This is a genomic window from Salegentibacter agarivorans (assembly GCF_900113135.1).
Taxonomy (GTDB): Bacteria; Bacteroidota; Bacteroidia; order Flavobacteriales; family Flavobacteriaceae; genus Salegentibacter; species Salegentibacter agarivorans.
Window position 1 is genome coordinate 1 of record NZ_FOOH01000024.1, and the last position, 56,213, is coordinate 56,213.

A 56,213-nucleotide genomic window follows, 5' to 3' on the forward strand; every position below is an offset into this window, starting at 1 on the left:
GAACTAAAGGGCAAAGTATAGCTTTCTATATTAAAGAACTGAACCCGCTATTAAGGGGTTTTGCCAATTACTTCCGAATAGGCTTGACCAAAAAGCTGTTCCAGGATCTTTTAAGCTGGATCAGGAGAAGGTTACGAATGATGGTGATGAAAAGCTGGAAAAGCTGGAAACCTCTTCACCGACAACTAAGGCGTATGGGCTATAAGGGGAATTTTCTGAAGATATCGGTAACCCGATGGAGAAACTCCTCCACCAATTTAATACACTATGCCCTGCCAAATAAGTACTTCTCAGAATTAGGGTTGTACGCAATGGACACAGTTGAAGGGAATACTTTGCATCAGTACTATCAAACAGTACTGAATAAGATTTAACATGAGCCGTGTACGAGACCCGTATGCCCGGTTCCTGTAAGAGGGATGAAGATAATAAATGCTCAAATATTTATTATCTTCACCCTACTTGATTAGTTTTTGGTGTATTCCAGAATATCTCCCGGTTGGCATTCTAAAACCTCACAAATAGCCTCTAAAGTAGAAAATCGCACCGCTTTTGCCTTCCCGGTTTTTAGAATAGATAGATTTGCGGTGGTAATCCCTATTTTTTCAGCAAGTTCATTGCTTTTCATACCGCGTTCTTCCAGAATTTTATCCAGGTTTATAATAATAGGCATAACTAAACGGTTAACTCGTTTTCTTCTTTCATAACTCTGGCTTGATTAAAAATTTGGGATAGGAATATTAGAAATAAGCCTATGCCTATTACAAACCAGAAATCGAAAAGATCAAAATTTAACTCCAAACGGCCATTAAATATTACTTTGAAAACAAATATTGATATTGCGTCAACAATAGTTATTAAGATGATTAATTGCCCAATTAATTTAAAACTTGCAATTTGAAGCTTCGTGAATAATGGCCCGGAAATTAGTTCTTTCATTAAATTCTTGAATAAATATAGAATATAGATCCAAACTGCACTTGATAATAATTCATATGTTAAAGAGGAGTATAGTGCATTTTTAGATTTGATTTTAAATTCTTCAGCATCGTGTAATATTTCCAGGATATCGCCTGGACTAATAAAGATTGCATAAAGTAAAAAGCCAAATAAAAGTATCCAACCTATAATCATTAAATAATAAGCAACACTAAAAATGTTTTTAAGCCATTCTGAAGATTTCATTCCTCTGCAATTATCGTTTAACAATAACAAACCTACATTAAATTATCGAAAAACAATAATTTTATAAATTAAAAATGATAAATTAATTTCAGCATTTTAAGAAATTTGCTGAGAAACAGGGTTTTTATAATGATTTAAAATAAGAAGCTATTAAATCGGAATCCTTATAGAGGTTAAACGCCGCTTTGACTGTAAAACTTAAATAATATCTCTTATATTTGCGGGGAACGGACTTTTTGAGAGGAAATATATGCTAACAGCAATACTTTTAGGTTTTTTATTCGCAATATTCCTGGTTTTCGCAGGAAAGTTCTTCAGGGGGAAATTAGCCGTTCTTTCCGCACTTATTCCGGGTGGACTTTTTGCATATTTTGCAAGTTTTATTCCGCAGATAAGTTCTGGAGAAATAATTTCTAAAACTTACCAGTGGGTTCCGGCTTTTGGAGTAGACCTTAGTTTTAAGCTCGATGGGCTTTCCCTTCTGTTTTCATTAATGATCACCGGGATTGGTTTCCTGGTTTTTGCATATACCGCATCGTACCTTAGAGGACATAAATATCTTGACCGTTTCTACGGATATCTGAGCTTGTTTATGGCAGCCATGCTCGGTTTGGTGCTTTCAGACAATCTTATCTCACTTTTTGTTTTTTGGGAATTAACCAGTATAAGTTCATTTTTCTTAATCGGGTTTAATAATACCAACCCGGCTTCCCGAAAATCAGCTTTAACCGCTTTGGGAATTACCGGTTTTGGAGGGTTTTTCTTATTAGCAGGAGCTTTGTTGCTGGGTAGTATTACCGGCACTTACAGCATTTCTGAAATGCTAAGTATGAAAGAAGCTATTGCTGGCAGTGAATATTACATCCTGGCGGTGATCTTTATTTTTGTCGCTGCATTTACCAAGTCGGCGCAATTTCCTTTTCATTTCTGGTTGCCCGGTGCGATGAAAGCACCAACTCCGGTTTCTACTTATTTACACTCTGCCACGATGGTAAAAGCGGGCATTTACCTTCTTATGCGTTTTACACCGGTTTTGGGAGATTCAGAATTCTGGAATACAACATTGATTATTGTTGGTGGAATTACAATGGTTTACTCTGCAATTCACGCACTTTTTAGAACCGATCTTAAAGGTGTTTTGGCATATTCTACTATTTCTGCCCTGGGGATTTTGGTATTCTTAATCGGTTTAGGAACAAAATCAGCTTTTCTTGCTGCTGCTGTATTTATTATTGTTCACGCGCTTTATAAAGCTACATTATTCCTGGTTACAGGAATAATAGACCACCAAACCGGTACACGGGATGTTACTAAATTAAGTGGATTAAGAAAAATTATGATGCCGGTAGCGATTGCCGGTATTCTTGCAGCAATTTCCAGTGCGGGAATTCCGCCATCGGTAGGTTTCCTGGGAAAAGAACTTACTTACGAAGCCAGTACCCATGCTGAAACTTTTACAATAATAATCGTAATTGCAATTGTTCTAACAAAAATATTATTGCTTTGGGCAGGTTTTGTTGCGGGAATTAAACCTTTTGTAGGTAAACTTCCCGAGGCGCATAAAGATGTAAAAGCGCCTGATTTCCTAATGTGGGCTCCGGCAATTATCCTTGCTGTGCTAGGAATTGTTTTTGGGATATTCCCTATGCTTATTGAATCGGCCCTGGTAAAACCGGTGGTTTCATCTTTAGGGGCAGATGCTTCAGAATATCACCTTGCGCTATGGCACGGTTTCAATACTGTTTTGCTATTAAGTGCAATTACTATTGCTGTTGGAGTTTTGCTATATTTCTTCCTGAAACCTTCCGCAAAACTGGAAACCAGAATTGGAAAATTTGAATTTATTTCTCCTAAAAGCATCATGGAAAAAGGAACTCATTATTTCAGTGTATTTTCAGCATTCTGGACTAATGTTTTTCAAAATGGATATTTAAGAAATTATGTAACGACCATTGTGTTGTTTCTTGTAGTTTTAGTAGGCTACGTTATGTTTGGAAACCCAAGGGTAATGATAGATCATACCCAGCTTTCTAAAGTTACCGCTTACGAGTTGGCGGTGGTAATTATATTAATTGCCGGAGTTTTCTATACCGTTTTCACAAAATCCCGACTTGCTGCAGTTGCTGCAATGGGAGTTGTTGGTTTGGCTATTTGTTTGATTTTTGTTTTCTACAGTGCACCAGATTTGGCGATGACGCAATTTTCTATTGATACCTTAACAGTTATATTGTTTGTGCTGGTACTTTACAGATTGCCAAAATACCTTACACTTTCAGATTATAAAATGCGAATTAGGGACGGAATCCTCTCCCTGGCCTTAGGAACGGTAATATGTTTACTTGCGTTGCAAGTACTTGCTGAACCTACAAATACTGAAGTTGGTGATTTCTATGCGAAAAATGCCTATATCCTGGCTCACGGTAAGAACGTAGTAAATGTTATCCTGGTAGATTTTAGGGGAACAGATACGCTTATGGAAATTGCGGTATTGTCTATCTCAGCTATTGGAGTATTTGGATTGCTAAAATTGAGATTGAAAAGTACAGACAGGTCGCAATAAAAGAACATTAAAGTCGGGGTAAAATCCGTCTTTTTCTAAAATATATATAAATGAAAACCTTAATATTAAGAACAGCTTCCGATTATCTTTTGCCATTACTGCTGGTGTTCTCTGTTTTTATCTTATTACGTGGGCATTATTTGCCCGGCGGTGGTTTTGTGGGCGGACTTATAGCTGCGATTGCTTTTGTTTTGCACGCTTTTGCCAACGGGCTTGATAATACAAAAGGTCTTTTAAGATTTCATCCCGGGTTTTTAATGCCTGTTGGTTTGGGTCTTGCTTTTTTAAGCGGTTTGGCACCGGTAATTGGTTTAGACGATCCTTTTATGACGGGACTTTGGTTCCCAGAGCCCTTCCCGGTAATTGGGAACGTAGGTTCAGCTTTATTTTTTGATATAGGAGTTTACCTGGTGGTAATTGGAGTCACCCTCACAATAATATTTACAATTTCAGAATCAGCTTAATTTATGGAAATTCTTTTAGCGATAATTATAGGGGTTCTGTATGCCGCAGGTATTTATATGATTCTGCGCAGGAGTTTGGTAAAACTCATTATCGGAATTATTTTGTTAGGAAATGGGGCAAACCTGCTAATTTTCCTGCTGGGAAGAATTACAGAAGGTGCACCGCCAATTATTCCTGAAGATTCCAAGGTTTTTTTAGAAGCCTATGCAGATCCTGTTCCGCAGGCATTAATATTAACCGCTATCGTAATTAGTTTCGGTTTACAATCTTTTGCAATTATTCTTGTGAAAAGAGCACACAAAGTAGTGAAAACCGATGATCTGGACGAAATGAACGCAACAGACGAAGATTCATGACACAACAAATAATATTATATCCTTTACTGCTGCAAATGCTATTGGCTATCATCCTCATGTTTTTCTGGAGGAAGATAAATGCACAGCGAATAATTAGTATGTTTGGAAGCCTTGTGCACCTTGCTGTTAGTATTACTGTTTTTGCATATATCTGGAATAATGGTACCCAAACAGTACAGGCCGGGAGTTGGGAAGCTCCTTTTGGAATTACCTTTATTGCAGATACTTTCTCTGCCACTATGGTGCTACTTACCTCCATTGCAGGTTTGGCTGTATCTATATTTTCCTCGGGTTCAGTTATTGGTGATAGATTGAGATTTGGGTATTTTCCCATTTTCCATTTCTTACTTTTAGGACTTACCGGCGCTTTTTTAACCGGTGATATCTTTAACCTTTATGTTTGGTTTGAAATTATTATTATAAGCTCTTTTGTTTTAATTACTATTGGTGGGGAAAAAGCTCAATTAGAGGGTGCGGTAAAATATTTTACGCTGAATTTCCTCGCTTCCATGATCTTTTTAACGGCAATTGCGGTGCTATACGGTTTAACCGGAAGCTTAAATATGGCCGATCTTGCCAATAAAGTGGCTGCAGTAGAAAACCGGGCTCTTGTAGAAATAACTGCTATTTTATTTCTAATTGGCTTCGGAATTAAATCGGCTATTTTTCCTTTATATTTTTGGTTACCGGCTTCCTATCATACGCCGCCCTCAGCAGTTTCAGCTATTTTTGGAGGCTTGCTTACTAAAGTTGGGGTGTATGCTTTAATTAGGGTGTTTACCTTAATTTTTGTAGATGATGTTTTCTTAGATCAAATTCTATTGGTGCTTGCTATTTTCACTCTGTTTAGTGGGGCATTGGGCGCACTGGTTCAGAATAATATAAGGAAGGTATTCTCCTATTTAATTATTTGTCATATTGGTTATATGATTATTGGTTTGGGAATGTTTACCGAAGTGGCTATTGCAGGTGCAATTTTTTACCTGGTGCATGATATTGTGGTAAAAACGAATCTTTTTATGATTAGTGGTCTTATATACCGAATAAAAGGTTCTAATAGCATGCGAGCTTTAGGTGGTTTTTATGCCAATTACCCCAAGTTGAGTTTATTGATGTTTATCCCGTTATTTTCATTGGTTGGGATTCCGCCTTTATCGGGGTTTTGGCCTAAAATATCTTTAATTACTGCCAGTTTTGAATCTGGAAGTTATTGGAGCCTGGCCGCAATTATCTTTGCAAGTTTTATTACCTTGGTTGTAATCGCGAAACTTTGGGCTGAAGTTTTTTGGAAAGAGGCACAAGAGATTCCTGTTAGACCAAAATTCAGGTATTTTCATGCAATTAAAAATATAAAGAGAGTTCAGATAATAGTACCTATAGTTTTTTTAAGTCTGGTATCCTTATATGTAGGTTTTGGAGCAGAACATATTCAAACGCTTTCAGCTAGAATTGCATCAGAATTAATGGATAATCAACAATATATAGACGCAGTACTTAATACACAAACACCCGAATAATGAAGAGCAGGTTTGTATCTAATTTATTACTCACTTTTGTATGGGTAGCCCTAACCGGAGATTTTACTTTCCAGAACTATATCTTTGGCTTTGTTCTTAATTTCTTTATTCTGTGGGTGATAACAAGAGGGAATAGTGATGCCCGGTATTTTACTATTATTCCTAAATTGATAGCCTTCTTTTTCTTCTTCCTGTGGGAATTATTTAAAGCAAACCTACAGGTAGGTTACGAAGTTGTAACCCCAAAATATGGAATGAAACCGGGAATTGTAAAAGTACCGCTTACCATACAAAGCAACCTGGGGATTACATTTTTGGCGAATATGATCTCGCTTACACCAGGAACCCTTAGCCTGGATGTCTCTAACGATAAAAAAGTGCTTTATGTACATGCGATGTATGTAACCGATAAAGAGGAATTTATCGATAGTATTAAAAACGGATTTGAAAAACGTATTTTGGAAATATTGAGATGACGCTAACAGATTATTTATATTATATTATTCTGCCAATCCTGGCCTTTTCGGTGCTGCTAATAGTTTACCGATTTATTAAAGGTCCCAGTATTGCCGATAAAATTATTGCCCTGGATGTGCTTATCACTACCGGTATTGGAATTATTGGAGTTTACAGTATTATTCACGGAAGATCTACATTTTTAGATACTGCAATGATCCTGGCTTTAATTGCTTTTTTAAGTACCGTGGCTTTCTCATATTACCTGGAAAAAAGAAACCGAAAGAAATGAGTTCAATAATTATAGTAATATTAATCACTTTAGGAACCTTGTTCGTACTGCTTTCTGCAATAGGACTCGTAAGAATGCCCGATACTTATATGAGGATTTCGGTAAATACTAAAGCGGCCACGCTTGGTGTTGGTCTTATTTTAGTGGGAACGGCCGTTTTCTTTAACGATCTTTCTACCACTTCCCGTGCACTTGTAATTATTCTTTTTGTATTTCTAACCGCCCCCGTAAGTGCACATTTAATTGGAAGGGCATCCTATTTTATGGGAGTAAAACTCTGGAAAGGCTCCGTTATGGACGATCTTAGAGGAAAATATCAGAGAAATTCTCACGTATTAAAAAGTGAAATTGACGATACACCGCAAAATAACATAGATCACACAAGAAACGAAGATGATATTGTAAAGTAGTTTAGTGTTCAGTATTATCATGTTTTCTTTTTCCCCTTATAAGTTTCTTTTCCAGAAACCCAAAAACTAGATTTATAACAACAATTGTTATACAAATTATAAGTAGTTCGGCATACATTTGTAAAGCAGCGAGCCCACCAGCGGCGGCACTACACCAAATAGTAGCAGCAGTAGTTAAACCCTTTACATTTTTCCCGTGCTGAAGAATGGTTCCTGCACCAATAAAACCAATACCGGTGACCACCTGGCCAATAACCCTGGTAATATCTACAAATTCTTCTCCCTGAAATTGTAGAGAAAGTAAAATAAAAACACAAGCACCCAGGGCCACAAGAGCATTGGTTTTTAAACCTGCGCTTTTGCCGGTAAATTCCCTTTCTATACCTATAAAAAGTCCGGCCACAGCTGCCAAACCAATACTAAGACTAAATTCTGCCAGTTCCATATTTTTTAGTTCGTTAAAGTTGTAATTTTGAACTATGCAATTACCTTTAAAATTAGCGAAAAGTTTAGAGAAGAGAAAGGATGAAAATGCTTTGCGGTCTTTAAAAAGGAACGCTCAATTAATAGATTTTTCCTCAAACGATTATTTAGGATTAGCTTCCTCTGCAAAAGTCTATAATGGGGCGCATCAAATTTTAGAGCAGAATAATCTTTTAATAAATGGAGCCACCGGTTCCAGGTTGCTTTCTGGGAATCATAAAATTTATGATTTAGCCGAAAATTTCCTTGCCGAATTTCATAAAACTGAAGCCGCTTTAATTTTTAATTCCGGCTACGATGCTAATATTGGATTTTTCAGTTCAGTGCCTAAACGTGGGGATTTTATTTTTTATGATGAACTAGTTCACGCTTCTATAAGAGATGGAATTTCAATGAGTAATGCAAAAGCTTATAAATTCCGCCATAATAATATTGAAGATCTCAAAATCAGGCTGAATAAACTTTCACAACCTGAAAATTCAGAAATTTATATTGTAACTGAATCTGTGTTTTCAATGGATGGAGATCTGGCGCCGCTACGAGAGTTAGCAGCAATTTCAGAAGATTTTAAAGCCTTTTTGGTGGTAGATGAAGCCCACGCTACGGGTATTTTTGGTGAAAATGGAGAAGGTTTGGTTCAGGAAGAAGGAATTCAGGATAAAGTTTTCGCGCGTTTAAATACTTTTGGAAAAGCACCCGGTTGCCACGGCGCGGTTATTTTAGGAAGTAAAGGTTTAAAAAATTATCTGGTAAATTTTTCCCGAAGCCTAATTTATACAACGGCTTTGCCGCCTCATTCGGTTGCTACAATTCTCTCGGTTTACCAGGAATTCATAAACGAAATTTCAGAAATTCAGCAACTAAAAAATAATATTCATTTTTTCAGGAATCAAATTGAGGAATTAGAGATTAAAAAACATTTTATTCCGAGTATTTCAGCAATTCAAAGTTGTATAATTCCGGGGAATGAAAAAGTGAAAAATATAGCAAAAATTTTGAAACAAGAAGGTTTTGAAGTAAAACCCATTTTATCGCCTACTGTTCCAAAAGGGAGTGAACGCCTTCGGTTTTGTTTACATTCCTTTAATTCTGAAAATGAAATCAGGGAGGTTTTAAAAAAACTCACTAAATTACTGCCATGAAGCCCGAATGATGCTGAACCCAGAAATTGGCTGTAACAGGATTAGGTAAGCCAGTGATTAATTGCCGGTTTGGGATAAAATATATAAGCATATGAGCACTTTTGTAAACATAGCCAGGTTTCAGTATTCTTCTGAAGCACAAATTGTAAAAGGGAAATTACAATCTGAAGGCATAGAGGTATTCCTGGCAGACCAGGTTCTTATTGATACCGATCCTCTGGTAAGCCAGGCGATTGGTGGTATAAAATTGAACGTGTATGCTGACGATGAGGAACGAGCCCGGGCGATTTTAAGTGAAATTCACGATTATTCCCTTGATGACAAAGGTGAAAGAGTAGTTTGTCCCAACTGTGACAGCACTCGCGTAAAAGTTTACACGCATATTAAAGATGTGCGTTCTTTCTTTGCTTTTTTGTTTTCATTTCTCACCTTCGCCCTGCCAATTCACTACAAATACGATTATCATTGTGAAAATTGTGAAGAGAAATTTACTTTAAAATGACCAGCATTGAAGAATTTATAAATAAATGAAACATACTTATTTTGTTACCGGTATTGGGACCGAAGTTGGAAAAACAGTAGCTTCAGCAATCTTAACAGAAGCCTTAGAAGCCGATTATTGGAAACCTATCCAGGCCGGCGATCTTGATAATTCTGATAGCCATAAAGTAGAAAGACTAATTTCTAACGATAAAACTGTTTTTCATAAAAATCGCTTTGCACTAAAAACACCCATGAGTCCGCATGCAGCGGCTGAAATTGATCAAGTAAAAATTACTTCAAAAAAAATAAAACGTCCAAAGGGCGAAAATAGTTTGGTTATTGAAGGCGCCGGAGGTTTATTAGTCCCAATTAGCGATAAAGAAACTATAGCCGATTTAATGCAGCCGGAAGATCGCATTATCCTGGTTTCTCGTCATTATCTTGGAAGTATCAATCATACTTTATTAACTATAGAAGCTTTAGAATCTCGCGACTTAAATTGCTTCGGAATAATTTTTTCGGGCGAAGAAAATAAATCTACTGAATCGATAATTGAAAAAATGGGCGGTATAAAGGTTCTGGGAAGAATAGAACAGGAACCTTACTTTGATCAAAATGTGATTAAAGAATACGCTGAATTATTTAGAGAAAAATTGAAATAAATTAAACCTCATAGGTTTTTAAAATCTGTGAGGTTTTACTATTATAACATGTCAGATTTTAAAAAAGATAAAGATTCCCTTCCCCTCCCTTTTGGGGAGGGGACCGAGGGGAGGGGCTTGAACTTAGTTACCCGAGATCAAAAACACCTTTGGCACCCTTTAACCCAGCATAAAATTTCCCCGGAAGCTTTACCTATTGTAAAAGCAAAGGGCAGTATTCTTTACGCCGAAGATGGCAGTGAATATATAGACGGTATCGCTTCCTGGTACACGGCAATGTATGGGCACTGCAATGAATATATTACCGGAAAAGTTGCGGCCCAAATGCAAAATTTAGATCAGGTAGTGTTTAGCGGATTTACCCACGAACCTGCGGTAAAACTTTCTGAAGAACTAATAAAGATTTTGCCGGGAAATCAGCAGAAATTGTTCTTTAATGACAATGGTTCTACGGCCACGGAGATTGGGATTAAAATGGCTTTGCAGTATCATCATAACCAGGGCAATAATCGTAATGTGATGCTGGCTTTTGACGAAGGTTTTCACGGCGATACCTTTGGCGCGATGTCGGTTTCGGGGCTTTCAGTTTATAATGGTGCTTTCGAAGAGCATTTTATTGAAGTTTTACGAATCTCGGTTCCGTTAGGAGAAAATAATGAAGAAGTTATTTCGGGGCTGAAAGAACTAATTTCAGAAAACAATATTGCTGGATTTATATATGAGCCCTTAGTGCAGGGTGCGGCGGCAATGAAAATGCACGATGCTGCTGGCTTGAATGAAATCCTGAAAGTTTGCAAAGAGCATGACATTGTTTGCGTGGCCGATGAAGTAATGACCGGATTTGGGAAAACCGGTAAATATTTTGCTTCAGATTATATGGAAACCAAACCCGATGTAATGTGTCTTTCTAAGGCATTAACCGCAGGCTTGTTGCCAATGGGTTTAACCACCTGTTCGCAAAAAATCTACGATGCTTTTTATGACGAAGATATTTCTAAAGGCCTATTCCACGGGCATACGTATTCTGCCAATCCACCGGCTTGTACTGCGGCCATTGCTGGAATAGAATTATTGGTTTCCGAAGAAATTCAAGGGCAAATCAAATCGGTTATTAAATCACATCAGGCTTTTGATGAAAAGATAAAAGACCATCCAAAAGTTACCAATCGCCGGCAGTTGGGCGTTATTTATGCTTTTGATCTTAATGTGAAAATGGAGCGCTACGGTAACCTTAGAAACCAGCTTTTTAAACATTTTATGGATAATGGCGTATTTCTAAGACCGCTTGGAAATACTATTTATATTTTGGCGCCGTTTACAATTACTCAATTAGAATTGAATAAAATCTATTCTGTTATCGAAGATCTTCTGGAAAAGTTTTAGAAATAAACTTTTATAAGTGTCTTAAAAGCAAAGCTTTAATTGTTTACATTAGAATTAAAATTTAGCGATTATGATGCATCCAGATACAGAACTGCGCTTTATAAATGAGCAGGTGGGATATGGCGTGGTGGCTACCAAAAAAATTCCCGAAGGCACTATTACCTGGGTTCAGGACGATTTAGATCACGTTTTTTATAATTCCCACGTAGAAAAACTGCATCCTAAAAGTGCGCAAATGCTGGAAAAATATGCTTTTCGCAATCGGTTTGGCGATTTGGTTCTTTGTTGGGATTTGGCGAAATATGTAAACCATAGTTTTAATTCTAACTGCTTTTCTACAGCCTACGGATTTGAAATTGCGGTTAGAGATATTGCCATTGGGGAAGAGCTGACCGACGATTACGGATACTTGAATCTTGATGAAGCTTTTAAACCTTTTCAGGAAAATACATCCAGAACCAAGGTTTATCCAGACGATTTGGTAAATTATCACAAAGAATGGGACGGGATTTTGCAAAAATCAATTCAAAAAGTAGAAAAGGTTTATCAGCCACTTATAGATCTTGTTTCTGAAGGAATTCAGTTAGAATTACAAAAGATCCTATTAGGCGAAAAAAAGATGGATTCTATTTTAAATCTTTATTATCAGCGTTAAACTGGTTTATCCCACTATCCTTCCTGCGAGGTTTTTTTATACCTCGTAAGTTTGAAAAATAATAATATACCTACAAGGTTATTCAAACCTTGCAGGATTTCTGATTCATTTTTTTTATTGAAAATATTTAGTGGTTGGAACAACAGACCTTATTTTTGCTGAAAATTAATCGCTTTTGAAATCACCGGTATTTATATCTTCACTTGGTTCTGTTTCTGCGCTTGGTCAATCTCCTGCGGAAATATGGAAAAATTATAAAAATCCGAAACATTTTATTTCCAAACATCGGTTTGATGAAACCGAAGCTTTTGCGGCTTTTTTGCCAGAAAATCTCAAAGCTGAAATTGAAGCACTTAAAAGTGAAAACCCCAATTATAGAAAACTGGATGATTCGGTTTTATTTGCAATTTTTTCAGCCAGAAAAGCTATAAAAGAAGCCGGGTGGAAAAGCGAGAAAAATATTGGTATCAATATTGGGAGCTCACGTGGTGCTACCGGATTGTTTGAAAAATATCATAAAGAATTTATAGAAACCGGAAAAGCCGCTACGCAGGCTTCGCCTTCTACCACTTTAGGAAATATTTCTTCCTGGGTTTCGCAAGATCTTCAAACAGAGGGACCGGAATTTTCTCATAGTGTAACCTGCTCAACCGGTTTACACTCGGTTGTAAATGCTATTGCCTGGATGCAGGCCGGTTTTGCCGATAAGTTCCTTGCCGGTGGGAGTGAAGCTGCATTAACCCCTTTTACAATCGCCCAAATGAAAGCCATGAAAATTTATGCTTCAGAAGATCTTGATTTTCCGTGTCGCGCTTTGGATATGCAGAAAAAAAGAAATTCAATGATTCTTGGAGAAGCTTCAGGAATATTGGCGCTTCAGAAGGAAAATTCAGAAAAAGCAATTGCTAAAATTACAGGATTTGGCTACGCAACAGAAACCTTAAAGCACAGTGTTTCAATTTCAGAAAAAGGGGAATCTTTACAGAAGGCGATGAAAATGGCCATTGGCGAGAAAGAACTTTCAGAAATTGACGCGGTAGTGATGCACGCGCCCGGAACTTTAAAAGGAGATCTATCTGAAGTAAACGCAATAAAAACACTTTTTGGTAAAAATGCTCCCGCAATGACTAGTAATAAATGGAAACTGGGACATACGTTTGCAGCTTCGGGAATTTTAAATTTAGAACTTGCGATTTTAATGCTTCAGCATCAGGATTTTATTGAGGTGCCTTTTTCAGAAATTAGTAAATCACCTTCAAAACTTGAAAATATATTGGTAAACGCTGTAGGTTTTGGCGGGAACGCAGTTTCTATATTAATAAGTCGGAAATCATAACTTTAAAGAAAGCTTTGAAAACTTTCTTCGCTGAAGGCTTATTAAAGCGCAGTTTTATTTATTTTTGATTTCAAATCTATTTTTTATGGCCACAAGACATAACTGGACAAAAGAAGAAATTCTCGAGATATATAATAAACCTTTGATGGAGTTGCTTTACGAAGCGGCCACTGTGCATAGGAAAAATCACGATCCTAACACCGTTCAGGTTTCAACTTTACTTTCTATTAAAACCGGCGGTTGCCCTGAAGATTGTGGGTATTGCCCACAGGCGGCACGTTATCATACCAACGTTGAAGGAAACGACCTTATGAGCGTGAACCAGGTTAAAGCCCAGGCGCTACGTGCTAAAGAGTCGGGAAGTTCGCGGGTTTGTATGGGTGCAGCCTGGAGAAACGTAAAGGACGGTAAGGAGTTCGATTCGGTTTTGGAAATGGTAAGAACCATTAATAAACTGGATATGGAAGTTTGCTGTACGCTAGGAATGATTACCGAAAACCAGGCGCAGCGACTTGCTGAAGCCGGTTTGTATGCTTATAACCATAATTTAGATTCTTCAGAAGAATATTATAAAGAGGTGATTTCTACCCGCGGTTACCAGGATAGACTGGACACCATAGGGAATGTTAGAAAAACTAATGTTACTGTATGTAGCGGTGGAATTATAGGAATGGGAGAAAGTGCAGATGACAGGGCAGGAATGCTTGTAGCTTTGTCTACTCTAAGTCCGCAGCCGGAATCTGTGCCAATTAACGCTTTGGTTCCTGTTGAAGGAACTCCTATGGAAGAGCAGGAACCGGTTTCTATCTGGGAAATGGTGAGAATGGTTGCTACTGCCAGAATTGTAATGCCTGAAACCCAGGTAAGACTTTCTGCCGGAAGAACTCAAATGAGTAGAGAAGGACAGGCAATGTGTTTCTTTGCCGGAGCAAATTCGATCTTTGCCGGAGATAAACTACTTACAACACCAAATCCTGATGTAAACGAGGATATGGAATTGTTTAGATCTTTAGGTTTGAATCCGCAAAAAGCATTTGAGAAGAAGGAGCAGCCTAAAAGTGTTTCAGCTGAAGAATCGCAATATCAGAATTTAGGAGAAAAACCAAAATGGTCCAGACCCGGACATAAGATTGAGCGTAATTTAGAAGCGCAACAAAAATCTAAAGCCAAGGCTTAAAAAAGAATTCAATTTGAAATTGAATCTGCAAGACATACCGCGGGTTAAAAAGCTTTCAAAAGAAGAATTTTTGAAGGACTATTTTATACCCGAAAAACCGGTTGTTTTTGAAGAACTTTCTGCCGACTGGCCAGCCACGAAAAAATGGGATTTTGATTATTTCAGGAAAAAAGCCGGGGATGTTGTAGTGCCACTTTATGATGGGAAACCGGCAAAAGGGAGACAGAGTTCTCACGGCCCGGCGCAGAAAATTCCTATGCGGGAATATATAGACATTCTTGAAAAAGGACCTACGGACCTTAGGATGTTTTTCTTTAACCTTCTGCAAAATTGTCCGGAGTTAATGGATGATTTTAAGTATCCCGATCTTGGTGTAAAATTCTTTAAAAAGTTACCAGTTTTATTTGTTGGGGGTGAGGGTAGTAGCGTGGTGATGCATTATGATATGGATCTTGCCAATAATTTCCATTTCAACTTTGTTGGCGAAAAAAGAGTGATTCTTTATCCGCCTTCAGAAACTAAATTTTTGTATCATGTGCCGCACTCCATAGTGAGTATGGAGATAATAAATATGGATAATCCAGATTTTGAGAAATATCCTGCACTGGCCAAAGCAAAAGGCTTTGAAACAAGACTGAAACACGGGGAAGCTTTATATATTCCCAGTATGTGGTGGCATTTTATAAAGTATGAGACCGCAAGTTTATCAATGACGTTAAGGTCTTTACCACAAAAACCCGGGCGAATTGCCGAAGTGCTCAAAAATTTGATTATTACCCGAAATTACGATAATTTAATGCGTAAAATTAAGGGCCAGGATTGGATAGATTACAAGAATAGAAAAGCGATTGAAAATACGCACAGAAGTGCTGGAATTGAATGATGGAGAAAGAAGAAAGCTTACATTTAGAACCCATACCAAGGCTTAAGACTATTTCTAAAAAGGAATTTTTAGAAAATTATGTGCGGCCACAAAAACCTGTGGTTATAGAACATTTGGTAGATGATTGGCCGGCTACCCAAAAATGGGATTTAGATTATATTAGCCAGGTTGCGGGTGAAAAAGTAGTGCCGCTCTATGATGATCGCCCTATAACGTCTGAGCAAAAATTTAACGAGCCACATACCGAGATGAAAATGGCAGATTATATAGAGCTGCTAAAATTAAAACCTACTAATTACCGAATTTTTCTTTATCATTTATTAAAGGAGGTGCCGGTTTTACAGAAAGATTTCAGGTTTCCAGATCTGGGTCTTAGATTTATAAAACAGTTGCCAACTTTATTTTTTGGAGGAGAGAATTCTAAAGTCTTTATGCATTACGATATTGATTTTGCTAATATTCTTCATTTTCATTTCCACGGAAAAAAACGTTGTATAATTTATCCGCCTTCCCAAACCAAATATCTATATAAAGTGCCTCACGCTCTTATTTCCCGTGAAGATATAGATTTTAATAATCCCGATTTTGATAAATTTCCCGTGCTAAAAAAGGCGAAAGGTTATGTAACCGAATTAAACCATGGGGAAGCATTATATATGCCTGAAGGCTACTGGCACCAAATGACCTATTTAACTCCAGGTTTTTCTATGAGTTTAAGGGCTACGCCTAGAACGCTTACCAATTTTTCTAAAGCCGTTTATAACCTGGTGGTGATGCGTAATTTTGATAACTATATGCGTAAGCTAAAAGGGCAAAAGTGGATAGATTATAAAAACGAACAGGCGGTTGAACGTACGCATAAGAACAATAAGGTTTAAGTAAGTTGAGACCTCTCAGGTTTTCAATACCAGTGGAGCCTATAAGAACTATTCTAAGAGCTCATTTGCTACTTCATAAACCAGATTGCTTTCATAACCCTTCCGAAGCAGAAAATCGGCTAATTTGCGCTTCTTTTTAAATTTATCGGGTTCTTTAAGTAGTTTTAATTTCTTTTCGGCCACTTCGTAAATCGTAGCGATATATTTCTGCTCATCTATTTCGGTAAGTGCTATTTTAATTATTGGGGCAGAAATTTCCCTGAACTTCAATTCTTGTTTGATCTTTATTTTTCCCCATTTTTTTATCCTGAATTTCCCTCGCACAAAACTTCTGGCGAATCTTTCTTCATTTAAGAAGTTTTCCTGCATTAATTCCATAATGATCTGCTCCTGTGCGGCGGGAATCATATTCATTTCTCTCAGTTTTTCTTCCACTTCTTTATGGCAACGGTCTCGGTATGCGCAGAACTGCATCAGTTTAATGGTTGCTTCTTTTACGGTATAAGATTTCTCGGGTTCTTTCAAGAGTTGAAAATTCAAGAATTAAGATTCAAAATTAAAACTTTTTCAGGTAGGAAATATCAAAATGTAAATTTCAGAATAGCGCATAAAAAAACGCCTTCCGAATTAACGAAAGGCGTTTATTTTAAAGGATTTCATTTCCTTCTTTATCGTGAAAATGATATTCCATATACGTGTAAGCGTCTCTTGGTAAAATTTTCACCCAGCGCTTATGGTCTAAAAACCATTGGGAGCGGGGAGATGGAAAGCCTTTAGTTAAAAAGGCTGCAATAAATGGATGCGCACTCAAAGTGATCTTTTTGTGATCTTTCTTAATGAGTTTTTCCAGGTCGGTTTTTATTTTGTTTATTAAAAGTATTGGTGCTTCAATTTCACCAGTTCCGTTAGGGTTTTCCTCGCGGGTTTTAATATTCATTTCCGGCCTTACGCGTTGTCTTGTAATTTGTATCAACCCGAATTTACTCGGTGGCAAAATTTTATGTTTTGCACGGTCGTCACTCATTTCGTTCCTAAGGTGATCAAACAGGGTTTTGCGGTTTTCGGCTTTTCCCATGTCTATGAAGTCTACCACGATTATGCCACCCATATCACGCAATCTTAATTGCCGGGCTATTTCTGTGGCGCTAATCATGTTCACCTCTAATGCAGTATCCTCCTGGTTTCTGGATTTGTTAGAACGGTTACCACTATTTACGTCTATAACGTGCATAGCCTCTGTATGTTCTATTACCAGGTAGGCGCCTTTGCTCATAGAGACGGTGCGCCCAAATGAAGTTTTTATTTGTCTTTCGATACCGTATTTTTCAAAAATTGGAACATTAGATTGATATAACTTAACAATCGATTCTTTACTTGGGGCAATTTCGCCCACATAGTCTTTAATTTGTGTATAAAGCGTCTCGTCGTCTACGGTAATAGAAGTAAAAGAGTCATTAAAAATATCTCTTAACAGGGAAGATGCCCTGTTTAACTCTCCTAATACTTTAGAGGGATGATGTGGCTTATACATCTTTTTGCACATTCCTGTCCAGCGACCCATCAAATTTTGAAGGTCCCTATCCAGTTCTGCTACTTTTTTGCCTTCGGCTACGGTTCTTACAATAATCCCAAAACCTTTGGGTTTAATGCTTTTTACCAATCTTTTTAACCGGTCTTTTTCTTCTTTACTTTCAATTTTTTGTGAAACTGAAATTCTATTAGAAAAAGGTACCAGTACAATATAACGACCCGCAATAGAAAGCTCTGAGCTTATCCTGGGGCCTTTGGTAGAAATAGGTTCTTTTACAACCTGAACCAATAGCGACTGATTTGACTTTAAGACGTCTGTAATAACGCCGTCTTTGTCAATATCCTTTTCGAATGTGAAATTCTTTAAGGAATAATCTTTTAATTTACCTGTGCTTACACGTTTTATGAACTTAAGCATGGAAGATACCTGGGGGCCAAGATCGTGATAGTGTAAAAAACCATCTTTCTCGTAACCAACATTTACAAATGCGGCATTTAACCCTGGTACAGCTTTTCTAATTTTGGCAATAAAAATATCACCAACATTAAATTTGTTGCTGTCTTCTTCCTTGTTGAGTTCAATAAGTTTTCCATCTTTTTGTAAGGCAAAATCTACAGCAGAGGTTCCGGACCGTATAATTAATTCTTTGTCCACTCTATTAGATTTTTGTCCCGAATAAGTCGGGATGGATTAAACATTATTTTATCACAGGTTTTTTAATCCTGAAGAAACCCTAAAACTTGTTAGGTAATAAGCAGGGTTTCAATTTCAATGAACGTTTTAAACAAAAAAAGTAGTATGAAAACTACTTTTTCTTGTGGCGGTTAGCTCTGTTTCTTTTTTTACGCTTGTGCGTAGCTACCTTATGTCTTTTTCTTTTTTTACCACTTGGCATAGTGTTACTTTTTAATTAATAATTTATTTTATAAAGAAACTGGGCTTCAGTTTCAAATTACTTAACTTCAACGTTAGTTTTAACTCCTTCAACAAAAATCTTGGCAGGTTTAAAAGCCGGGATGTTGTGGGCGGGAATCTTAATAGTAGTGTTTTTAGAGATATTTCTTCCGGTTTTTTCAGCTCTTGTTTTTACAACAAAGCTTCCAAAGCCTCTTAAATATACGTTGTCTCCACTTTCTAATGAAGTTTTAACCTCATCCATGAAGGTTTCAATAGTAGCTTGAACATCACCTTTTTCCATTCCTAATTTTTCTGAGATGTTCGCTACAATATCTGCTTTCGTCATTTTCGTGCTATTTAATATTATAAATTGGGATTTCTGTTTTTTCAAGGGCGCAAATATAAGAATTAAATCTACAATATTTCAAGCCTAATTCATTAAATAATAACGGAATAAACTTTTAATATTGCACCAAGTCTATTTTATATATGGTATTTTCTAAAGTGTTGATTGATTGGTATTTAAAAAACAAGCGCGAATTGCCCTGGCGCAAAACTAGCGATCCGTATCATATTTGGCTCAGTGAAATTATGTTACAACAAACGCGAATAGAGCAGGGTTTACCATATTATAAGCGTTTTAAAAGCGCGTTTCCCAGTGTTTTGGATCTTGCTGCAGCGCCGCAAGAAAAAGTACTGAAACTCTGGCAAGGTTTGGGATATTATTCCCGGGCAAGGAATCTTCACGAAACCGCTAAATATGTTGCTGAAGAACTAAATGGTGTGTTTCCCGATTCTTATAAAGATCTCAAAAAACTAAAGGGTGTAGGTGACTATACCGCCGCTGCCATTGCTTCAATTTGTTATAATGAACCGGTTGCGGTGGTAGATGGCAATGTTTACAGGGTTTTAGCTCGTTTTTTTGATATTGAAACTCCTATAAATTCCTCGGCAGGAATTAAGGAATTTAAAGCCCTGGCTTCTGAATTGTTAGATGAAAAAAATCCTTCCAGTTTTAACCAGGCTTTAATGGAATTCGGGGCGCTTCAATGTAAACCAAGAAACCCGCTTTGTGAAACATGTCCTTTAATTTCGGGTTGTTTGGCGGTGGAGAAAAATAAAATTCAGGAATTACCGGTTAAACTGAAAAAAGCCAAAGTAAAGAAGCGCTACTTTAATTATTTAGTAGTTTTTTCTGAAGAAAATAAAACGCTACTTCAGCAAAGAACAGGAAAGGGAATTTGGAATGGTTTGTATGAATTTCCTTTAATAGAAACTGAAGAACCGGTAAGCGAAGGCGATTTTCCTTCCGAGGAAAGTATTCAAGACATTCTTGGGGAACAAAAATTATCACTAGAACTTCACAACAAAAAACCGGTGGTTCATAAACTTTCCCATCAACATATTTATACTCATTTTTGGTGGGTTAAGGCTGAAAAAGTTGGGAAAGAGGGAATTCCTGTAAAAAATGTAAAAGATTATCCGGTGCCGGTTTTAATTGCTAATTTCCTTGAAGAAACGGCACTGGAAACCTATTCCTTATAAATTGTTTAAAGTTTTATAGAGTTTAGCTTTATTTAGCAATAAATTTTTCAGTATTTTAGGGTGTAAATTAATAGCCTTTTTGGGCTCAAAAAATAATTAATAGAGATGACAGGTACATTAAACAAAGTAATGCTAATTGGGCATACGGGGGACGACGTGAAAATGCATTATTTTGAAGGCGGTGGCGCTATAGGGCGATTTCCGCTGGCTACCAACGAGACTTATACCAACCGCACAACCAACGAGCGCGTTACTAGTACCGAATGGCACAACATTGTGGTGCGTAATAAAGCAGCCGAAATTTGTGAGAAATACCTTAAAAAAGGCGATAAAGTTTTTATTGAAGGTAGAATTAAAACCCGTAAATGGCAGGACGACCAGGGAAATGACCGTTACACTACCGAAATACAGTGTACAGAATTTACCTTTTTAACTCCAAAGGGAGAGAGCGAAGGAGGCGGAAATATGCAACAGCAAAATTCCCCGTCTCAAAATCAACAAAACACGCCTAAAAATGATAATTTTGCCAATCAATCTATGGCGAAAGAAGAAGAGGAAGACGATTTGCCTTTTTAAGTTTAATTAAAACCCTGTCATTTGGATTCAGAACCTCCCAGTTTACTTTTGTTTTGGGCCACTTTTGATTTTACGCAGCTAATTAGCTATGTAGTTTTATTGCTGCTTTTACTTTGTTCTGCCTTAATTTCTGGTGCCGAAGTTGCTTTCTTTTCCTTAACACCCGCCGATGTAATTACCGAAGACGGGAAGCGCAGCAAATCTCAACAAATTGTGGTTAATCTTTTAGATAAACCCAAAAAGTTGCTGGCTACTATCCTGGTTGCCAATAATTTTATAAATATAGCCATTGTATTGTTGTTTGATAGTATTGCAGACAGGCTTTTTGGCGAGATGAATACAGTACTTTACGGCATTAATTTCAAGTTTCTAATTGAGGTTGGAGTAATAACTTTTATTATTCTCCTCTTTGGTGAAATTCTGCCTAAAGTTTATGCAAGTAGAAATAACGTGTTGTTTTCAAATTTTATGGCGCGCCCCTTAAGTTTTCTTGATACTATTTTCACCCCTTTAAGCGGGCCAATGCGCGCGGTAACTATTTTTATGCATAGCCGTCTCGGCAAGCAACGATCTTTTATAAGTATAGATCAATTATCGCAGGCTCTGGAGCTTACCAGTGAAGAAGATACCACGCAGGAAGAACAAAAAATCCTGCAGGGAATTGTGTCTTTTGGAAATACCGATACCAAACAGGTGATGCGCCCCCGGATGGATATTTTTGCCTTAAATGAAAGCCAGACTTATAAAGAAATTATCCCCGAAATTATAGACAGGGGTTATTCCAGGATTCCGGTTTATCGCGAGAATATAGATAATGTAATAGGTATTTTATACGTAAAAGATTTATTGCCCTATATTGATAAAAATTCTTTTGAATGGACCAGTTTGTTGCGCGAGCCTTATTTTGTTCCCGAAAATAAAAAGCTGGACGATTTGCTGAACGATTTTAAAACCAAAAAGAATCATTTGGCGATCGTAGTAGACGAATATGGAGGTACCAGCGGACTTATCTCTTTGGAAGATATTATTGAAGAGATAGTTGGTGATATTAGCGATGAATTCGATGACGAAGATTTGGTCTATTCCAAACTTGATGAAAACACCTATGTTTTTGAAGGTAAAACGCCGCTGAAAGATTTCTATAGAATTATAAAAATTGAAGATCCTGTGGCTTTTGAAGAGCGGAAAGGCGAGGCAGATACCCTGGCGGGCTTTTTACTGGAAATTTCAGGTGGTTTTCCGAAGAAAAATGATGTAATTTATTTTCTTAATTATAGCTTTACGGTAGAAGTCTTAGACAATAAACGCCTTAAACAAATTAAAGTGAATATTTCTCCGGTTAGTTGAAGATAAAGTGTGGTATGAAGAGTTTTTTGATAATTGTTTTGGTTTTAACTTTTATTAGCTGCGGGGAAGAAGACACTACACCCAAGCCTCGTGCATTTCTTGCGCTTAATTATCCTGAAGCTAAATACGAAACCGCAAACCTTAATTGTCCCTATAATTTTGAAATTAATACCCTGGCAGAAATTAAGGCTTCCAGAAATAATATTCCGTGTTGGATAGATTTGGAATATAAAGATTTAAACGGAACCATTTTTATCACTTACCAGCAAATTAATAATAACCTGGATTCGCTGCTGGCAGATGCGCAAAAGTTACCGCTACAACATACTATAAAAGCTGATGCTATTGAAGGTGATGTATATACTAATGAGATTCAGGAGGTTTACGGGATGTTCTATGAAGTTTCAGGCGATGCGGCTTCCCAGGCACAATTTTACCTTACCGATAGTGTGGATCATTTTGTAACCGCTTCCGCTTACTTTAGAACAAGGCCAAATTACGACTCTATTATTCCCGCTGCAGATTATCTTAAAAAAGATATGAAGCATATGATTGAAACTTTTCGCTGGGAAGAGTAATCACTGCGCAACAGGCAGGTTAAAAAAATCTACGAAAATTAATCCCTTCTTTTCTTTTCAACTCTAAAGGAATAACGATTTTTGCAGCTTAAAATCGAGAATTTATGCCATTAGAGAAATTAAAATGGGTCTACCTCATTATGTTATCTATTGTTTGGGGAAGTTCCTTTATTCTTATAAAAAAAGGGCTGGTAGGATTATCGGCTATAGAAGTTGGATCCTTCCGAATAATATTTGCCGCTGTTTTTCTAATTCTTATTGGTTTTAAATCTATAATGAAGATTAAAAAAAGCCAGTGGAAATGGATACTACTGGTGGGGTTCCTGGGAAATTTCTTTCCGGTTTATCTCTTTTCTTTCGCTGAAACTGAAATTGACAGCGCAGTAGCTTCTATCCTGAATGCTACAACACCTTTAATGACGCTTATTTTTGGCGCAGTGTTTTTTAAAGCGGTATTTAATCAAAATAAAATAATTGGGGTGGCTATTGGTCTCCTGGGTACTGCCGGACTTATTTTAAGCGGTGCCAGTATTAACCCAGACCAGAATTACCTTTATTCGCTTTTAGTTATAATAGCGGCTTCCTGTTACGCAATGAATGTAAATATTCTTAAAACCCATATGAGCGGTATTAGTCCGTTGGGTATTGCGACGGGTAGTTTTACCGTCCTGCTAATTCCAACACTGATAATTTTATATTTCTCAGGATTTTTTGAAAAAGACCTTTCCAATATCGTGCTTCAGGAATCTATAGGGTATGTTGCTATTTTAGGAATAATTGGGACGGGTGTAGCCATGATAATTTTTAATAAGCTGGTACAGATCTCAGACCCGGTTTTTACTACTTCTGTAACCTATACTATTCCAGTAGTAGCCTTAGGTTGGGGAATTTTAGATGGTGAGGTTTTTAGTACCTGGCAGTTAATTTCAGCTTTTGTGATCTTAATAGGGGTATTTATTGTAAACCGATCTAAAAAAGTGTTTTCTAAGTATAGAAAACAGGCTACCTGATCTAAACCTGAACAGTTTTTTGTGCTTTCTTCTGCTTGTTTTTGTAATAGTAAAAGGAAACTAAATAATAGACATGGAAGATCAATAAAACCTCAAAGGCAGACATAAATTCACGATGCTCAACCGATTTAAATAACTCCATAAAAGTTTCGAAAAGAAAGAAGATGTTAGCGAAAATTATTGCCGGGATCAGACATTTTAACCTAAGTTGATTAAAAGATTTTTTCTCATTTTTTTCTTTTGAAAATGAGAAAAATGCCAGCGCTAACAGGAACAAGTATTTCCCAAGCGGTAACAATATGTTGGGGTCTAGGTTTTCATTAAAACTAATTATCGCAGAAATTAATGCTAAGCCGGCAATTACAAAAGAGATAATCTTAAAATAAGATGGTAAAAGATGTTTGTTGGTTTCAAATTCCATAAAATATAGATTTGGTTTTAAAATAAAAGAACCGACCATTGCTGGCCGGTTCTCTCTAACATTAATAAAAAATCACTATTCTTCAAAATCTTCAGCTGAAACACCTTCGTTAACAAGGATCTCAGTAACATCAAATTCAAATGTTTGTGGGCCTGCAGCCTGAGTCATTTTAAAAGGAAATTTAACTCCTTCAACTTCCTGATAATCGCTGTACCCTGTAGGGATAGACATTGTTTGCCCAGCCTGAGATACAGTTTGTACAGTTTGCATTTTTAAGCCACTATCTACGTTGTAGTAAGCTTTGTAATTGTCGCTAAGTGCAACAACATAAGCATCTACACCTTCAACAGTTTCAATTCCTTCTAAAGTTGCGTCACCCACCTTTAATTCCGGAAATGGATTAGCATCTATTTTAGCAGTTTTAATTTGGTCTTCGTTGTAAGGGATCTTTTGACCTTGCGCCATTACAAATCCAGCTTCACCATCAAAAATCTGTTTGCTCATAACGTTACCGCCAACAGAAACTTCCTGGTTTAGTTTACCATCCATAGTTCTTTTCATGGTTAGGTTTAGCGCCATTCCCTGTACGCTAGCTTCAGCTTTCATAACTACACTTTCTACTTCTTCAACAGCATCACGTCCGCCAACAGCTTCAATATAATTTTCGTAAACTTTTTCTACGGTTACTGAAGCGTCAACTTTTTTAGCTTGTGGTTTTTCAACTTCCTCACCAAGTTTGTTGTAATATTTAACCGGAATTGTTTTTCCGTTAAATTCAACTTTTTCAAGGTTTTCAGCAATTTCTGAAGCTTTACCTGCAACTACAATTCTCATATTATCGGTTTGATAATATTTGTTAGCTACACGTTGAATATCATCTGCAGTAACTGCATTTATTTTCTCAAGAAAAGTTTCATAAAAATCATCTGAAAGATCGTTTGTCTTGATGTTAAGCGCGTAATTAGCGATGGTAGACGGTTGTTCTAATCTTAATACGAAATCACCGGCGAATTTGCTTTTAGCGTTTTCCAACATTTCAGCATCTACAGGCTCGGTTCTAATTCTTTTAATCTCTTTTAAAGATTCTACAATTGCGCTATCGGTTACCGCGTTTCTAACGCTTGCCTGTGCAACAAATCTTGAAGCATACTTGTCTGCACCTGTGCTTGTTCTGGCTCCGTAAGTATAACCTTTGTCTTCACGAAGGTTCATATTTAAGTAACTTCCAAAACTACCACCAAGAATTTGGTTTGCTACCAATACAGGGAAGTAATCTTCATCTGCCATTTTTAAATCTATGGTATTTTGAAGTCTTAACTCACTCTGTACCGCGTTTGGCATATCAACCAAGTTGATTTGTGTTTCATTCACGTTAGCTACTTTAGGTAAGTCTTGCTCTTTTGGAGCACCGGCTTTCCAGTCTCCAAAATTTTTCTTGGCAAGTTTTTTTACTTCAGAAGTCTTTACATCACCAACTATAACAAGGTAAGCATTGGCAGGTTTGAAGTAATTATTGTAAAAACCTTTTACGTCTTCGAGAGAAACTTTTTCAGTGTTTTCTACCGTGGCAAACTCACCGTAAGGGTGGTTAGCTCCATAGGCTAAAGCAGCACTTACACGGCTGGCGATAGAACCTACATCTTTATTAATAGATTTTAAGCTTTCAATTTGTTTGTTCTTTTCAGCTTCAAATTCTTCCGGGGTGAATTTTGGTTTTAAAGCTCCTTCAGCCATAAGTTCCATAACTCTTGGGAAAAACTTAGAAAGCGAACTAGCATAAACGCTTTCTGATCCAAAATTAACATTGGCTCCTAAAAAGTCTATTTCTTCGTTAAAATCGTCTTTAGACATATTCTCGGTTCCCGTACCCAGTAAAGAAGAAACCAAAGCAGCAGTAGCAGGTTTTTCTTCGGCGTGAGGTTTATTGTCTATAATTAAGGACGCAGAAACTCTTGGAAGTTTGTGGTTTTCTACTACCAAAACTTTTAATCCGTTATCTAATGTAAATTCATCTGGCTGCCCAAGGTTAATCTTTGGGGCCGGTCCCGGTTCCGGTTGTTTAGAACGGTCTACCTGCGCAATTGCCGCTGTGGTCAAAAAGCAAGCTATAAATAATGTGAGTATATTAAATTTCATTCTATATTTTTTTAATGTTATTCCTTTTCGCTTTCTGGAAGGTAATCTAACTCTAAACGTTGGTTTTCGTTAAGATATTCGTTAGCTACTCTTTTAATATCTTCTCTGGTGATGTCTCTGTAGATTTCAATCTCTTCGTTAATAAGATCTGTATCCCCATAAAGTACATTGTACGTTGCCAATGAAGAAGCGATTCCCTGGATACTACTGTTAGAATTTACAAAACGGTTCTCAAATTTATTTTGAAGTTTTTGATATTCTTTTTCTGAAATCAATTCGTTTTGAAGTTTATCGATTTCTTCATCCATAGAAGCAGCTAAAGTATCTAGTGGAGTTTCTCCTAAAGCAAGAGCACCCATAACGTAAGTTCCGTAATCTTCCTGAGATCTTGGGAATGCTAATACCTGTAGCGCGGTTTTTTCTTCGTCTACCATTTTCTTGTACATTCTTGAGCTTCTCCCATCAGTAAGAATTGAAGAGATCATATCAAGGATATAAGCATCTTTTTCTTTCATAGAAGGCGTGCGGTAAACAAATAATTTGGCCGGAATTTGAATGTTACTATCGTATTCTGTTGCTGTAATAGTTTCAGTAATTGGTTCTTCTTTAACAGAAACTCTTTCTACTTCCTTTCCTTCAGGAATTTCAGCAAAATACTTCTCGATCATTTCTTTAGTTTCATCAATTTCTATATCACCGGCAACAACTAAAGTAGCGTTGTTTGGCCCATAATATTTATCGAAGAAAGCTTTAAATTCGTCTAGCTCGGCTGCGTCAAGATCTTCCATGGTGCCAATAACCGAGTTTTTGTAAGGGTGCTTATCAAAAACATATTTATTGATACCTGTGGAATAAATAATCTTTCCATAAGGAGCGTTATCAATACGAGAGCGCTTTTCTTCTTTTACAACCTCGTTTTGAGTTTCTACGCCTACCTCGTTAATAACCGGGTGAAACATTCTTTCAGACTCCATCCATAAACCTAATTCAAGGTTGTTAGAAGGGAACGTCTCGTAATAATAAGTACGATCTTGCGTGGTGTTGGCATTATTGCTACCGCCATTTGCAGCTACAATATCAAACCATTTTCCACGCTCAATATTCTCGGTACCTTCAAATAAAAGGTGTTCAAAAAAGTGAGCAAAGCCAGAACGGCCTTCTTCTTCGTCCTTAGCACCTACGTGGTACATTACTCCAACGGTCGCCACGGGAGCCGTGTTGTCCTGATGTAAAATTACGTGTAATCCGTTATCCAGGTCGTACTCGGTAAATTCTACCTCCTGGGCAATTCCTGCTGCGCTACAAACTAATGCAAAGGCAGCCATCTTTAAGTTTTTAATCATTTTTTAATAGATTTTTCATTAATGCATTGTATTAGTGTTTGAATATCGTATTTTGTTACAGCATAATTTCAGAATAATGAAGAAATTAATGTATTTGTGCGAATAGTGTCAAAATTAACAAGCTATTAAGCTAAAAACCGGCACTTTTTTTAGAAATTTACTTTTAAAGTAAAGCGGTTTCAGGGCCCGGGACTAACATTTTTCAAACTTGTAATTAGTAAATGGGTTAAAAGTTCCCCGGTCTGCAATTCGTTTAATAAATAAAACACCAACCAAAAGCTATGAAGAATTTTAGTGTTCCAATTAAATACAGTCTCATAATTGCAGTAGGACTTATTGTCTATTTTTTAATCCTATCGCTCTTTAATTTACACATTTATCCTTTATTCAGTTTATTTAACGGGGTAATTATGGCTGGCGGAATGTGGCTGGCTTTAAAGGCATATAGAAGCTCCAAAGGTTCAAAATTTAAATATCAAAAAGGTTTTATGGCGAGCCTGCTTACCGGTTTTAATGCCACTATTTTATTTACTATCTTCTTTGCATTATATGCCACAGAGTTAAACCCAGATTTTTTAAATAACCTTATTAATATGTGGCGCACCGATTATGGAACCGATATTGGTATAGTGCTTTTTGTAGTGGCGGTTATGGGGTTTGCAACCAGCCTGGTGCTTACTTTAGCCTATATGCAGTTATTTAAAGATTCCTGGAATACTAAAGAAGGACAGGAACATACTTATTAAAGTTTTTTAGGCTTTGTGAATTAATTAATTAGAAGTATATTTGCACCCGCTTGCGAAAAAAGTAAGCGTAAATTTTTAGCATAAATTAATTAATCACAACACTATGTATGCAATTGTAGAGATAGCAGGGCAGCAATTTAAAGTTGCAAAAGACCAGAAGGTGTTTGTTAACCGTCTAAGCGGAGAAGAAGGAGACAGCGTTTCTTTTGACAAAGTTCTTCTTACCGGAGATGGTGACAGCATAAACCTTGGCGCCCCGGCTATAGATGGTGCTCTAGTAGGAGCAAAAATCACCCGTCACCTTAAAGGAGACAAAGTAATTGTTTTCAAAAAGAAAAGACGTAAAGGTTACAAAAAGAAAAACGGTCACCGTCAATCTTTAACCGAAATCGTAATTGAAAGCATCGATGTAAAAGGTGGAAGTAAAGCTGCTTCAACTAAAAAAGAAGAAGCACCTAAGAAAGAAGCCAAAACTGATAGTAAATCGGAAGATTTAAATCAATACACCGTAGCTGAATTGAAAGAGATGGCGAAGGAGAAAGGTCTTGAAGGCTACTCTTCTATGAAGAAAGCTGAATTAATTGAAGCTTTAAGTTAAATATTAATCTACTTAAAACTAAAGTAAAATGGCACACAAAAAAGGAGTCGGTAGTTCCAAGAACGGTAGAGAGTCAGAATCGAAACGTTTAGGCGTGAAAATTTTTGGCGGTCAGGCAGCCGTAGCCGGAAATATTATTGTTAGACAAAGAGGTACTGCACATAATCCAGGTGAGAATGTATATGCAGGAAAAGACCATACATTACACGCTAAAGTAGACGGCGTAGTAAAGTTTTCTAAAACAAAGAATAATAAATCTTACGTTTCTATAGAACCGTTTGAAGCATAAGTCTTACACTCTTATTGGAGATAAAGAATTTTATTCTTAGAATTATATCGAAACCCCTTCTGAAATTCAGAAGGGGTTTTTTTGTATCTTTAATTTAGACTTTAAGTTATATGTTATGAAATATATAGACGTTTTTCGCACCTCTGACCGAAATGAACATTCTATTATTAAAAATCTTTTTGATGATGAACAATTAGATTACCGGTCTTACGGAGAAGCTACCGATAATGCGACCAATATTGGTGCACTTGGCAACGACGGACTTAGAATTGAAGTGGCGGAAAGCGATAGAGAAAAAGCTACAGAAATCATTAAAAGAAGTGGTTTTTTGGGCCAGTCTCATAATATTTCAAAACCCAAAAGAACAAAACCTCAAGTAGGGAAATGGGTATTTGTCTTGCTAGCTGCACTTGTGGTGCTTATTGCTATTATTTTCTTTGTATGGTTTATGAGTGGTAATTAGAAATGATTTTTTAGATCCTGAAACATGTTCAGGATGACGTATAATAAATAAAAAGACCTCACAGATTTTGGAAATCTGTGAGGTCTAAAATTTTCAAATAAATTTAAATAGATTTCCGCCTTTGCGGAAATGACTAAATTAATATCTATAATACTCGGGCTTATATGGGCCTTGCACTTCCACGCCAATATATTTAGCCTGGTAATCTTTAAGTTCGGTTAATTCTACTCCAATTTTTTCAAGGTGAAGTTTGGCAACCTTTTCGTCTAAATGCTTAGGTAGCATATAAACTTCATTTTCGTATTTATCAGAATTTTTCCAAAGTTCAATTTGTGCCAAAGTTTGGTTGGTAAATGAGTTACTCATCACAAAGCTTGGGTGGCCTGTAGCACAACCAAGATTCACCAATCGCCCTTCCGCTAAAAGAATAATGTCTTTCCCGGCGATAGTATATTTATCTACCTGAGGCTTTATAGTGTCTTTTGAATCCCCGTGATTGTTATTCAACCAGGCAACATCGATTTCATTATCAAAATGCCCGATGTTACAAACGATGGTTTTGTCTTTCATCGCTTCAAAATGCTCTCCGCGAACTATATCTTTATTTCCTGTAGTTGTAATTACAATATCAGCCTTAGGAAGTACAGTTTCCAGTTTTTTCACTTCAAACCCGTCCATCGCAGCTTGTAGCGCACAAATTGGGTCAATTTCCGTAACGGTAACAATGGATCCCGCACCTTTAAACGAAGCGGCAGTACCTTTACCAACATCTCCATAACCACAAACTACAACGCGTTTTCCGGCAAGCATTACATCAGTAGCCCGGCGAATAGCATCAACAGCACTTTCGCGACATCCATATTTATTGTCAAACTTAGATTTGGTAACCGAATCGTTCACGTTAATAGCCGGCATTACCAAAGTTCCGTTTTTCATTCTTTCGTAAAGTCTGTGAACTCCTGTAGTGGTTTCTTCTGAAAGTCCGCGGATTCCCTCAGCAAGCTCCGGGTACTTATCAAAAACCATATTGGTAAGATCGCCACCATCATCAAGGATCATATTCAACGGCTCGCGCTCTTCACCAAAAAACAGGGTTTGTTCTATACACCAGTTAAATTCTTCCTCGGTCATTCCTTTCCAGGCGTAAACGGGAATTCCTGCGGCAGCAATTGCAGCTGCAGCGTGATCTTGTGTAGAAAAAATATTACAAGAGCTCCAGGTTACATCGGCCCCTAAAGAAATAAGTGTTTCAATAAGTACTGCAGTTTGCACGGTCATGTGAAGACATCCGGCAATTCTGGCTCCCTTTAATGGTTGTTCATTTTTATATTCTTCACGCAGGGACATTAATCCCGGCATTTCAGCTTCGGCGAGTTCTATCTCTTTTCTTCCCCAATCCGCCAGGGAAATATCCTTAACTTTATAAGCGGTATACGGCACTGTTTTAGTCGACATATTATTATATTTGAATATTAGCAATTTTTTGTCTCGCAAAAATAAGGAATCTATAACAAACCTACATGCCACTTTACAAAACAATAACAGTAAACCCGCATACTAAAGTCTTCATTTGGAAGGTAGAAGAACCTTTTGAAGAACTTAGCGAAGGGATAGAATTAACCGAACATTGCCAAAATCGCGTAAAGGGAATGAAATCTGAAATTCACCGTCGTGGTTTTATGAGTATTCGCCATTTAATGGCCGAAGCGGGCTATGTAGATCACGATTTATTTTATGACGATTTAGGGAAACCCCATTTAAAAAATGGTAAGAATATCTCCATTACCCATTCTTTTAATTTTACGGCTATTATTTTAAGTGATGAAAAGGTGGGAATAGATATTGAAAAACGCCGCGATAAAATTCTCAAAATTGCCAATAAATTCACCCCGCTTAGTGAATATCATACCGTTGCAAACGAAGAGGCTTTAATAAGAAAACTCACTATTGTTTGGGGTGCTAAAGAATCTATTTATAAAATGTATGCCGAACCGGGTCTAGGGTTTTTACAGCACATAAATGTGACCGATTTTGATTTTGATGACGCCGAAACAACCGCGAAAGTGAACTTTAAAGGAAAAGAGTCTTTTTACGAGATGAATTTTTTGGAATTTGAAGGTTTTACCTGTGTGTATGGTTGGGAAGGTTCGAAAAAAGTCCAAAGTTAATGCGGAATTTTTATGCTGAAATTTTCCAGGCTGCGACTAATGGAAAAAAACTACTCGCCATTTTAATAGATCCCGATAAATTTATAGAAGCGGAAACAAAATTATACCTGGAAAAATTACCAAAACAAACTACACATATTTTTGTAGGCGGTAGTACGGTGGAAAATTTTAAAACCGAAAAAACCGTAAAAGCGATTAAAGCTGAAACCGATTTTCCGGTTATTCTGTTTCCAGGAGATTATTCACAAATTACAGAAACAGCAGATGCATTGCTTTTTTTAAGCCTTCTTTCCGGAAGAAACCCTGAGTACTTAATAGAGCAACAGGTAAAATCTGTAGAAAAATTAAAGAATAGCAAACTGGAAATTATTCCGACGGCTTATATTCTAATTGAGGGTGGGAAAGAATGCGCTGTGCAGCGAGTAAGCTGTACAAAGCCTATTCCGCAATCTGAAGTTACTTCAGTTGTAAATACCGCACTTGCCGGTCAATTTCTAGGAAAAAATCTTATTTACCTGGAAGCAGGAAGTGGTGCCGATTTTCCGGTTTCCGAAGAAATTATTACTGAAGTAAATAAAGCAATAAATATTCCTTTGATAGTAGGTGGCGGAATTCGAAGTTTAGAACAACAGAAAAAGGCCTATAAAGCTGGAGCTGATATGATCGTTATGGGAACACAATTTGAAAATTAGTAGACGTCAGTCTGAATTTATTCAGAATCTAATTTGTGGTAGTCCAAAAAAATAAAGCTTCACAAATTGTTAGTTTAAGGCACAACAATACTAATTTCAAATCTTTAAATTTGGCTTCCACAGAAAGTCCAGTAAAATATTCGTGGGTAAAATTTCAATCATGAAAATTTCAGTAGAATTAACCTTAAGTCCGTTGCAGGACGATTTTGAACCAAAAATCATTGCTTTTATTAAAAAATTAAGGGCTTCAGGATTAGCAATAAAAGAAAACCCGTTAAGTACCCAGGTTTATGGAGAGTATGATGAGGTGATGAATTTATTGAATTCAGAAATCAAAAATGTTTTTGAAACCATTGATAACGGACTTATCTATATAAAAATTGTAAAATCTGATCTTAGCGACTATGCAGCCGATTTTTGATTTTTTCTTTGACCAGTATTACGGGTATTCTACTTTATTTATTATCCTGGAAGTAATTGCGGTAATTTTCGGCTTTCTTTCGGTCATTTATTCCAAGCAAAATAACATTCTGGTTTATCCCACTGGGATTATAAGTACCATGATATTTGTTTATTTGCTCTGGCAATGGGAATTGCTGGGAGATATGATGATTAACGCCTATTATTTTTCTATGAGCATTTATGGTTGGTATATTTGGACAAGAAAAGTAGATAAAGAACATTATACACCCATAACCAATACTACCAGAAAGGAGAATTGGCAAAGTCTGTTTATTTTTATTGCGACCTTGCTTTTTGTATTCGCTGTTTACGAGTATTTTGATAAATGGAACAACTGGACGGCCTATGTAGACACGTTTACAACCGCTATTTTTTTCGTGGGAATGTGGCAAATGGCCAATAGAAAGATTGAAAACTGGATTTTCTGGATTATTGGTGATGTTATTTCTGTACCACTCTATTTTTATAAAGGTTTTACTTTAACGGCACTTCAATATTTTGTTTTTACTATAATCGCTATATACGGCTATAAAGCATGGCAGAAAAACTTGCGCAACGACCTTCGTCCGTCTTAAAAGTGGTTCTTTTTGGACCAGAATCTACGGGAAAAACCACCCTGGCAGAGATGCTGGCAAAACATTATAACACGCTTTGGGTAGAAGAATTTATGCGGGATTATCTTCAGGAAAAATGGGATAATGAGCAAAGAGTTTGCGAACCAAAAGATATGATTCCCATTGCTGAAGGCCAAATGAATCGTGAAAATACACTCACTAAAAAGGCTAATAAACTCCTAATTAGCGATACCGATCTTTTAGAGCTAAAGGTTTATTCTGAAGCCTATTACGAAGGGTTTTGCGATCCTCAACTTCTTAAACATGCGTTAAACAACATTTACGATCTCTACTTTTTAACGTATATTGACGTACCGTGGACGCCCGATGACCTTCGGGATAAACCAGAAGACCGTATTGGGATGTTTAAAAGGTTTGAAGCTGCTCTTAAAAACAGTAAAAAACCTTACGTGATTCTAAAAGGAGATTTAGAGGAACGTTTTAAAACTGCGGTAAAGAAAATAGACGAACTTTTAAAAAATAAATAGACGTGGAGTTTAGCGAAATAGACATTTTGCAAATTGAGGAAAAAGGATTATCAACCCAGGAGGTTGAAAGACAAATCCAGATATTTGAAAGAGGAAATATAAAAGTAGATATTCAACAGGCGGCGACCGTAGGAAATGGCATTTTTGTCTATTCAGTAGAAGATCAAAAAAAATATATTCAAACATTTGAAGATAAAAAGGAGCATTTAGACCTTTTAAAATTTGTACCCGCTTCTGGCGCGGCAACACGAATGTTTAAGGCATTTCACAATTTTGCAGATGAATTTGATCCTGAAAAAACAAGCTTACGAGATTATTTAGACAGTAAAGATGATAAAAACCTTCAGTTGTTTTTTGAGAAAATGGATAAACTTCCATTTTATAAAGTCGCTTCCAAAAAAGCCAAAGAAAATCACCCAGATTTTTCAGAAAAATCTAATGACAAACGACATCTGATTTTGGTGAAAACCATGTTGTATGAAAATGGACTTGGGTTAAGCGACTTGCCAAAAGGTTTGGTTCCTTTCCACCAATATAACGATTATACCGCTACGGCTTTTGAAGAGCATTTGCATAGTGCAGCGAAATATCTTTCAGTAAACGGCGTGACAAAACTACATTTTACTGTAGCTGAAGGTGATAAAGAGAAGTTTGAAGAAGAATTTGAAAACATTAAAGAAAGAGTAGAAGAGGCTAATCACACTAAATTTGAAATTTCTTATTCTAACCAGGATCCAAAAACGGATACGATTGCGGTGGATAAAGAAAATAATCCCTTTAGAGATGAAGATAACAGGATTTTCTTTAGACCCGGCGGGCATGGTGCATTAATAGAAAATCTGAATAAACAAGAAGCCGATCTTATTTTTGTTAAAAATATAGATAACGTGGTCGTTAATACCAATTTGCCAAAAGTGGTAGAAATGAAAAAAATGCTGGGTGGTAAATTAATAGCGCTGCAAAACCAGGTTTTTGAATATATGCAAAACCTTGACGGTGGGAATAATTCTGAAGCTAAATTAGACGAGATTGCTGAATTTTTGGAGAATGAACTGTTTGTAAAGGTAACTTCATCTTTTAACAAATTTACGGGGGAAGAAAAAACGCAATATTTGTGTAAAAAATTAGACCGTCCATTAAGAGTTTGCGGAATGGTGAAAAACGAAGGTGAACCCGGCGGCGGACCTTTCTTAGTTAAAAATGAAGATGGAGAGATCTCGCTTCAAATTATTGAAGGTGCGCAAATAGATAAAAATAATTCAGAGCAATTAGAGATTCTAAATAATTCTACACATTTTAATCCGGTAGATATAGCGTGTAGCCTTAAAAACCATAAAGGAGAAAGTTTTGATCTTAATAATTATGTAGATGAAAATATGAGTTTTATTGCAGATAAAACCAAAGATGGCAAACCTCTAAAAGCCCTGGAGCGCCCTGGCTTATGGAATGGCGGTATGGCTTACTGGAATACGGTTTTTGTAGAAGTTCCGGTAGAGACCTTTAACCCGGTAAAAACAGTAGCCGATCTTTTAAAACCCTCTCATCAGGCCAAATAATTTGTTTTGGACGAGCAACAAATAATACGGGAACTTAGTTTTAAAGCCGTGCGCAGTTCTGGTGCCGGCGGGCAGCACGTTAATAAAACTTCTTCTAAAGTTGAACTTTATTTTGATTTAGAAGCTTCAGAAGGACTTTTAGAAGAAGAGAAAGCGCGATTAATTAAAAAACTGGCTACTCGATTAACCAAAGAGAACCTTTTAATTCTCAATAGTGAAGAAAGTAGAAGTCAGCATAAAAACAAAGAGCTGGTAATTGCAAAATTCTTTGAATTACTTCGGGAGAATATTAAAAAACCAAAACCAAGAAAGAAAACTAAACCCAGCAAAGCTGCAAAGTTAAAACGCCTAAAAGCGAAAAAGATTAATGCTGAAAAGAAAGCTAGAAGAAACGATCCTTTAAAATAAGTGAGGCCTTTTTCTACATAAGTGTAGAAAAAATCTACAAGAATATCCCTGGTTTTGTGAAAACCTAAAAACAATAAAATTTTAAAATGTTAATTTTCAATAGATTAAAATTGTAGGATTTTACTGGTACAATTTTTTATATGTAATTATTGCTAAATTAATATTAAATATAGCAGCTTAAGATACTGTTGTATAATTTAGATTTTCGGAGAAAAAGAGGCCTTAGGGTCTCTTTTTTTGTTTCATAAAATTAGTAATTCTACATTTCTACATAATGTTCTCTTAAAAACCCCAGCTTTCTACATAACAAATTCCCAATTAATTTATTGCGTATTTTGTAAAAAGCTTATTGTTAGATAGTTAGTTAATATTATAAGACTTTGGTATAATTCTTCCTTTATACCTATCATATTTAAACCACAAACTTAAAACCTTATTATTATGAAAAAGCTAGTATTAACTTTAATGGCTGCAGCCGGAATGTTCTTATTCAGTCAAAATGCACAAGCGCAGGTAGAAGAGCCAGAAGAAATGGAACAAATTGAGAGCGTAGAAGAAGCTCAGGAAACAAAAGACGATTATAAAGAAGTTGATGTATTGGCTCTTCCGCAAGCAATTAAAGATGCGGTAATGACCGATATGAATGGAGCCGTAGCTGAAGAAGCCTGGGTAAAAGAAAAAGAGGGTAAGAAAGTATATAAACTATCACTTAATGTAGATGGTGAAAAGAAAAAAGCTTACATCGATGCTGAGGGAAATTGGATCAAAAAAGAAGAGAAATAGATTAACTACTTGCTAACTAACCTTAAATTTCCGTTGGATATATTTACCCTACAAACTTCCAACGGAAATTTTTTTTAAGAAATTTTAGCTGGAATTTAAGAGAAACCAACTCCTTCGGCACCAGAAAATAACATAAAGTAAGTAGAAAATTCTGTATATTTAGGGTAGAATGTAAACTTGAACGGTTTTAGGACCATTGGGACCTGCTAACTAACACTTTTAGCCGTTTAAGTTAAGCTGAAAGATTTATGACGATTTACTTAATGTAGTCTGGAAAATGGATACCACCCAATGACACTTTTTAATAAAAATTTAGATTGTCATTGATAGAGACCTTTAACGAGGTCTCTTTTTTTATGCTTATTTTAAACCCAATGAATTTTAGATTGTTAAATTTGCAAGACGATTTAAATTGAGATCAATGACAAAAATCCTTATAGTTGAAGATGATGTTCCTTTTGGGACTATGTTGAAAACATTTTTAATCAAGCGCGACTATGAGGTTGAATTGGTTTTTTCTGGCTTAGAAGCTTTTAAGAAACTTAAAGCTAATTTTTTTAACCTTATCCTTTCAGATGTAAGATTGCCAGACACTAGTGGTCTTGATATCTTAAAACAGGTAAAGTTAGAAAATGCCGGTACGCAGGTTATTATTATGACCAGTTATGCTGAAATTAGCATGGCTGTAGAAGCTATGAAAAATGGTGCTTTCGATTATGTTTCCAAACCATTTAGACCAGAATCTATTTTACAAACAATTAAAAATGCTTTAACCCATACAGAAGTACAACCCACTGTTGAAAAAAGACCTGAGAAAACACAAAGAACAGATTCTTTGCAAGGGACGAGTTTTGTGAAAGGTGTTAGTGAAGCTGCTTTAAAACTAAGTGATTATATAGAATTAGTTGCTCCAACCAATATGTCGGTTTTAATTATGGGAGAAAGTGGAACCGGAAAAGAACAGGTTGCAAAAAGTATCCATAAACAAAGTAAACGTGCTGATGCCCCTTTTATCGCTGTAGATTGTGGTGCTATTCCTAGAGAACTGGCGTCCAGTGAATTTTTTGGTCATTTAAAAGGATCTTTTACCGGTGCTATAAACGATAAAACCGGGCATTTTGAAGCGGCAAACGGTGGTACTCTTTTTCTTGATGAAATTGGAAACCTAAGTTATGAACTCCAGGTGCAATTACTACGAGCTTTACAGGAAAGAAAAATAAAACCGGTAGGAAGTAATAATGAAATTCAGGTAGATATAAGGGTAATCACGGCCACTAACGAAGATCTTGCGCAAGCGGTGAAAGAAGGGGAGTTTAGGGAAGATCTTTATCACCGTCTTAATGAATTCTCTATTAAAGTTCCTGCTTTAAAAGAGCGCAAAGAAGATTTAATGCTTTTTGCTGAATATTTTTTGGAAGAAGCAAATGCTGAATTGGAAAAAAATGTGATTGGTTTTACCGAAAGTGCTATTGAAGCTTTTAAAAACTATAACTGGCCGGGAAACCTAAGGGAGTTAAAGAATATGGTAAAACGTGCGGTACTGCTAACGCAAGATGATATGATTCCTCTTAAAGTATTGCCTCATGAAATAGCCACTGCTTCCCAATCTAATACAGAAACTGAATACGGTTTATTTAAAAATAAGAACGAAGAACAGCTTATTTTAGACGCTTTGGAGAAAGCTGGTGGTAATAAAAGTAAGGCGGCAAGATTGCTTTCTATAGATCGTAAAACCCTTTATAATAAGCTAAAGCAATACGATATTAAACTTTAATCTCCTGCTCCAGTTCTTCCATTAAATTTAAAATGTTAGCTTTTAGCTGTAGAAATTCTTCATCAGAAAAAACTTCTTGTTGTTCCAGTCTTTCAAATTGCCCTGCCTGCTGCCTGGCATTTATTTGTTTTAACATAGGCACCATTTTATGCGCCAGGCGCGCTACCTCTTTAGCATCATTTTTCTTCCTGGCAATGGCAATAAGTTCAATTTGCGATCTGGAACTTTCTATGAAAGCTTCTAAAATGGTTTGTACTGCTTTTTGATCTCCAGCCGAAAAATCATAAATATCCTGCAAATCATAAGTATTTTTCGTAGAATTCTGGAGGTTATTATTTACTTTTTGCTTCAGGTTAAGTTTAAAAATTTCGGCAATACTTTGTTGTAATTTTCCGGGTTTATAAGGTTTTAAAAGGCTTTTATTAAATCCGGCAAGTTTATAAGTTTCAGCATCAATATCGGTCCTGCCAGATAAAGCTATCACCGGTAATTCACTTACTTTATATTTTTTCCTGATATTTTTAATAAGATCAAAACCATCCATTTCTGGCATTTGAATATCGGTTAAAACCAAAGAATAGTTTTTATTTTCCAGTTTTTTCAGTGCGTCATTTCCGTTTAGGGCACTGTCGCATTGCATTCCCATAGATTTTAGCAATTCCCGCGTTAAAGAAAGCTGCGATGGTTCATCATCAACAATAAGGGCAGTTTTACCGCTCAGGTCTGGCATTTCTACAAGTGTTGATACTTCTGCGGTTGTTGTTGCCTCGCCAGGAAGTTTTCTAACCGGAATAAAAACTGTAAATTCACTACCTTGTCCCTGCTCACTTTCAAGCTTTAGATCGCCTTTTAGTAATTCGGTAAGACTTTTTGTGATAGTAAGTCCCAGGCCGGTACCGCCATATGCTTTTTCAATTTTCGTATTTTCCTGTGAAAATTCTTCAAAAATCTCATCCTGTTTTTCTTTGGAAATTCCTATCCCGGTGTCTTTTACCGAAATAATCAGACAATAGCTATCTTCAATTTCTTTTTTAAGATGAATACCTACTCTTATTTCTCCTTCGTGGGTAAATTTACAGGCATTAGTGATGAGGTTGGCGATAATTTGTTTTATTCTAAAGGGATCACTAAGCACCTGTGTATCGGTTTCTTCTGAAGCTTCAAAAATCACCTCCACCTTTTCATTCTTTGTGGCCGGTAAAGAGTTATAAACGGTGTCTCTTATAAGTTTTGCGGGGTTAAAAGGAAGTTTTTCCACAGTCATTTTACCTGCTTCCAGCTTAGAAAGATCCAATAAATCGTTTACTAAATGCAGAATAAAATTAGAGGATTTCTTCACCTGATCCATATAATGCGACTGCTTGCTATTTAGCGAAGATTTTTCAATTAGATCTGTGTAGCCAATAAGTGTGTTTAGTGGAGAGCGTAAATCGTGGGTAATTGCAGCCATAAATTGCTCACGTTTCTTTAGCAAACTTTCAGCAAAATCTTTGGCTTCTTCTAATTCTCTTCGGTATTGCTGACTTTTAGTAATATCCTGAATTATAAAAATAAGTGACAGTAAAATAATTAAGAAACTCACAATTCCTGCTATAAGGAAGATTTGCGAACTTTCTTCAATCATATTTTGAGAGATTTTGGCGCGTTGTATAGATGCTTCCCGTTCTTCCTGCTCAATTTTTCCCAGCAAACGTCTTAGCTGCTGGTTAATAATCATATCGTTTTCAAGGAATTGCTGTTCCTTTTCGTCTACCGTGTTTTGAAACCTCCTATTGGCAATCTCCAGTTGGCTTAGTACATTTCTAACCGAACCAATAATAGAATCGGCGGTGCGGTTGGTGAGTTGTTCAGCGTTATCTTCTCGGGAATATTCCAGCAACCTAATTAATAACCTGCGTTGGTGCGGTTCCAGGTTGGAGAAACGTTGCCTGTAATTGTAATCGTTAAAAGAAGGGTCTACTTTTCTAAGTTCATTTAAAACCTGCGAATAATAATTTTGGTTACGTTGCTGCTCCCTTAATTTGTAAAGTTCCTGGAGGTTGGAGGTTTTGTCTGAAAGCAATTCAGCAATACTGTCTAATTCATTTTTCATAGAATTATCAGCATAGCTGTTTTTTAAATTTTGGATATCAAGTTGAATACTGTCTATTTGAAGTTGATACTTTTCCAAATCGGCTTCATTTCCGGTTTGAATAAGCTGCCTGCTTAAATTTTCGGTTTCAAAAAGACTGGTAGTAATATCACTTAGCAGAAATAATTGCTCATTATTGTTGCTGTTATTTTCTGAAACTTCACTAAAAGCAACCACCTGTTTCCATACAAACCATACGGCAAGGGCTGCCAGTGCGGCTATCAAAAGATATCCGCCAATCACTTTATAAGTTATTGACTGCTTTGTGTTTCGCATAGAACTGTTACAACCAAAATTACACCATTTAAACGAAATGAAAATAGCATAATCCTGGATCTTATAATTTTCGTACCTGTTTAAATTTGAAGTCCTTTGCTAAGCTAATGGTTTATAGGGCTGAATTATTGGCTCCAAAATTATGGGAATTCCATAAAAGCTTTATACATTTGCCGCAAATCTCAAAGGGGTGCCACTTAAGTGTGGCTGAGATCATACCCAAAGAACCTGGGCAGGTAATGCTGCCAAGGGATACGCGCAAGTAGCGCAAACGTATGTTACTCCTGAAAATGCCATAACACCGGTGGGCAATTTCAGGATTTTTTTTTATCTAATTTTAACCAAAGAATAATAGCCCCTTTTATTCGTAAATAATTTATTACGAATGAAATCTTTATTATTTTTTACCGGCCTCTGCTTAATTTCATTGCAAGCCGTTGCTCAAACTCACACTTTACAGGGAACAGTTACCCGTGGCGAAACTCCGGTTGAAGGAGTCGCAGTTTATGCCGTAGAACCAGGCGATGGCACCACTACCGATGAGAATGGCAGGTACAGCCTTGAGCTTGAAGAAGGTGAGTATAACCTGGTATTTTCCTATGGAAACCAAAAAACCTTAAAAGTAAAACTGGATCAGGATAAAACCCTGGATGTAGATCTTAGCGATGTACAGGAAGTTTTGGACGAAGTTTTTCTTTCTTCGGTGCGGGTAAGTGCGAAATCGCCAATTACCTACAGTAATCTTACTAACGAAGAAATTGAAGATAGAAACCTGGGTCAGGATATTCCGGTGTTAATGAATTATATGCCAAACGTGGTTACTACTAGTGATGCGGGAGCAGGCGTTGGTTATACCGGGATTAGGGTTAGAGGTAGCGGCCCCACCAGTACAAATGTTACTATAAATGGAATTCCCTATAATGATGCCGAAAGTCTTGGAACTTTTTGGGTAAACCTTGGAGACTTTGCCTCTTCTGTAGAAAATCTGCAACTGCAACGTGGTGTAGGTACTTCTACAAATGGCGCAGGAGCTTTTGGTGCCAGCCTTAATATTTTAACCGATGGTTATAGCGAAGAAGCAAATGCAGAAATTGCCAATAGTTACGGTTCTTTTAATACGCACAAGCACACCGTGAAATTCAGTACAGGGCTTATAGACGATCATTGGGAATTTGCAGGTCGAGCTTCTCAAATAAAAAGTGACGGCTATATAGATCGCGCCAGTAGTGATTTAAAGTCTTATTTTCTGCAAGGAACTTATGTAGACGAAAACACCTTAGTAAAAGCCATTACTTTTGGCGGAAGTGAAAGAACTTACCAGGCCTGGTACGGAATTGATGCTGAAACTCTCGAAAATGATAGAACATACAATCCCGCCGGGGTTTATACCGATGATGAAGGAAATACTAAATTTTACGATAATCAAACCGATAATTACAAGCAGGATCATTATCAGTTATTGTGGAATCAGGAGTATAACAAGAACTGGTCTTCTAACCTTGCTTTTCATTATACTTACGGGCGCGGTTATTATGAAGAATATAAAGAAGACGCTACTTTAAATGAATTTGGGCTGGAGAATTTCCAGGCTGATGGTGAAGAAGTAACCACCTCAGATCTTGTTGGAACCAAATGGCTGGATAATCATTTCTACGGAAGCGTTTTCAGCTTGAATTATCAGGATCAGGATTGGGATGTGATTGTTGGAGGTGGCTGGAACCGATATATTGGAGATCATTTTGGAGATGTGATTTACACGCGATTTGCCAGGAATAACGATCCCTATGAGCCTTATTACGAAAATACAGGAACTAAAACCGATTTTAATCTCTACGGAAAAGCAACTTATGCAGTTTCAGAAAAACTGGCGGCTTATTTAGACCTTCAGGTAAGAACGATAGATTATGAAACCGTAGGAATGTTATCTGAAGGAACTGAATTTCTGGTAGATGATTCATTTAACTTCTTTAATCCTAAAGCCGGATTAACCTATGCTTTAAATGATCAAAATCAGTTCTATTTTTCTTATGCCCGTGCTAATAGGGAACCACGCCGCAGCGACTACGAAAACGGCGAACCTGAACACGAAGAATTAAACGATTTTGAATTAGGGTGGCGCCATAATACACCATCGGTTCAACTAAACACCAACTTTTATTATATGGATTATCAAAACCAATTAGTACTTACTGGTGGTATTGATGATGTTGGCGCTTTTATTCGTGAAAATAGCGGAAATAGTTATCGTTTAGGTTTGGAAATAGATGCCGTTATTAGGCTTTCAGATAAAATATTTATTAGACCCAACCTGGCTTTAAGCCGAAATAAAAATATAGATTTTGTTTCTACCTGGAATGGAGAATTAGTTGATTTTGGAAATACAGAAATTTCCTTCTCTCCTTCTATAGTAGGAGGAAACCGAATTACTTACTTACCCGCAGAAGGATTAGAATTGAGCATGCTTTCAAAATATGTAGGAGAGCAATATATGAGTAATATTGAAGCCGAAAACTCTAAGCTGGACGCTTATTTTGTGAACGATTTTAATATTCAGTATACCTGGCGAAATGCACCTTTCTTTAAAGAAGTTGTTTTTACAGGTTTGGTAAATAATATCTTGGGAGAAGAATATGTATCCAACGGTTACTATTACACTTTTAATGTAGAAAATCCAGATACTACTACAGGTTTACAAACCTTAGATGGTGCGGGCTATTATCCGCAGGCCACCACAAACTTTTTAGCCGGAATTACTTTGAAATTTTAATTTGTTTGTCGCCTCTCTCGTCCTATTCCCAGGAGGGGGGAGGTTTTTAATTATAAACCTCAATAGTATTACTACGGCGCTCAATTCGGTAAGGTTTCATAGAGTATTCTCCTTCGCCTTCCATTAATTCACCAGTAATTATATTATAAGAATTTGCATCTTCACAGTTACAGGTAGCAATAATCCCTTCAACCGTCATTGCAGAACAATTATTCGGCGGATGATTGGGGTCGCTTAATTCAAAAGCAGTGTATTGTGAATTATTTATATTATAAACCACCACACCCTTTATGCCTTCGTTGTAGGTAGTAAAGCTATTCCCAGGAAATTGAAGATCATTATATTCAGGAAAATCCAGGTTTAGTTGAAGTCTAAAATTCAAATCTATTAGGTTCGGGTTATTAAAGTCATTGTCATCATTGGTGGAGCAAGCGCTAAAAATTACTGAAAATAGAAGGAAAAAAAGAGGTTTTTTCATGATATCGGCAATTTTTTCGCTAAATATTATTATTGTTTTCAAGGCGTAAATTTATTATATTTGTTAAACAAATCCCGTCGTGCTATGGGATTTTTTCTATTTATATAAACGATGAAGTTATGAGCAAAGTATCTTATTATACTGAAGAGGGATTAAAAAAGTTGAGGGATGAACTTAATCAGCTACGTGATGTAGAACGGCCTAAAGCTTCAGAAGCTATTGCCGAAGCCCGTGATAAAGGAGATTTAAGTGAGAATGCAGAATATGATGCTGCCAAAGAGGCTCAGGGTCTCTTAGAAATGAAGATCTCAAAATTAGAAGAAGTGGTGGCCAATGCAAGAGTTATAGATGAATCTCAATTAGATACTTCTAAAGTGTTGGTACATTCCCACGTGAAAATAAAAAACCAAACAAGTGGGGCCGAAGTAAAATATAAGCTGGTAGCACAGAGTGAAGCCGATTTAAAAACGGGTAAGATCTCGGTAGATTCTCCTATAGGAAAGGGATTACTCGGTAAAGAAGTGGGGGATACAGCGGAAATAGATGTACCCAGCGGTAAGATGAAATTTGAAATTTTAGAGATCTGGAGAGAATAAGTTTCCGGTATTTAACAGTTTGTGAAATCCTTTTCCAATACCTTTAACTAAGGTTCTGTGAAAAGGATTTTATATTTATATACTAACCAATTCAAAAATATTATGGCCAGTTTATTCACTAAAATAGTAAGGGGAGAAGTGCCTGCTTTCAAAATCGCAGAAGATAGTCAGTTTTTAGCTTTTCTAGATGTTAATCCAAATGCAAAGGGACATACTTTATGTATTCCGAAGAAAGAAGTGAATAAGATCTTTGATTTGGAAGAAGAGATGTACCAGGAATTAATGCGTTTTTCCCGCAAAGTAGCCATCGCTTTAGAGAAAACGGTAGAGTGCAAGCGCGTGGGAATGGCCGTTGTTGGGCTTGAAGTTCCGCATGTTCACGTACATCTTATCCCGTTAAATTCTATGAGCGATATGGATTTTTCTAAAAGCGTAAAAATGGAAGAAGAGGAATTTAAAAAACTGGCAGAATCTATTCACGTTAATCTTTAATGGAAAGCGAAACGTATAATTTAAAACTCGAGCTTAGAATAGATTGGAACGATTTAGATATGTATAAGCACGTAAATAATATCTCGTTTATGCGCTATATGCAGTCGGGTCGAGTAAATTTTTGGGAAGCTTCAGGTATTTACGAGATGTATGAGAATACCAATATGGGAACTATGTTGGTTTCTACACATTGCGATTTTAAAAAGTCGCTGTATTACCCCGGGAAAGCTATAGTAAAAACCAGGATAGATTTTATAAAAAATTCCAGTTTCGGTTTAAAACATCTTATTCTAAATGACATTAATGAAGTTTGCGCTGAAGGTAAAGATGTAGTGGTTTGCTATGATTTTGAAAAAGATAATACCTTCCGAATTCCTGAAGATTTAAGAACACAACTTTCTAAATTCTAAACTTTTCTGAGGGAAATTTTAAAAGTTGTGCCTTTGTTTATTTCGCTTTCTTCTACTTTTATTCTCCCGTGGTGATAGCCTTCAATAATTCGTTTTGCTAAAGATAAGCCAAGGCCCCAGCCTCTTTTTTTTGTGGTATGCCCGGGTTCAAAAACGAGTTTAAATTTATTTTTATCAAGCCCTTTTCCCGTATCTTTTATAAAGATATGCGCCCATTTCTGTTCCTCTTTAATTTGAATATGCAATTTCCCTTTTCCGCGCATTGCATCTATGGCATTTTTAACCAGGTTTTCTATGGTCCAGCTGTAAAGTTGGGAATTTAACATTACCGGGATATATCCTTTAGGGACGTCAATGGAGAATTCAATAAGCCGTGAGCTTCTTGTTTTTAAATAATCGAAGCTGTTTTGAGTTGCTTCAATTATATTTGTTTTTTCCAGAATTGGAGACGAACCTATTTTAGAAAAACGTTCAGTGATGGTTTCAAGACGGTCAATGTCTTTTTCCATTTCAATAATGTAGGATTCTTTTACATTTTCCTGTTTCAGGATTTCGGTCCAGCCAATAAGCGAAGATAAGGGAGTGCCAATTTGATGTGCAGTTTCTTTCGCCATCCCGGCCCAGAGCTTATTCTGTTCGCTGTTTTTCGTTGTGGTATAGAAAAAATAAACTACCCCAATAAAAAGAAAACCTATAAGAACCAGCCCAACAGGATAATACTTAAGACTGTTTAAAACCGGGGAATTGCCGTAGTAAATATACTGTTGCTCTCCATTTCCCAGGTTTATAATAATAGGAGCATTTTCTTCCTTTAAATTTTCAAGAAGTCGTTGCGCTTGTTTCTCATTTTCTAATTTATCGGGATCAATATTAGTAGTGTAGGCAATATCTCCATCGGTATCGGTATGGATTATGGGAATTGTGGTATTGTTATTTAAAATTTCAAGAATAAGATCAAGATCGGCATCGGCCGGTGGCGGGTCCCGGTCTAAAGCTTCCTGCGCTTTCGCCCAAATATTCATTTTAGCTCGTTCATCTTGTTTTAAACGCTGAAAAAAGATGGTAGTATTCCATAAAACCAGGCCTACTACTATAAAACACGAGATAATAATAAACCAGCGATTAAAAGTGCGTTCGTCTGTGAAGTTCATACAGGCTTCTGAGCTTTAAAGGATTTAAAGATAAGCGTTTTTAAACGAATTTTATTGCGTGTCCCGGCTTTTCATTCCCTATTGGTTTCGTTACCTTTGCCAAAAAACAAGTATGCTTACAATAGATCCTAAAGAGGTGAGCACAGGCAAGCTTCATCGCTATTTGCTTGGTGCTATTGGTCCCAGGCCTATCGCTTTTGCCAGTACAATAGATACTAAAGGCCGATCAAATTTATCGCCTTTCAGCTTTTTTAATGTTTTTGGATCTAATCCTCCTACCTTAATTTTCTCCCCGGCGAGAAGAGGCAGGGATAATACGGTAAAGCATACCTACACCAATGTTAAGAATATTGATGAGGTGGTTATCAATATTGTAAACTACGATATTGTTCAGCAAATGTCACTTTCCAGTACCGAATATGCCGAAGGTGTAAATGAGTTTGAAAAAGCAGGCTTTACAATGCTAAAATCTGATCTTGTAAAACCATTTCGGGTAGCGGAATCTCCGGTACAATTTGAATGTAAAGTGAAGCAGGTTATTGAAACCGGCCAGGAAGGCGGTGCCGGGAATCTTGTGATTTGCGAAGTCCTTAAAATGCATATTAATGAAAGCATTTTAGATGATGACGGATTTATAGATCAACATAAAATAGACCAGGTGGCCAGAATGGGCGGTAATTGGTATACCCGTGCCAATATGGGAATGTTCGAGGTGCCAAAGCCGCTTTCAAGCTTAGGAATTGGTATAGATGCCATTCCTGAAGAAATTAGGAAAAGTAAAACTTTAACCGGTAATGATCTTGGTAAATTGGGGAATGTTGAAGCGCTGCCAAAAGATGAAGAAGTTGCAGGTTTTATAGCTAAAAATAAAGATTTAGCTGAATTAGTAAAACTAAATAACAAAACAGATATTCATACCCGGGCACAATTGTTTTTAGAGAAGAACAATACCGATGCTGCCTGGAAATTATTATTAGCAAAAACAGATTAAAATGGAAGTACAAGGCAAGATTAAGTTAATTGGTGAAACCAAGACCTTTGGAAATAATGGGTTTAGAAAGAGAGAAGTAGTGGTGACTACAGAGGAGCAATATCCACAACATATTATGATAGAATTTGTTCAGGATAAAACAGATTTGCTTAATAACTTTCAGGTAGGCCAACCGGTAAAAATTGGAATTAACCTTAGAGGTAGAGAATGGGTAAGTCCGCAGGGAGAAACCAAATATTTTAACTCTATCCAGGGTTGGAGAATAGAAAATCTACAGGCAGACCAGCCGGCAGGTGGGCAAAATGTTCCGCCACCAGATAATTTTGAACCTGCCAACAACTTAAACGAAGAAGATTACGACGATCTTCCTTTCTAAAAAATTCTTTTGCGGGATTTAGAAATAATTTCGTTTCATATTATAAAAAGCTTAGCATCCTATTAAGAGGGCTAAGCTTTTTCTTTTTGTACTTTTCTTATTCATCTAAAATCCCTGATAATTGCATTATTTACAACATAACGAAAAATTTCCTCCTATTTCTGAAGCCGATGAACAGGGACTATTGGCTATTGGGGGAGATTTGAGTATTCCACGTTTAATTTATGCATATAACCACGGAATTTTTCCCTGGTATGACGATTCACAACCTCTACTTTGGTGGAGTCCCGACCCCAGGATGGTGCTTTTTCCCGAGAAATTAAGAGTTTCTAAGAGTATGAAGAAACTATTTAAAAAAGAAGCTTTTAAAGTAACTTTTGACCGAGATTTTGAACGAGTTATAGAAGCTTGCGCAGAGATCAGGAGGGAAGGCCAACATGGAACCTGGATAACTCCCGAGATAATTAAAAGTTATAGAGAATTACATGAATTTAATCTTGCCCGCTCTGTAGAGGTTTGGCAGGGTGATGAATTGGTGGGCGGACTTTACGGAATTTATCTTAAAGAACAACAGGTGTTTTGCGGTGAAAGTATGTTTGCCAGGGTTAGTAATGCTTCTAAATACGGTTTTATAACCCTGGTTAATCAGTTAAAAGATGAAGGTGTTAAACTCATAGATTGTCAGGTTTACACCAAACACTTAGAAAGCCTTGGCGCTGAAGAAATCCCGAGAAAGAGATTTCTTAAATATTTAGAAATTCCTCTTGAAGATTAATCTCAAGAGAGTTTTTTAACTTCTTTATACCTAAAACAAGTTACTTCGTGATCATTTACCATACCGGTAGCCTGCATATGAGCATACATTACGGTAGAACCTACAAACTTAAATCCCTTTTTCTTTAAATCTTTGCTTAATTTATCACTAATAGCGGTAGTTGCAGGAGCTTTTTTGTAATCTTCTATTGCGTTCTGAATTGGTTCACCCTCTACAAAACTCCAGATATACTTGCTGAAACTCCCATATTCTTCCTGAATTTTTATAAAATTTTGAGCGTTGGTTACTGTAGCTCTCACTTTTAATTTATTCCTGATAATCCCCGGATTTTCCAATAATTCCTGAATTTTTTTTTCAGAATATTTAGCGATTTTTTTGTAGTCAAAATCATCAAAAGCTTTTCTGAAATTTTCTCGTTTTCGCAACACGGTAATCCAGCTTAAACCGGCTTGAAATGTTTCCAGGATTAGAAATTCAAAGATGGTTTCATCATCATAAACAGGAACGCCCCATTCATTATCGTGGTATGCTTCGTAAAGTGCATCGCCTTCACACCAGCCACAGCGTTGTAATTTCGTCATTTTAATTAAGGTTTAAAATTGTAGGTAATAGTGCCGGGTTGTTCGTTTCTTCCCACCAATTGGGAGAATACGGCATTGGCGGCATATTCTAATGCGTTTTCTATCAGGCATTCGTTATCTGAAGTTGAACTTGCTTTATTAATTCCGGTATCAATTACACGACCTTCAGCGTTTACAGTGATATTCACTACAATTTTTCCGGCCCTGTCGCAGGTATAAATGGGATTAGGAATAGAGATTGCATTTCTTCCGCGCAGCGAAAATGAGATGGAACTATTTCTTAAACTTCCCGATTGGGTAGAAATATCTTTGGAAGAAGCATCGCCATCAGATCGTTTTTTTGTTTCAGATTTACTTCCGGTAGCGAAAGTACCCTTAGTAGAACTTTCCGTTTCGTTTTCTGAACTTTTTTCCTGTTGCGCACTATTCTGTTCTAAGATTTCATCTAATTCTCTGTTGAAATTTTCTTCCCGCGCTTCCTGGTTTTCATTAAAAGCTCTATGTGTTTCGGGAGAATTATTAGAATTTTGCGGTTCTGCTTCTTCTTCCGGAATTTCTTCTTCCTCCTCAGTTTGTGTATATTCTTCTAGATCTACCAACATTTCTTGTTGGTACTTTTGTTTTTGGGAAAGGTTAAAATTATAAAGGCCAAGAATTAAAACCGAACAAAAAAGTACGGTTATTATAAGGGCTTTATGTTTATCGAAAAAATCCATGCTATAAAATAAAACGTGTAATGTTCTATTTTATGCTGAAGGTAATAATTTTTCAAAAGATTGAAGGTCTAAAGCTTCTTCTATAGTGAATTCTCCTACACGCGTTCGTTTAAGAGAAGAGAGGTAGGCACCAGAACCAAGCGCAATTCCAAAATCGTTAGCCATACTTCTTATATAGGTGCCTTTACTGCAAACTATTCTAAAATCTACTTCGGGAAACCGTGGGGCATCTACTTCAAATTTGTGGATGGTAACCGGCCTGCTCTCTAATTTCACGTCTTCTCCTTTCCTGGCGTATTCATAAAGGCGTTTCCCATCTTTTTTTAAAGCAGAAAATACCGGCGGGGTTTGTTCAATTTCTCCTGTAAGCTGAAGCGCGGCGCCATCTAAATCTTCATCAGCAATATGTGCAGTGTCGTAGGTTTTATCTACTTCAGTTTCCATATCGTAAGAAGGGGTTGTGGCACCCAGGGTAAAAGTTCCAGTATATTCTTTTTCGGTTCCTTGCAGCTCGGGAATCTTTTTGGTGAATTTCCCAGTGCATATTACCAAAACTCCGGTAGCCAAGGGGTCTAAAGTACCGGCGTGGCCTACTTTTATCTTTTTTATTCCGCAGCTTTTTCTAATTAACCAACGCACCTTGTTAACCAACTGAAATGATGTCCACTCCAATGGCTTATCAAAAACCAGGATCTGGCCGGTTTTAAAATCTTCCGGAGTGAATTTTTCAATTTCTGTGGTCATAAAGGTTTATTTGGTTTCTCCTTAGAAAAGTAATTCCAAGAAAAATTTATTTAATTATAATAAGCAACCGCTATAGAAACAATTCCTGCGATAAAACAGTATATGGCAAAATAAGAGAGCTTACTCTTCTTTACAATACTAATCATCCAGGTACAAGCTGCGAGCCCGGCAAGAAAAGAGGCAATAAAACCAATGGCTAAAATAGAGAAAGATGTTGTGCTTTCCATTAAGTTGCCATCTAAAAGATCTTTGGCTATTTTTCCTAAAATTAAAGGAACAACCATTAAAAATGAAAATCTTGCCGCTTTGGTTTTATCGTTTCCCAATAATACCGAAGTAGAGATTGTAGCGCCACTACGGGAAATTCCGGGTAAAATTGCGATTGCCTGGGCTACTCCAATAACAAAAGCATTGCTGTAACTTACAGGTTTATCGGTATTTTTGGCTTTATCGGCCAACCACAATAGTAAGGCAGTAACAATAAGCATAAAGCCTACAAAAATAATATTGCCGCCAAACAGACTTTCTAATTGCTCTTCGAAGAAAACCCCAATAATCGCAGCAGGAATCATGGAAAGAATAATCTTGAATGAAAATTTAAATTCATCGTTCCATTTAAATTGAAACAGGCCTTTAAAAATTTCTGCTACATCTTTTCTAAAAACCACAATGGTACTCAATGCCGTTGCAGCGTGGAGAATAACTGTAAAAAGTAGGGATTCACTGGGTATGCTATTATCGCCCAGCAGGGCTTTGCCAAGTTCCAGGTGGCCACTGGAAGAAACAGGTAAAAATTCGGTTAACCCCTGGATTATCCCCAGAATGGCAGCATCTAATTCGTTCAATGTAGGTTACTTTTTGGGATTTAATAAAATGGCATAAACTTCTATTGCGAAACCAAGAAGTACTAAAGTTGGAGCAAGACGAATACGCTGAAAATTATAAATATCTGGATTAAAAGAATTGGGATCCTCACTGCCACCACCGGCCATTAGAATAAAACCTAAAGCTATTACCGCCAGCCCTATAAACATAAACTGGTAATTCTTCTTTTCAAAAATGAAGTATTTTTTATGATCTGTGGGTTGCTGTTTTTTACTCATAGTAAGCGATAAGGTATAAAGCGTGTATTTTTAATTCCAGGGTTAAAGCTTCAAAATTAACTAATTTATGTTGAAACAGTAGTATTGAAATAATTAAAAATAAAATAATAAAAAAGCCATACGGTAGGGCGTATGGCTTTAGTCTTAAAGGGCTTAAAATTTTAAGCAGCGTGGTAAATGTTGTAGTGGTTCAGGATTTCCTGATAGAAATCCATGCTTTTTTCGTCTTTTTTTAGACAGGATTTTAGAAAACGTTCTAAGTCCTGGCATTCAAAAGTAATTCCTGTGTACTTACGTTTTCCAACCGGTATTTTTAAATCTACCGTTTGTTCCTTGTAATTAATTTTTACATTTTTTGCATCAAAATATTTTTTGATAATAGCACGATGCATAAGATTATAATTTGAATTCTCTTCAGAATCAAAATTATAAATACTGTAAGAAATCAGGTTTTTTACCTCATCTAATGTGGTATTTGGGTTAGTATTATTATTCATAGGTGTTGGTATTAGGTGTTAGCGTTCGCTAAATTACACCATGATTTCCTTTTCTCTGTTAAAAAAGTTCTAATAATCCTATGATTAGCAAATATTTAACGACTAAATAAACTTTTTGTATTTTTTTTAAACTTAGAAGCCATTTATGTGAGAGAAAAGTACTACAGTAAGTTTAAGGGGTTTCCCTTATAGCGATGAAACGAAGTTTTTTGTATCTAATTAATCGCTATTTCTAGTGGCGGGTGAAGATATCGGTATTTATTATCTAAACAGGACGCATTTACATATTTTGTTCCTCCTACAGTAGTAATTCCATAAGAATCGTGCACGTGGCCAAAAATATGAAACTTAATTTTTCGATTTTCTATGGTTTTAAATAGCGAAGCGCAACCAATAGACCTTCCATTATTTAAAACGTCTTTAATTTTATATGGTGGGGTGTGAGATATTAATACGTTAGTATCTGCAGGAATTTTTTCCCAGTGAGCATCTATTTCCTGGGATTGTGGTTGGTTAAAAGCCCAGGTGCCATCACCGGGGGTTACCGGGGAGCCCCAAAATTTAATACTGTTAATTGTAATTTCACTTTCCTTTAAATAATGAACGTTTTCAGGGATAATTTCCTGAATTTCTTCTTTGCTGGATTTTTCGAAAAAGAAATCGTGATTGCCGGCAATAAAAATTTTGTGTTCATGTGGCTGTGAAGAAAACCATTTTAGAAAATCTACCACTTCCCTTTTAGTCCCTCCTTCGGTAATATCTCCCGCGTGAATTAAAATATCTCCCCCGGGAATAGGAATTTGTTCGTGCTTATTATGAGTGTCTGAAATGCAAATTAACTTCATACGTAAGGGCAAAATATAAAAAAATCCGAAAGAATGAATCTTCCGGATTTTACTCTTTTAAAACTTTGACTCTTAATTTTCTTCAGATTCTTCTTCCGAAGAAATATAGTCTTTATCTATAGGTAGTAATTTATTAGTTATTTTAGTTACAGAAAATGCCACAATTACTGCAGTAACTGCAAAAAATAGAAACTTAATAAGAAGGCTGTCGCTTAGCGCAAAACTATACACCGCAAGAAAAATTTCTACGGCAATAAATACTATTTTTATACTAAGCTTAAAAATCATAATTTCTATTAGGTTACGGGGCAAATATACAATCAAAAACCATTGAAAATTTGATACTTATAGGCTTTTGCTAAAATTTAACGCAAAGAAAACTTTGGGGTTAAATTTTTAAGTTAAAAACTCTTAAACAGTGAGGCTAAGTGTTTTGAAATTGTAAATTTCGGTCATAAAAAATGCGAGTTTGAAGAAAAAATCTAAATTATTCCTGAGTTTTATTGTTATTCTTATTGTTTTGGCTATTGCTATAATTGGAGGCAATATTTTTATTGAAAATAAAATGGAAACCGCCCTGGAAGAAAATCTTAAAAAGGCCGAATTTAAATATGAAGATCTTAATGCAAGCCTCCTTGGCAGAAGTGCATCAATAAGTAATCCCGTTTATAATAAGAACGGAATGCAAATTAATGCAGAAGAAATTAAGATAGACGGGATTGATATTTTGGAATATATAAACAATAAAAATATTGAAATAAATACCTTAAAATTTACTAAACCTGAAGTGACAATATATACTGAAGCTGAAAAAGAAAAAGACACTTCAGAAAAAGGAAATTCGGCTGAAATAGACCTTTTAATCAAATCGGTTGAGGTGGTTGATGGCAATTTTAAAATGGCTAAAAACGATTCGGTTAAAAAGCAACTTTTTGCAAATATCCCTTCCCTAAATTTAAAACAAGTAAGTGTAAATCGGGAATCTTTAAAAAGTGCACTACCTTTTAATTACGAGGATCTCGAAATGATTTCAGATAGTTTATTTTTCAATCTCAACGATTTGCATGATATGTATGTTGAAAAGATGGAAATGAATGAAAACTCTCTTATTTTCAGCAATATTGAAATGAAACCTTTATATGATAAGCAGGAATTTCAGAAACATATTCCTTATGAAAAAGACAGGTTTAATTTGATCCTGGGAGAATTAACTTTAGAATCTTTTAACTGGAGTTTTAAGAACGATTCCCTTAGCCTGGAAAGTAGTACTACTACAATAACAAATGGCGATATTAAGATATACCGGGATAAGCAAGTGAAAGACGATCCCCGGCAAAAGCCTATGTATAGTAAAATGATTAGAGAACTGCCTTTTAAGCTAAAACTAGATACGCTTAAGGTTAATAACCTGGCAATACAGTACCAGGAGTTGGTGAATCCAAAGAGAGGGCCCGGGAAAGTAACCTTTAAAAATCTTAATGCCAGTATTTATAATATTAGTAATGTAAATATGGATGCTGAAGATTTCCCCAGAACAGATATTGATGTGCAAACTCAGTTTCAGGGGGAGGCCAAATTAAATGTAAACTGGAATTTTGATATCTCAAATAGAGCTGATGTATTCTCAATTTCCGGGCAAATGGATAGGATTTCCAGCGAAGGGATTAACCAGTTTATGGAGCCGGCCTTAAACGTGAAAGCTGAAGGTGGAATTAGAGATATACAATTTAATTTTACGGGGAACAATCAGAATTCTACCGGAGATATGAAACTGGTGTACAGAGATTTTAAAGTAGAAGTGCTGCAAAATGACGGGGAAGAAGAGAATAAGTTTCTTTCGGCATTAGCCAATCTAATTGTAAATAACGATGCCACTTCAGAAGAAAAAGAGCAGGAAGGCATAAAAACCCAACGAACCCAAAATAAATCTTTCTGGAATTACCTCTGGAAAAATGTTAGAAACGGTGCTTTAAAATCCTTTCTTTAAATTTTAAAGGTAACAACCGGCATGTTGGCGTGATTTACTAAATCTTCACTAATGCTACCGTTAAAAAAATGAGCCAGACCTTTGCGTCCATGGGTGCTAATGCCAATTAAAGCTTTTTTCTGTTTCATAGCGAAATTTAAAATTCCCTTTTCTACACTCACATCATTGTAAATATGCATTTTGTAATCGTGTATATTAAAACCTGAGACAAAATTTTCTATACGCTCCCGTACTTCGGTGCTGGTAATAAAGTTATTAGGGGTGTTTATAAAAAGTAAATGGAATTTTGCTTCTATTAATTGCGCAAAGTTGTAAGCTTTCTCTAGCGTATGTTTGTTGCTGCCATCGGCATCTGTGGCAAAAATAAAATTTTCAACTTCAAAATTCCCGTGTTCATTTTTAATTACAAGTACCGGTATATTGGAAGAACGCACCACTTTTTCGGTATTACTACCAATAAACATTTCTTTAAAACCGCTTGCGCCGTGAGAACCCATAATAATTATATCACAATCATAATCCTCGCTAACTTCCATAATTCCGTCAAAA

65 protein-coding genes (1 of these 65 running past the window's edge) are annotated in these 56,213 nt (G+C 36.5%); 43 read left to right on the forward strand and 22 right to left on the reverse strand.

The window, feature by feature from the left end:
- Window positions 1–374, forward strand: a 374-nt coding sequence (locus tag BM084_RS15010) for a group II intron maturase-specific domain-containing protein (protein ID WP_317040676.1), incomplete at its 5' end; no start/stop codon positions are given.
- A 92-nt stretch (window positions 375–466) separates the two neighbouring features.
- Here the strand turns inward: BM084_RS15010 and BM084_RS15015 are convergent.
- Both BM084_RS15015 and BM084_RS15020 read right to left on the reverse strand, forming a co-directional pair.
- On the reverse strand, window positions 467–673 hold the full coding sequence (locus BM084_RS15015; protein ID WP_075325580.1) for a helix-turn-helix domain-containing protein: 207 nt from the start codon (window positions 671–673) through the stop codon (window positions 467–469).
- 2 nt (window positions 674–675) lie between these two features.
- Window positions 676–1,185 (reverse strand): DUF2975 domain-containing protein, encoded by a 510-nt coding sequence (locus BM084_RS15020; protein ID WP_075325581.1) that lies wholly within the window; start codon window positions 1,183–1,185, stop codon window positions 676–678.
- Window positions 1,186–1,435: 250 nt separating this feature from the next.
- On the opposite strand from BM084_RS15020, the gene BM084_RS15025 reads away from it, so the two are divergent.
- The 7 genes from BM084_RS15025 to mnhG are packed head-to-tail and all read left to right on the forward strand — an operon-like array spanning window position 1,436 to window position 7,241.
- A complete protein-coding gene (locus BM084_RS15025; RefSeq protein ID WP_075325582.1) occupies window positions 1,436–3,745 on the forward strand; it encodes a putative monovalent cation/H+ antiporter subunit A in 2,310 nt (769 codons plus the stop codon).
- A gap of 50 nt (window positions 3,746–3,795) precedes the next feature.
- Complete coding sequence (locus tag BM084_RS15030) at window positions 3,796–4,209, forward strand: Na+/H+ antiporter subunit B (RefSeq protein WP_075325583.1); 414 nt, start codon at window positions 3,796–3,798, stop codon at window positions 4,207–4,209.
- Window positions 4,210–4,212: 3 nt separating this feature from the next.
- Entirely contained in the window at window positions 4,213–4,566 is a 354-nt protein-coding gene (locus BM084_RS15035; protein ID WP_075325584.1) for a Na+/H+ antiporter subunit C, read from the forward strand.
- Window positions 4,563–6,083: a proton-conducting transporter transmembrane domain-containing protein gene (locus BM084_RS15040; RefSeq protein WP_075325585.1), complete on the forward strand. Its 1,521-nt coding sequence runs from the start codon at window positions 4,563–4,565 to the stop codon at window positions 6,081–6,083. The genes BM084_RS15035 and BM084_RS15040 overlap by 4 nt, the downstream gene beginning before the upstream one ends.
- The gene (locus BM084_RS15045; RefSeq protein WP_093305825.1) at window positions 6,083–6,559 is read left to right on the forward strand and encodes a Na+/H+ antiporter subunit E; all 477 of its coding nucleotides are present in this window, start codon (window positions 6,083–6,085) and stop codon (window positions 6,557–6,559) included. The genes BM084_RS15040 and BM084_RS15045 overlap by 1 nt, the downstream gene beginning before the upstream one ends.
- The gene (locus BM084_RS15050) at window positions 6,556–6,831 is read left to right on the forward strand and encodes a cation:proton antiporter (RefSeq protein WP_075325587.1); all 276 of its coding nucleotides are present in this window, start codon (window positions 6,556–6,558) and stop codon (window positions 6,829–6,831) included. Before BM084_RS15045 ends, BM084_RS15050 begins: the two co-directional genes overlap by 4 nt.
- Complete coding sequence (gene mnhG / locus BM084_RS15055; protein WP_075325588.1) at window positions 6,828–7,241, forward strand: monovalent cation/H(+) antiporter subunit G; 414 nt, start codon at window positions 6,828–6,830, stop codon at window positions 7,239–7,241. Before BM084_RS15050 ends, mnhG begins: the two co-directional genes overlap by 4 nt.
- A gap of 1 nt (window position 7,242) precedes the next feature.
- Here the strand turns inward: mnhG and BM084_RS15060 are convergent, their stop codons facing one another.
- A complete protein-coding gene (locus tag BM084_RS15060) occupies window positions 7,243–7,686 on the reverse strand; it encodes an MgtC/SapB family protein (RefSeq protein WP_075325589.1) in 444 nt (147 codons plus the stop codon).
- A 34-nt stretch (window positions 7,687–7,720) separates the two neighbouring features.
- Here BM084_RS15060 and BM084_RS15065 point away from each other — a divergent pair, with 34 nt between their 5' ends.
- The 9 genes from BM084_RS15065 (at window position 7,721) to BM084_RS15105 (ending at window position 16,323) form a co-directional block, all read left to right on the forward strand.
- Window positions 7,721–8,866, forward strand: a complete 1,146-nt coding sequence (locus tag BM084_RS15065; protein WP_093305827.1) for an aminotransferase class I/II-fold pyridoxal phosphate-dependent enzyme — start codon at window positions 7,721–7,723, stop codon at window positions 8,864–8,866.
- A gap of 91 nt (window positions 8,867–8,957) precedes the next feature.
- The gene (locus tag BM084_RS15070) at window positions 8,958–9,368 is read left to right on the forward strand and encodes a putative signal transducing protein (protein WP_037317669.1); all 411 of its coding nucleotides are present in this window, start codon (window positions 8,958–8,960) and stop codon (window positions 9,366–9,368) included.
- Window positions 9,369–9,393: 25 nt separating this feature from the next.
- Entirely contained in the window at window positions 9,394–10,011 is a 618-nt protein-coding gene (gene bioD / locus BM084_RS15075; RefSeq protein ID WP_075325591.1) for a dethiobiotin synthase, read from the forward strand.
- Between the two features lie 117 nt (window positions 10,012–10,128).
- Window positions 10,129–11,394 (forward strand): adenosylmethionine--8-amino-7-oxononanoate transaminase, encoded by a 1,266-nt coding sequence (bioA, locus tag BM084_RS15080; protein WP_245764391.1) that lies wholly within the window; start codon window positions 10,129–10,131, stop codon window positions 11,392–11,394.
- 70 nt (window positions 11,395–11,464) lie between these two features.
- Window positions 11,465–12,049 carry an SET domain-containing protein gene (locus BM084_RS15085; protein WP_075325592.1) on the forward strand — a complete coding sequence of 195 codons (585 nt, stop codon included), beginning with the start codon at window positions 11,465–11,467 and terminating at the stop codon, window positions 12,047–12,049.
- A gap of 175 nt (window positions 12,050–12,224) precedes the next feature.
- Window positions 12,225–13,385 carry a beta-ketoacyl synthase N-terminal-like domain-containing protein gene (locus BM084_RS15090; protein ID WP_093305831.1) on the forward strand — a complete coding sequence of 387 codons (1,161 nt, stop codon included), beginning with the start codon at window positions 12,225–12,227 and terminating at the stop codon, window positions 13,383–13,385.
- A gap of 85 nt (window positions 13,386–13,470) precedes the next feature.
- Window positions 13,471–14,562 (forward strand): biotin synthase BioB, encoded by a 1,092-nt coding sequence (gene bioB / locus BM084_RS15095; RefSeq protein WP_037317654.1) that lies wholly within the window; start codon window positions 13,471–13,473, stop codon window positions 14,560–14,562.
- Window positions 14,563–14,575: 13 nt separating this feature from the next.
- Window positions 14,576–15,445 (forward strand): cupin-like domain-containing protein, encoded by an 870-nt coding sequence (locus BM084_RS15100; RefSeq protein ID WP_093305833.1) that lies wholly within the window; start codon window positions 14,576–14,578, stop codon window positions 15,443–15,445.
- On the forward strand, window positions 15,442–16,323 hold the full coding sequence (locus BM084_RS15105; RefSeq protein ID WP_093305836.1) for a cupin-like domain-containing protein: 882 nt from the start codon (window positions 15,442–15,444) through the stop codon (window positions 16,321–16,323). Before BM084_RS15100 ends, BM084_RS15105 begins: the two co-directional genes overlap by 4 nt.
- 48 nt (window positions 16,324–16,371) lie before the next feature.
- Here the strand turns inward: BM084_RS15105 and BM084_RS15110 are convergent, their stop codons facing one another.
- The 3 genes from BM084_RS15110 to BM084_RS15120 all read right to left on the reverse strand — a co-directional run bounded on the left by BM084_RS15110 (window position 16,372) and on the right by BM084_RS15120 (window position 19,115).
- Window positions 16,372–16,797, reverse strand: coding sequence for a regulatory protein RecX (locus BM084_RS15110; protein ID WP_093305858.1), 426 nt, complete (start codon window positions 16,795–16,797; stop codon window positions 16,372–16,374).
- Between the two features lie 172 nt (window positions 16,798–16,969).
- On the reverse strand, window positions 16,970–18,508 hold the full coding sequence (locus tag BM084_RS15115) for an Rne/Rng family ribonuclease (RefSeq protein ID WP_093305838.1): 1,539 nt from the start codon (window positions 18,506–18,508) through the stop codon (window positions 16,970–16,972).
- Between the two features lie 298 nt (window positions 18,509–18,806).
- Window positions 18,807–19,115, reverse strand: coding sequence for an HU family DNA-binding protein (locus BM084_RS15120; protein WP_255351554.1), 309 nt, complete (start codon window positions 19,113–19,115; stop codon window positions 18,807–18,809).
- Between the two features lie 125 nt (window positions 19,116–19,240).
- On the opposite strand from BM084_RS15120, the gene mutY reads away from it, so the two are divergent.
- From mutY to BM084_RS15145, 5 genes are all read left to right on the forward strand, one after another.
- Window positions 19,241–20,296, forward strand: a complete 1,056-nt coding sequence (gene mutY, locus BM084_RS15125) for an A/G-specific adenine glycosylase (RefSeq protein ID WP_075325598.1) — start codon at window positions 19,241–19,243, stop codon at window positions 20,294–20,296.
- A 105-nt stretch (window positions 20,297–20,401) separates the two neighbouring features.
- Window positions 20,402–20,872 (forward strand): single-stranded DNA-binding protein, encoded by a 471-nt coding sequence (locus tag BM084_RS15130; RefSeq protein WP_075325599.1) that lies wholly within the window; start codon window positions 20,402–20,404, stop codon window positions 20,870–20,872.
- Window positions 20,873–20,893: 21 nt separating this feature from the next.
- Window positions 20,894–22,219: a gliding motility-associated protein GldE gene (locus tag BM084_RS15135; protein ID WP_075325600.1), complete on the forward strand. Its 1,326-nt coding sequence runs from the start codon at window positions 20,894–20,896 to the stop codon at window positions 22,217–22,219.
- Between the two features lie 14 nt (window positions 22,220–22,233).
- A complete protein-coding gene (gene gldD / locus BM084_RS15140) occupies window positions 22,234–22,797 on the forward strand; it encodes a gliding motility lipoprotein GldD (protein ID WP_093305840.1) in 564 nt (187 codons plus the stop codon).
- Window positions 22,798–22,901: 104 nt separating this feature from the next.
- Window positions 22,902–23,807 carry a DMT family transporter gene (locus tag BM084_RS15145; RefSeq protein WP_093305842.1) on the forward strand — a complete coding sequence of 302 codons (906 nt, stop codon included), beginning with the start codon at window positions 22,902–22,904 and terminating at the stop codon, window positions 23,805–23,807.
- 1 nt (window position 23,808) lies between these two features.
- Here BM084_RS15145 and BM084_RS15150 read toward each other — a convergent pair whose 3' ends face one another.
- From BM084_RS15150 to BM084_RS15160, 3 genes are all read right to left on the reverse strand, one after another.
- Entirely contained in the window at window positions 23,809–24,228 is a 420-nt protein-coding gene (locus BM084_RS15150; protein WP_143083672.1) for a hypothetical protein, read from the reverse strand.
- 75 nt (window positions 24,229–24,303) lie between these two features.
- Window positions 24,304–26,364 (reverse strand): M16 family metallopeptidase, encoded by a 2,061-nt coding sequence (locus BM084_RS15155; RefSeq protein WP_075325604.1) that lies wholly within the window; start codon window positions 26,362–26,364, stop codon window positions 24,304–24,306.
- A 17-nt stretch (window positions 26,365–26,381) separates the two neighbouring features.
- Window positions 26,382–27,689, reverse strand: a complete 1,308-nt coding sequence (locus BM084_RS15160; protein WP_075327889.1) for a M16 family metallopeptidase — start codon at window positions 27,687–27,689, stop codon at window positions 26,382–26,384.
- Between the two features lie 299 nt (window positions 27,690–27,988).
- On the opposite strand from BM084_RS15160, the gene BM084_RS15165 reads away from it, so the two are divergent.
- The 4 genes from BM084_RS15165 to BM084_RS15180 all read left to right on the forward strand — a co-directional run bounded on the left by BM084_RS15165 (window position 27,989) and on the right by BM084_RS15180 (window position 29,803).
- On the forward strand, window positions 27,989–28,453 hold the full coding sequence (locus BM084_RS15165) for a DUF4199 domain-containing protein (RefSeq protein ID WP_075325605.1): 465 nt from the start codon (window positions 27,989–27,991) through the stop codon (window positions 28,451–28,453).
- A 103-nt stretch (window positions 28,454–28,556) separates the two neighbouring features.
- Entirely contained in the window at window positions 28,557–29,051 is a 495-nt protein-coding gene (gene rplU / locus BM084_RS15170) for a 50S ribosomal protein L21 (protein ID WP_075325606.1), read from the forward strand.
- A 28-nt stretch (window positions 29,052–29,079) separates the two neighbouring features.
- A complete protein-coding gene (rpmA, locus tag BM084_RS15175; protein ID WP_075325607.1) occupies window positions 29,080–29,340 on the forward strand; it encodes a 50S ribosomal protein L27 in 261 nt (86 codons plus the stop codon).
- 115 nt (window positions 29,341–29,455) lie between these two features.
- Window positions 29,456–29,803 carry a putative signal transducing protein gene (locus BM084_RS15180; protein WP_093305844.1) on the forward strand — a complete coding sequence of 116 codons (348 nt, stop codon included), beginning with the start codon at window positions 29,456–29,458 and terminating at the stop codon, window positions 29,801–29,803.
- Between the two features lie 138 nt (window positions 29,804–29,941).
- Here BM084_RS15180 and ahcY read toward each other — a convergent pair whose 3' ends face one another.
- Window positions 29,942–31,258: an adenosylhomocysteinase gene (gene ahcY, locus BM084_RS15185; RefSeq protein ID WP_075325609.1), complete on the reverse strand. Its 1,317-nt coding sequence runs from the start codon at window positions 31,256–31,258 to the stop codon at window positions 29,942–29,944.
- Between the two features lie 65 nt (window positions 31,259–31,323).
- On the opposite strand from ahcY, the gene BM084_RS15190 reads away from it, so the two are divergent.
- From BM084_RS15190 to BM084_RS15230, 9 genes are all read left to right on the forward strand, one after another.
- Window positions 31,324–31,971 carry a 4'-phosphopantetheinyl transferase family protein gene (locus BM084_RS15190; protein ID WP_075325610.1) on the forward strand — a complete coding sequence of 216 codons (648 nt, stop codon included), beginning with the start codon at window positions 31,324–31,326 and terminating at the stop codon, window positions 31,969–31,971.
- A complete protein-coding gene (locus BM084_RS15195; RefSeq protein WP_075327890.1) occupies window positions 31,971–32,663 on the forward strand; it encodes a phosphoglycerol geranylgeranyltransferase in 693 nt (230 codons plus the stop codon). Before BM084_RS15190 ends, BM084_RS15195 begins: the two co-directional genes overlap by 1 nt.
- Before the next feature lie 160 nt (window positions 32,664–32,823).
- Window positions 32,824–33,084: a thiamine-binding protein gene (locus tag BM084_RS15200; protein ID WP_075325611.1), complete on the forward strand. Its 261-nt coding sequence runs from the start codon at window positions 32,824–32,826 to the stop codon at window positions 33,082–33,084.
- Entirely contained in the window at window positions 33,068–33,700 is a 633-nt protein-coding gene (gene pnuC, locus BM084_RS15205; protein WP_075325612.1) for a nicotinamide riboside transporter PnuC, read from the forward strand. Before BM084_RS15200 ends, pnuC begins: the two co-directional genes overlap by 17 nt.
- Window positions 33,661–34,227 carry an AAA family ATPase gene (locus BM084_RS15210; protein ID WP_075325613.1) on the forward strand — a complete coding sequence of 189 codons (567 nt, stop codon included), beginning with the start codon at window positions 33,661–33,663 and terminating at the stop codon, window positions 34,225–34,227. Before pnuC ends, BM084_RS15210 begins: the two co-directional genes overlap by 40 nt.
- 2 nt (window positions 34,228–34,229) lie before the next feature.
- Window positions 34,230–35,783 (forward strand): DUF4301 family protein, encoded by a 1,554-nt coding sequence (locus tag BM084_RS15215; RefSeq protein WP_075325614.1) that lies wholly within the window; start codon window positions 34,230–34,232, stop codon window positions 35,781–35,783.
- A 6-nt stretch (window positions 35,784–35,789) separates the two neighbouring features.
- Window positions 35,790–36,191 (forward strand): alternative ribosome rescue aminoacyl-tRNA hydrolase ArfB, encoded by a 402-nt coding sequence (gene arfB / locus BM084_RS15220; RefSeq protein ID WP_075325615.1) that lies wholly within the window; start codon window positions 35,790–35,792, stop codon window positions 36,189–36,191.
- 441 nt (window positions 36,192–36,632) lie between these two features.
- A complete protein-coding gene (locus BM084_RS15225) occupies window positions 36,633–36,974 on the forward strand; it encodes a hypothetical protein (protein ID WP_075325616.1) in 342 nt (113 codons plus the stop codon).
- Between the two features lie 421 nt (window positions 36,975–37,395).
- Complete coding sequence (locus BM084_RS15230) at window positions 37,396–38,748, forward strand: sigma-54-dependent transcriptional regulator (RefSeq protein ID WP_075325617.1); 1,353 nt, start codon at window positions 37,396–37,398, stop codon at window positions 38,746–38,748.
- Here BM084_RS15230 and BM084_RS15235 read toward each other — a convergent pair.
- The gene (locus BM084_RS15235; protein ID WP_245764390.1) at window positions 38,738–41,155 is read right to left on the reverse strand and encodes a hybrid sensor histidine kinase/response regulator; all 2,418 of its coding nucleotides are present in this window, start codon (window positions 41,153–41,155) and stop codon (window positions 38,738–38,740) included. The genes BM084_RS15230 and BM084_RS15235 overlap by 11 nt on opposite strands.
- A 385-nt stretch (window positions 41,156–41,540) precedes the next feature.
- Here BM084_RS15235 and BM084_RS15240 point away from each other — a divergent pair, with 385 nt between their 5' ends.
- Window positions 41,541–43,922, forward strand: a complete 2,382-nt coding sequence (locus BM084_RS15240; protein ID WP_093305846.1) for a TonB-dependent receptor — start codon at window positions 41,541–41,543, stop codon at window positions 43,920–43,922.
- A 46-nt stretch (window positions 43,923–43,968) separates the two neighbouring features.
- On the opposite strand, the gene BM084_RS15245 is transcribed toward BM084_RS15240, so the two are convergent.
- Window positions 43,969–44,400: a Rieske (2Fe-2S) protein gene (locus tag BM084_RS15245; protein ID WP_075327891.1), complete on the reverse strand. Its 432-nt coding sequence runs from the start codon at window positions 44,398–44,400 to the stop codon at window positions 43,969–43,971.
- 119 nt (window positions 44,401–44,519) lie between these two features.
- Between BM084_RS15245 and greA the strand changes: the two genes are divergently transcribed.
- From greA to BM084_RS15260, 3 genes are all read left to right on the forward strand, one after another.
- Window positions 44,520–44,996 carry a transcription elongation factor GreA gene (greA, locus tag BM084_RS15250; protein WP_075325620.1) on the forward strand — a complete coding sequence of 159 codons (477 nt, stop codon included), beginning with the start codon at window positions 44,520–44,522 and terminating at the stop codon, window positions 44,994–44,996.
- A gap of 102 nt (window positions 44,997–45,098) precedes the next feature.
- On the forward strand, window positions 45,099–45,488 hold the full coding sequence (locus BM084_RS15255; protein ID WP_075325621.1) for an HIT family protein: 390 nt from the start codon (window positions 45,099–45,101) through the stop codon (window positions 45,486–45,488).
- Entirely contained in the window at window positions 45,488–45,898 is a 411-nt protein-coding gene (locus BM084_RS15260) for an acyl-CoA thioesterase (RefSeq protein ID WP_093305848.1), read from the forward strand. Before BM084_RS15255 ends, BM084_RS15260 begins: the two co-directional genes overlap by 1 nt.
- Here the strand turns inward: BM084_RS15260 and BM084_RS15265 are convergent.
- A complete protein-coding gene (locus BM084_RS15265; protein ID WP_075325623.1) occupies window positions 45,895–47,049 on the reverse strand; it encodes a sensor histidine kinase in 1,155 nt (384 codons plus the stop codon). The two genes, BM084_RS15260 and BM084_RS15265, sit on opposite strands and share 4 nt — an antisense overlap.
- Before the next feature lie 112 nt (window positions 47,050–47,161).
- Here BM084_RS15265 and BM084_RS15270 point away from each other — a divergent pair, with 112 nt between their 5' ends.
- From BM084_RS15270 to aat, 3 genes are all read left to right on the forward strand, one after another.
- On the forward strand, window positions 47,162–48,040 hold the full coding sequence (locus BM084_RS15270; RefSeq protein ID WP_075325624.1) for a flavin reductase family protein: 879 nt from the start codon (window positions 47,162–47,164) through the stop codon (window positions 48,038–48,040).
- Between the two features lies 1 nt (window position 48,041).
- Window positions 48,042–48,416, forward strand: a complete 375-nt coding sequence (locus BM084_RS15275) for a DUF3127 domain-containing protein (protein ID WP_075325625.1) — start codon at window positions 48,042–48,044, stop codon at window positions 48,414–48,416.
- A gap of 121 nt (window positions 48,417–48,537) precedes the next feature.
- Window positions 48,538–49,191 (forward strand): leucyl/phenylalanyl-tRNA--protein transferase, encoded by a 654-nt coding sequence (gene aat, locus BM084_RS15280; protein ID WP_093305851.1) that lies wholly within the window; start codon window positions 48,538–48,540, stop codon window positions 49,189–49,191.
- A 2-nt stretch (window positions 49,192–49,193) separates the two neighbouring features.
- On the opposite strand, the gene BM084_RS15285 is transcribed toward aat, so the two are convergent.
- From BM084_RS15285 to BM084_RS15320, 8 genes are all read right to left on the reverse strand, one after another.
- Window positions 49,194–49,772 (reverse strand): DNA-3-methyladenine glycosylase I, encoded by a 579-nt coding sequence (locus tag BM084_RS15285; RefSeq protein ID WP_075325627.1) that lies wholly within the window; start codon window positions 49,770–49,772, stop codon window positions 49,194–49,196.
- Between the two features lie 5 nt (window positions 49,773–49,777).
- A complete protein-coding gene (locus BM084_RS15290) occupies window positions 49,778–50,488 on the reverse strand; it encodes an energy transducer TonB (protein WP_075325628.1) in 711 nt (236 codons plus the stop codon).
- 30 nt (window positions 50,489–50,518) lie between these two features.
- Window positions 50,519–51,232, reverse strand: a complete 714-nt coding sequence (gene truB, locus BM084_RS15295; protein WP_075325629.1) for a tRNA pseudouridine(55) synthase TruB — start codon at window positions 51,230–51,232, stop codon at window positions 50,519–50,521.
- A 50-nt stretch (window positions 51,233–51,282) separates the two neighbouring features.
- Window positions 51,283–52,077 carry an undecaprenyl-diphosphate phosphatase gene (locus BM084_RS15300; RefSeq protein WP_075325630.1) on the reverse strand — a complete coding sequence of 265 codons (795 nt, stop codon included), beginning with the start codon at window positions 52,075–52,077 and terminating at the stop codon, window positions 51,283–51,285.
- A gap of 6 nt (window positions 52,078–52,083) precedes the next feature.
- Window positions 52,084–52,335, reverse strand: a complete 252-nt coding sequence (locus BM084_RS15305; RefSeq protein WP_075325631.1) for a DUF3098 domain-containing protein — start codon at window positions 52,333–52,335, stop codon at window positions 52,084–52,086.
- 161 nt (window positions 52,336–52,496) lie between these two features.
- Window positions 52,497–52,832, reverse strand: a complete 336-nt coding sequence (locus tag BM084_RS15310; protein WP_075325632.1) for a hypothetical protein — start codon at window positions 52,830–52,832, stop codon at window positions 52,497–52,499.
- 215 nt (window positions 52,833–53,047) lie between these two features.
- Window positions 53,048–53,677: a metallophosphatase domain-containing protein gene (locus BM084_RS15315; protein WP_075325633.1), complete on the reverse strand. Its 630-nt coding sequence runs from the start codon at window positions 53,675–53,677 to the stop codon at window positions 53,048–53,050.
- A 72-nt stretch (window positions 53,678–53,749) separates the two neighbouring features.
- Window positions 53,750–53,965: a hypothetical protein gene (locus tag BM084_RS15320; protein WP_075325634.1), complete on the reverse strand. Its 216-nt coding sequence runs from the start codon at window positions 53,963–53,965 to the stop codon at window positions 53,750–53,752.
- Between the two features lie 181 nt (window positions 53,966–54,146).
- Here BM084_RS15320 and BM084_RS15325 point away from each other — a divergent pair, with 181 nt between their 5' ends.
- A complete protein-coding gene (locus tag BM084_RS15325; protein WP_093305854.1) occupies window positions 54,147–55,664 on the forward strand; it encodes a hypothetical protein in 1,518 nt (505 codons plus the stop codon).
- Here BM084_RS15325 and BM084_RS15330 read toward each other — a convergent pair.
- Window positions 55,661–56,213: the 3' portion of a universal stress protein gene (locus BM084_RS15330; protein ID WP_075325636.1), read on the reverse strand. It continues 278 nt past the right edge of the window; only the last 553 of its 831 coding nucleotides appear in the window; its start codon lies beyond the right edge, outside the window — the gene reads right to left on this strand; its stop codon occupies window positions 55,661–55,663. The genes BM084_RS15325 and BM084_RS15330 overlap by 4 nt on opposite strands.

Bases quoted from the DNA above. Each gene is read 5' to 3' on its own strand.
- mnhG (WP_075325588.1), top strand. From the start codon at position 6,828: ATGAGTTCAATAATTATAGTAATATTAATCACTTTAGGAACCTTGTTC.
- BM084_RS15145 (WP_093305842.1), top strand. From the start codon at position 22,902: ATGCCATTAGAGAAATTAAAATGGGTCTACCTCATTATGTTATCTATT.
- BM084_RS15085 (WP_075325592.1), top strand. From the start codon at position 11,465: ATGATGCATCCAGATACAGAACTGCGCTTTATAAATGAGCAGGTGGGA.
- pnuC (WP_075325612.1), top strand. From the start codon at position 33,068: ATGCAGCCGATTTTTGATTTTTTCTTTGACCAGTATTACGGGTATTCT.
- BM084_RS15110 (WP_093305858.1), bottom strand. From the start codon at position 16,797: ATGCAGTTCTGCGCATACCGAGACCGTTGCCATAAAGAAGTGGAAGAA.
- BM084_RS15265 (WP_075325623.1), bottom strand. From the start codon at position 47,049: ATGAACTTCACAGACGAACGCACTTTTAATCGCTGGTTTATTATTATC.
- ahcY (WP_075325609.1), bottom strand. From the start codon at position 31,258: ATGTCGACTAAAACAGTGCCGTATACCGCTTATAAAGTTAAGGATATT.
- BM084_RS15065 (WP_093305827.1), top strand. From the start codon at position 7,721: ATGCAATTACCTTTAAAATTAGCGAAAAGTTTAGAGAAGAGAAAGGAT.
- bioB (WP_037317654.1), top strand. From the start codon at position 13,471: ATGGCCACAAGACATAACTGGACAAAAGAAGAAATTCTCGAGATATAT.
- BM084_RS15045 (WP_093305825.1), top strand. From the start codon at position 6,083: ATGAAGAGCAGGTTTGTATCTAATTTATTACTCACTTTTGTATGGGTA.
- BM084_RS15260 (WP_093305848.1), top strand. From the start codon at position 45,488: ATGGAAAGCGAAACGTATAATTTAAAACTCGAGCTTAGAATAGATTGG.
- BM084_RS15225 (WP_075325616.1), top strand. From the start codon at position 36,633: ATGAAAAAGCTAGTATTAACTTTAATGGCTGCAGCCGGAATGTTCTTA.
- BM084_RS15020 (WP_075325581.1), bottom strand. From the start codon at position 1,185: ATGAAATCTTCAGAATGGCTTAAAAACATTTTTAGTGTTGCTTATTAT.
- mutY (WP_075325598.1), top strand. From the start codon at position 19,241: ATGGTATTTTCTAAAGTGTTGATTGATTGGTATTTAAAAAACAAGCGC.
- BM084_RS15270 (WP_075325624.1), top strand. From the start codon at position 47,162: ATGCTTACAATAGATCCTAAAGAGGTGAGCACAGGCAAGCTTCATCGC.
- BM084_RS15255 (WP_075325621.1), top strand. From the start codon at position 45,099: ATGGCCAGTTTATTCACTAAAATAGTAAGGGGAGAAGTGCCTGCTTTC.
- gldD (WP_093305840.1), top strand. From the start codon at position 22,234: ATGAAGAGTTTTTTGATAATTGTTTTGGTTTTAACTTTTATTAGCTGC.
- BM084_RS15150 (WP_143083672.1), bottom strand. From the start codon at position 24,228: ATGGAATTTGAAACCAACAAACATCTTTTACCATCTTATTTTAAGATT.
- BM084_RS15040 (WP_075325585.1), top strand. From the start codon at position 4,563: ATGACACAACAAATAATATTATATCCTTTACTGCTGCAAATGCTATTG.
- truB (WP_075325629.1), bottom strand. From the start codon at position 51,232: ATGACCACAGAAATTGAAAAATTCACTCCGGAAGATTTTAAAACCGGC.
- BM084_RS15315 (WP_075325633.1), bottom strand. From the start codon at position 53,677: ATGAAGTTAATTTGCATTTCAGACACTCATAATAAGCACGAACAAATT.
- BM084_RS15165 (WP_075325605.1), top strand. From the start codon at position 27,989: ATGAAGAATTTTAGTGTTCCAATTAAATACAGTCTCATAATTGCAGTA.
- BM084_RS15190 (WP_075325610.1), top strand. From the start codon at position 31,324: ATGCCACTTTACAAAACAATAACAGTAAACCCGCATACTAAAGTCTTC.
- BM084_RS15155 (WP_075325604.1), bottom strand. From the start codon at position 26,364: ATGAAATTTAATATACTCACATTATTTATAGCTTGCTTTTTGACCACA.
- BM084_RS15070 (WP_037317669.1), top strand. From the start codon at position 8,958: ATGAGCACTTTTGTAAACATAGCCAGGTTTCAGTATTCTTCTGAAGCA.
- bioD (WP_075325591.1), top strand. From the start codon at position 9,394: ATGAAACATACTTATTTTGTTACCGGTATTGGGACCGAAGTTGGAAAA.
- greA (WP_075325620.1), top strand. From the start codon at position 44,520: ATGAGCAAAGTATCTTATTATACTGAAGAGGGATTAAAAAAGTTGAGG.
- BM084_RS15015 (WP_075325580.1), bottom strand. From the start codon at position 673: ATGCCTATTATTATAAACCTGGATAAAATTCTGGAAGAACGCGGTATG.
- BM084_RS15245 (WP_075327891.1), bottom strand. From the start codon at position 44,400: ATGAAAAAACCTCTTTTTTTCCTTCTATTTTCAGTAATTTTTAGCGCT.
- BM084_RS15105 (WP_093305836.1), top strand. From the start codon at position 15,442: ATGATGGAGAAAGAAGAAAGCTTACATTTAGAACCCATACCAAGGCTT.
- BM084_RS15210 (WP_075325613.1), top strand. From the start codon at position 33,661: ATGGCAGAAAAACTTGCGCAACGACCTTCGTCCGTCTTAAAAGTGGTT.
- BM084_RS15130 (WP_075325599.1), top strand. From the start codon at position 20,402: ATGACAGGTACATTAAACAAAGTAATGCTAATTGGGCATACGGGGGAC.
- BM084_RS15230 (WP_075325617.1), top strand. From the start codon at position 37,396: ATGACAAAAATCCTTATAGTTGAAGATGATGTTCCTTTTGGGACTATG.
- rplU (WP_075325606.1), top strand. From the start codon at position 28,557: ATGTATGCAATTGTAGAGATAGCAGGGCAGCAATTTAAAGTTGCAAAA.
- BM084_RS15035 (WP_075325584.1), top strand. From the start codon at position 4,213: ATGGAAATTCTTTTAGCGATAATTATAGGGGTTCTGTATGCCGCAGGT.
- BM084_RS15310 (WP_075325632.1), bottom strand. From the start codon at position 52,832: ATGAATAATAATACTAACCCAAATACCACATTAGATGAGGTAAAAAAC.
- BM084_RS15180 (WP_093305844.1), top strand. From the start codon at position 29,456: ATGAAATATATAGACGTTTTTCGCACCTCTGACCGAAATGAACATTCT.
- BM084_RS15200 (WP_075325611.1), top strand. From the start codon at position 32,824: ATGAAAATTTCAGTAGAATTAACCTTAAGTCCGTTGCAGGACGATTTT.
- rpmA (WP_075325607.1), top strand. From the start codon at position 29,080: ATGGCACACAAAAAAGGAGTCGGTAGTTCCAAGAACGGTAGAGAGTCA.
- BM084_RS15060 (WP_075325589.1), bottom strand. From the start codon at position 7,686: ATGGAACTGGCAGAATTTAGTCTTAGTATTGGTTTGGCAGCTGTGGCC.
- BM084_RS15030 (WP_075325583.1), top strand. From the start codon at position 3,796: ATGAAAACCTTAATATTAAGAACAGCTTCCGATTATCTTTTGCCATTA.
- BM084_RS15160 (WP_075327889.1), bottom strand. From the start codon at position 27,689: ATGGCTGCCTTTGCATTAGTTTGTAGCGCAGCAGGAATTGCCCAGGAG.
- BM084_RS15285 (WP_075325627.1), bottom strand. From the start codon at position 49,772: ATGACGAAATTACAACGCTGTGGCTGGTGTGAAGGCGATGCACTTTAC.
- BM084_RS15195 (WP_075327890.1), top strand. From the start codon at position 31,971: ATGCGGAATTTTTATGCTGAAATTTTCCAGGCTGCGACTAATGGAAAA.
- BM084_RS15025 (WP_075325582.1), top strand. From the start codon at position 1,436: ATGCTAACAGCAATACTTTTAGGTTTTTTATTCGCAATATTCCTGGTT.
- BM084_RS15050 (WP_075325587.1), top strand. From the start codon at position 6,556: ATGACGCTAACAGATTATTTATATTATATTATTCTGCCAATCCTGGCC.
- BM084_RS15305 (WP_075325631.1), bottom strand. From the start codon at position 52,335: ATGAGTAAAAAACAGCAACCCACAGATCATAAAAAATACTTCATTTTT.
- BM084_RS15240 (WP_093305846.1), top strand. From the start codon at position 41,541: ATGAAATCTTTATTATTTTTTACCGGCCTCTGCTTAATTTCATTGCAA.
- BM084_RS15275 (WP_075325625.1), top strand. From the start codon at position 48,042: ATGGAAGTACAAGGCAAGATTAAGTTAATTGGTGAAACCAAGACCTTT.
- BM084_RS15235 (WP_245764390.1), bottom strand. From the start codon at position 41,155: ATGCGAAACACAAAGCAGTCAATAACTTATAAAGTGATTGGCGGATAT.
- BM084_RS15320 (WP_075325634.1), bottom strand. From the start codon at position 53,965: ATGATTTTTAAGCTTAGTATAAAAATAGTATTTATTGCCGTAGAAATT.
- BM084_RS15290 (WP_075325628.1), bottom strand. From the start codon at position 50,488: ATGGATTTTTTCGATAAACATAAAGCCCTTATAATAACCGTACTTTTT.